The sequence below is a fragment of the Paenimyroides baculatum genome (assembly GCF_008629655.1).
Classification (GTDB): Bacteria; Bacteroidota; Bacteroidia; order Flavobacteriales; family Flavobacteriaceae; genus Flavobacterium; species Flavobacterium baculatum.
Genome location: NZ_VWSG01000006.1, coordinates 170,410 through 223,713 on the forward strand (window position 1 = coordinate 170,410; position 53,304 = coordinate 223,713).

55 protein-coding genes and 1 pseudogene (1 of these 56 only partly in view) are annotated in these 53,304 nt (G+C 33.9%); 39 read left to right on the forward strand and 17 right to left on the reverse strand.

Annotated elements, in window-relative coordinates; translation table 11 throughout:
• The 8 genes from F0460_RS09730 to F0460_RS09765 all read left to right on the forward strand — a co-directional run.
• Window positions 1-840, forward strand: the 3' portion of a protein-coding gene (locus F0460_RS09730; RefSeq protein ID WP_150012677.1) for a YihY/virulence factor BrkB family protein. 27 nt of this gene lie to the left of the window's left edge; 840 of the gene's 867 nt are visible here — the last part of the coding sequence; the start codon falls outside the window, past its left edge; it ends in the stop codon at window positions 838-840.
• Window positions 837-1,262, forward strand: coding sequence for a DUF2147 domain-containing protein (locus F0460_RS09735; protein WP_150012679.1), 426 nt, complete (start codon window positions 837-839; stop codon window positions 1,260-1,262). Before F0460_RS09730 ends, F0460_RS09735 begins: the two co-directional genes overlap by 4 nt.
• Before the next feature lie 72 nt (window positions 1,263-1,334).
• Window positions 1,335-3,785: a replication restart helicase PriA gene (priA, locus tag F0460_RS09740; protein ID WP_150012681.1), complete on the forward strand. Its 2,451-nt coding sequence runs from the start codon at window positions 1,335-1,337 to the stop codon at window positions 3,783-3,785.
• A gap of 203 nt (window positions 3,786-3,988) precedes the next feature.
• Window positions 3,989-4,330 carry a 30S ribosomal protein S6 gene (rpsF, locus tag F0460_RS09745; RefSeq protein ID WP_150012683.1) on the forward strand — a complete coding sequence of 114 codons (342 nt, stop codon included), beginning with the start codon at window positions 3,989-3,991 and terminating at the stop codon, window positions 4,328-4,330.
• A 6-nt stretch (window positions 4,331-4,336) separates the two neighbouring features.
• The gene (gene rpsR, locus F0460_RS09750; RefSeq protein ID WP_002987043.1) at window positions 4,337-4,633 is read left to right on the forward strand and encodes a 30S ribosomal protein S18; all 297 of its coding nucleotides are present in this window, start codon (window positions 4,337-4,339) and stop codon (window positions 4,631-4,633) included.
• A gap of 65 nt (window positions 4,634-4,698) precedes the next feature.
• On the forward strand, window positions 4,699-5,139 hold the full coding sequence (gene rplI / locus F0460_RS09755; RefSeq protein WP_150012685.1) for a 50S ribosomal protein L9: 441 nt from the start codon (window positions 4,699-4,701) through the stop codon (window positions 5,137-5,139).
• 66 nt (window positions 5,140-5,205) lie between these two features.
• Window positions 5,206-5,775 (forward strand): methylated-DNA--[protein]-cysteine S-methyltransferase, encoded by a 570-nt coding sequence (locus F0460_RS09760; RefSeq protein ID WP_150012687.1) that lies wholly within the window; start codon window positions 5,206-5,208, stop codon window positions 5,773-5,775.
• A gap of 3 nt (window positions 5,776-5,778) precedes the next feature.
• Window positions 5,779-6,735 (forward strand): helix-turn-helix transcriptional regulator, encoded by a 957-nt coding sequence (locus F0460_RS09765; protein ID WP_150012689.1) that lies wholly within the window; start codon window positions 5,779-5,781, stop codon window positions 6,733-6,735.
• A gap of 25 nt (window positions 6,736-6,760) precedes the next feature.
• Here F0460_RS09765 and F0460_RS09770 read toward each other — a convergent pair whose 3' ends face one another.
• Entirely contained in the window at window positions 6,761-7,231 is a 471-nt protein-coding gene (locus tag F0460_RS09770; protein WP_150012691.1) for a DinB family protein, read from the reverse strand.
• A 73-nt stretch (window positions 7,232-7,304) separates the two neighbouring features.
• Window positions 7,305-8,471, reverse strand: a complete 1,167-nt coding sequence (locus F0460_RS09775; RefSeq protein ID WP_223810796.1) for a vWA domain-containing protein — start codon at window positions 8,469-8,471, stop codon at window positions 7,305-7,307.
• A gap of 143 nt (window positions 8,472-8,614) precedes the next feature.
• On the opposite strand from F0460_RS09775, the gene F0460_RS09780 reads away from it, so the two are divergent.
• From F0460_RS09780 to F0460_RS09790, 3 genes are read left to right on the forward strand one after another with little or no spacing between them, the layout of a single operon-like run.
• Window positions 8,615-10,402: a tetratricopeptide repeat-containing sensor histidine kinase gene (locus tag F0460_RS09780; RefSeq protein WP_150012693.1), complete on the forward strand. Its 1,788-nt coding sequence runs from the start codon at window positions 8,615-8,617 to the stop codon at window positions 10,400-10,402.
• Window positions 10,403-10,408: 6 nt separating this feature from the next.
• The gene (locus F0460_RS09785; RefSeq protein ID WP_150012695.1) at window positions 10,409-11,158 is read left to right on the forward strand and encodes a LytR/AlgR family response regulator transcription factor; all 750 of its coding nucleotides are present in this window, start codon (window positions 10,409-10,411) and stop codon (window positions 11,156-11,158) included.
• 46 nt (window positions 11,159-11,204) lie between these two features.
• Window positions 11,205-12,098, forward strand: coding sequence for a lysophospholipid acyltransferase family protein (locus tag F0460_RS09790; protein ID WP_150012697.1), 894 nt, complete (start codon window positions 11,205-11,207; stop codon window positions 12,096-12,098).
• 37 nt (window positions 12,099-12,135) lie between these two features.
• On the opposite strand, the gene F0460_RS09795 is transcribed toward F0460_RS09790, so the two are convergent.
• From F0460_RS09795 to F0460_RS09825, 7 genes are all read right to left on the reverse strand, one after another.
• A complete protein-coding gene (locus F0460_RS09795; protein WP_150012699.1) occupies window positions 12,136-12,897 on the reverse strand; it encodes an META domain-containing protein in 762 nt (253 codons plus the stop codon).
• A gap of 100 nt (window positions 12,898-12,997) precedes the next feature.
• The gene (gene fabG, locus F0460_RS09800) at window positions 12,998-13,744 is read right to left on the reverse strand and encodes a 3-oxoacyl-[acyl-carrier-protein] reductase (protein ID WP_150012701.1); all 747 of its coding nucleotides are present in this window, start codon (window positions 13,742-13,744) and stop codon (window positions 12,998-13,000) included.
• Between the two features lie 37 nt (window positions 13,745-13,781).
• On the reverse strand, window positions 13,782-14,105 hold the full coding sequence (locus F0460_RS09805) for a hypothetical protein (protein ID WP_150012703.1): 324 nt from the start codon (window positions 14,103-14,105) through the stop codon (window positions 13,782-13,784).
• A gap of 42 nt (window positions 14,106-14,147) precedes the next feature.
• A complete protein-coding gene (locus F0460_RS09810; RefSeq protein ID WP_150012705.1) occupies window positions 14,148-15,071 on the reverse strand; it encodes a Na+/H+ antiporter NhaC family protein in 924 nt (307 codons plus the stop codon).
• Window positions 15,072-15,146: 75 nt separating this feature from the next.
• Window positions 15,147-16,040, reverse strand: a complete 894-nt coding sequence (locus tag F0460_RS09815; protein WP_150012707.1) for a transporter — start codon at window positions 16,038-16,040, stop codon at window positions 15,147-15,149.
• A complete protein-coding gene (locus tag F0460_RS09820) occupies window positions 16,037-16,705 on the reverse strand; it encodes a spermidine synthase (RefSeq protein ID WP_150012709.1) in 669 nt (222 codons plus the stop codon). Before F0460_RS09820 ends, F0460_RS09815 begins: the two co-directional genes overlap by 4 nt.
• Window positions 16,706-17,173 carry a helix-turn-helix domain-containing protein gene (locus F0460_RS09825; RefSeq protein ID WP_150012711.1) on the reverse strand — a complete coding sequence of 156 codons (468 nt, stop codon included), beginning with the start codon at window positions 17,171-17,173 and terminating at the stop codon, window positions 16,706-16,708.
• 280 nt (window positions 17,174-17,453) lie between these two features.
• Here F0460_RS09825 and F0460_RS09830 point away from each other — a divergent pair, with 280 nt between their 5' ends.
• The 13 genes from F0460_RS09830 to sucD all read left to right on the forward strand — a co-directional run bounded on the left by F0460_RS09830 (window position 17,454) and on the right by sucD (window position 30,069).
• Entirely contained in the window at window positions 17,454-18,542 is a 1,089-nt protein-coding gene (locus F0460_RS09830; protein ID WP_150012713.1) for a M14 family zinc carboxypeptidase, read from the forward strand.
• 133 nt (window positions 18,543-18,675) lie between these two features.
• On the forward strand, window positions 18,676-19,155 hold the full coding sequence (locus F0460_RS09835) for an Lrp/AsnC family transcriptional regulator (RefSeq protein WP_150012715.1): 480 nt from the start codon (window positions 18,676-18,678) through the stop codon (window positions 19,153-19,155).
• A 54-nt stretch (window positions 19,156-19,209) separates the two neighbouring features.
• Window positions 19,210-20,196, forward strand: coding sequence for a metal-dependent hydrolase (locus F0460_RS09840; protein ID WP_190304131.1), 987 nt, complete (start codon window positions 19,210-19,212; stop codon window positions 20,194-20,196).
• Between the two features lie 119 nt (window positions 20,197-20,315).
• Window positions 20,316-21,080: a peroxide stress protein YaaA gene (gene yaaA, locus F0460_RS09845; protein ID WP_150012719.1), complete on the forward strand. Its 765-nt coding sequence runs from the start codon at window positions 20,316-20,318 to the stop codon at window positions 21,078-21,080.
• A gap of 64 nt (window positions 21,081-21,144) precedes the next feature.
• The gene (hutH, locus tag F0460_RS09850) at window positions 21,145-22,638 is read left to right on the forward strand and encodes a histidine ammonia-lyase (protein ID WP_150012721.1); all 1,494 of its coding nucleotides are present in this window, start codon (window positions 21,145-21,147) and stop codon (window positions 22,636-22,638) included.
• A 92-nt stretch (window positions 22,639-22,730) separates the two neighbouring features.
• Window positions 22,731-23,966, forward strand: coding sequence for an HD domain-containing protein (locus F0460_RS09855; protein ID WP_150012723.1), 1,236 nt, complete (start codon window positions 22,731-22,733; stop codon window positions 23,964-23,966).
• Window positions 23,967-23,987: 21 nt separating this feature from the next.
• Window positions 23,988-25,013: a UDP-3-O-(3-hydroxymyristoyl)glucosamine N-acyltransferase gene (gene lpxD, locus F0460_RS09860; RefSeq protein ID WP_150012725.1), complete on the forward strand. Its 1,026-nt coding sequence runs from the start codon at window positions 23,988-23,990 to the stop codon at window positions 25,011-25,013.
• Window positions 25,014-25,026: 13 nt separating this feature from the next.
• Window positions 25,027-26,415, forward strand: a complete 1,389-nt coding sequence (locus F0460_RS09865; RefSeq protein WP_150012727.1) for a bifunctional UDP-3-O-[3-hydroxymyristoyl] N-acetylglucosamine deacetylase/3-hydroxyacyl-ACP dehydratase — start codon at window positions 25,027-25,029, stop codon at window positions 26,413-26,415.
• A gap of 20 nt (window positions 26,416-26,435) precedes the next feature.
• Window positions 26,436-27,221, forward strand: a complete 786-nt coding sequence (gene lpxA, locus F0460_RS09870) for an acyl-ACP--UDP-N-acetylglucosamine O-acyltransferase (RefSeq protein WP_150012729.1) — start codon at window positions 26,436-26,438, stop codon at window positions 27,219-27,221.
• Between the two features lie 26 nt (window positions 27,222-27,247).
• Complete coding sequence (gene efp, locus F0460_RS09875; protein ID WP_150012731.1) at window positions 27,248-27,814, forward strand: elongation factor P; 567 nt, start codon at window positions 27,248-27,250, stop codon at window positions 27,812-27,814.
• Between the two features lie 7 nt (window positions 27,815-27,821).
• On the forward strand, window positions 27,822-28,733 hold the full coding sequence (locus F0460_RS09880) for a UDP-3-O-(3-hydroxymyristoyl)glucosamine N-acyltransferase (RefSeq protein ID WP_150012733.1): 912 nt from the start codon (window positions 27,822-27,824) through the stop codon (window positions 28,731-28,733).
• A gap of 6 nt (window positions 28,734-28,739) precedes the next feature.
• Window positions 28,740-29,108, forward strand: a complete 369-nt coding sequence (locus F0460_RS09885; protein ID WP_150012735.1) for a nuclear transport factor 2 family protein — start codon at window positions 28,740-28,742, stop codon at window positions 29,106-29,108.
• 85 nt (window positions 29,109-29,193) lie between these two features.
• Complete coding sequence (gene sucD, locus F0460_RS09890; protein WP_150012737.1) at window positions 29,194-30,069, forward strand: succinate--CoA ligase subunit alpha; 876 nt, start codon at window positions 29,194-29,196, stop codon at window positions 30,067-30,069.
• 89 nt (window positions 30,070-30,158) lie between these two features.
• On the opposite strand, the pseudogene F0460_RS09895 reads toward sucD, so the two are convergent.
• The 3 genes and pseudogenes from F0460_RS09895 to F0460_RS09905 form a co-directional block, all read right to left on the reverse strand.
• Window positions 30,159-30,630: pseudogene (locus F0460_RS09895) on the reverse strand (OsmC family protein).
• A gap of 329 nt (window positions 30,631-30,959) precedes the next feature.
• Entirely contained in the window at window positions 30,960-31,412 is a 453-nt protein-coding gene (gene coaD, locus F0460_RS09900) for a pantetheine-phosphate adenylyltransferase (protein WP_150012738.1), read from the reverse strand.
• Window positions 31,412-32,395, reverse strand: a complete 984-nt coding sequence (locus F0460_RS09905; RefSeq protein ID WP_150012740.1) for a D-alanine--D-alanine ligase — start codon at window positions 32,393-32,395, stop codon at window positions 31,412-31,414. Before F0460_RS09905 ends, coaD begins: the two co-directional genes overlap by 1 nt.
• A 113-nt stretch (window positions 32,396-32,508) precedes the next feature.
• Here F0460_RS09905 and F0460_RS09910 point away from each other — a divergent pair, with 113 nt between their 5' ends.
• The 10 genes from F0460_RS09910 to F0460_RS09955 all read left to right on the forward strand — a co-directional run bounded on the left by F0460_RS09910 (window position 32,509) and on the right by F0460_RS09955 (window position 42,519).
• A complete protein-coding gene (locus F0460_RS09910; protein ID WP_150012742.1) occupies window positions 32,509-33,132 on the forward strand; it encodes a PASTA domain-containing protein in 624 nt (207 codons plus the stop codon).
• A gap of 3 nt (window positions 33,133-33,135) precedes the next feature.
• Complete coding sequence (locus F0460_RS09915; protein ID WP_150012744.1) at window positions 33,136-34,176, forward strand: RluA family pseudouridine synthase; 1,041 nt, start codon at window positions 33,136-33,138, stop codon at window positions 34,174-34,176.
• Between the two features lie 2 nt (window positions 34,177-34,178).
• A complete protein-coding gene (locus F0460_RS09920; protein ID WP_223810797.1) occupies window positions 34,179-34,646 on the forward strand; it encodes a hypothetical protein in 468 nt (155 codons plus the stop codon).
• Between the two features lie 7 nt (window positions 34,647-34,653).
• Window positions 34,654-35,175, forward strand: coding sequence for an NADPH-dependent FMN reductase (locus F0460_RS09925; RefSeq protein WP_150012746.1), 522 nt, complete (start codon window positions 34,654-34,656; stop codon window positions 35,173-35,175).
• The gene (locus F0460_RS09930; protein ID WP_150012747.1) at window positions 35,175-36,470 is read left to right on the forward strand and encodes an anthranilate synthase component I family protein; all 1,296 of its coding nucleotides are present in this window, start codon (window positions 35,175-35,177) and stop codon (window positions 36,468-36,470) included. Before F0460_RS09925 ends, F0460_RS09930 begins: the two co-directional genes overlap by 1 nt.
• Entirely contained in the window at window positions 36,422-37,777 is a 1,356-nt protein-coding gene (tilS, locus tag F0460_RS09935; protein ID WP_150012749.1) for a tRNA lysidine(34) synthetase TilS, read from the forward strand. The genes F0460_RS09930 and tilS overlap by 49 nt, the downstream gene beginning before the upstream one ends.
• On the forward strand, window positions 37,774-39,750 hold the full coding sequence (locus F0460_RS09940; RefSeq protein WP_150012751.1) for a protein-disulfide reductase DsbD family protein: 1,977 nt from the start codon (window positions 37,774-37,776) through the stop codon (window positions 39,748-39,750). The genes tilS and F0460_RS09940 overlap by 4 nt, the downstream gene beginning before the upstream one ends.
• A gap of 9 nt (window positions 39,751-39,759) precedes the next feature.
• Complete coding sequence (locus F0460_RS09945; RefSeq protein WP_150012753.1) at window positions 39,760-40,608, forward strand: DUF2911 domain-containing protein; 849 nt, start codon at window positions 39,760-39,762, stop codon at window positions 40,606-40,608.
• Between the two features lie 112 nt (window positions 40,609-40,720).
• Window positions 40,721-42,067, forward strand: a complete 1,347-nt coding sequence (gene purB / locus F0460_RS09950) for an adenylosuccinate lyase (RefSeq protein WP_150012756.1) — start codon at window positions 40,721-40,723, stop codon at window positions 42,065-42,067.
• Window positions 42,068-42,072: 5 nt separating this feature from the next.
• Window positions 42,073-42,519 carry a lipocalin family protein gene (locus tag F0460_RS09955; RefSeq protein WP_150012758.1) on the forward strand — a complete coding sequence of 149 codons (447 nt, stop codon included), beginning with the start codon at window positions 42,073-42,075 and terminating at the stop codon, window positions 42,517-42,519.
• 38 nt (window positions 42,520-42,557) lie between these two features.
• Here the strand turns inward: F0460_RS09955 and F0460_RS09960 are convergent, their stop codons facing one another.
• Entirely contained in the window at window positions 42,558-42,992 is a 435-nt protein-coding gene (locus F0460_RS09960; protein WP_150012760.1) for an acyl-CoA thioesterase, read from the reverse strand.
• A gap of 117 nt (window positions 42,993-43,109) precedes the next feature.
• Between F0460_RS09960 and F0460_RS09965 the strand changes: the two genes are divergently transcribed.
• On the forward strand, window positions 43,110-43,631 hold the full coding sequence (locus tag F0460_RS09965) for a hypothetical protein (RefSeq protein ID WP_150012762.1): 522 nt from the start codon (window positions 43,110-43,112) through the stop codon (window positions 43,629-43,631).
• A 101-nt stretch (window positions 43,632-43,732) separates the two neighbouring features.
• The gene (locus tag F0460_RS09970; protein WP_150012764.1) at window positions 43,733-45,922 is read left to right on the forward strand and encodes a glutamine synthetase III family protein; all 2,190 of its coding nucleotides are present in this window, start codon (window positions 43,733-43,735) and stop codon (window positions 45,920-45,922) included.
• 85 nt (window positions 45,923-46,007) lie between these two features.
• Here F0460_RS09970 and F0460_RS09975 read toward each other — a convergent pair whose 3' ends face one another.
• The 4 genes from F0460_RS09975 to lipA all read right to left on the reverse strand — a co-directional run bounded on the left by F0460_RS09975 (window position 46,008) and on the right by lipA (window position 49,117).
• The gene (locus tag F0460_RS09975) at window positions 46,008-46,442 is read right to left on the reverse strand and encodes a hypothetical protein (RefSeq protein ID WP_150012766.1); all 435 of its coding nucleotides are present in this window, start codon (window positions 46,440-46,442) and stop codon (window positions 46,008-46,010) included.
• A gap of 134 nt (window positions 46,443-46,576) precedes the next feature.
• Entirely contained in the window at window positions 46,577-47,158 is a 582-nt protein-coding gene (locus tag F0460_RS09980) for a PhnA domain-containing protein (RefSeq protein ID WP_150012768.1), read from the reverse strand.
• A gap of 31 nt (window positions 47,159-47,189) precedes the next feature.
• A complete protein-coding gene (gap, locus tag F0460_RS09985; protein ID WP_150012770.1) occupies window positions 47,190-48,200 on the reverse strand; it encodes a type I glyceraldehyde-3-phosphate dehydrogenase in 1,011 nt (336 codons plus the stop codon).
• Between the two features lie 44 nt (window positions 48,201-48,244).
• Window positions 48,245-49,117 (reverse strand): lipoyl synthase, encoded by an 873-nt coding sequence (gene lipA / locus F0460_RS09990; RefSeq protein ID WP_091518843.1) that lies wholly within the window; start codon window positions 49,115-49,117, stop codon window positions 48,245-48,247.
• A 138-nt stretch (window positions 49,118-49,255) separates the two neighbouring features.
• On the opposite strand from lipA, the gene nhaA reads away from it, so the two are divergent.
• The 3 genes from nhaA to F0460_RS10005 all read left to right on the forward strand — a co-directional run bounded on the left by nhaA (window position 49,256) and on the right by F0460_RS10005 (window position 52,582).
• On the forward strand, window positions 49,256-50,413 hold the full coding sequence (gene nhaA, locus F0460_RS09995) for a Na+/H+ antiporter NhaA (protein WP_150012772.1): 1,158 nt from the start codon (window positions 49,256-49,258) through the stop codon (window positions 50,411-50,413).
• 62 nt (window positions 50,414-50,475) lie between these two features.
• A complete protein-coding gene (locus F0460_RS10000) occupies window positions 50,476-50,880 on the forward strand; it encodes a DUF5004 domain-containing protein (RefSeq protein ID WP_150012774.1) in 405 nt (134 codons plus the stop codon).
• A 67-nt stretch (window positions 50,881-50,947) separates the two neighbouring features.
• Window positions 50,948-52,582 carry an ABC-F family ATP-binding cassette domain-containing protein gene (locus F0460_RS10005; RefSeq protein WP_150012776.1) on the forward strand — a complete coding sequence of 545 codons (1,635 nt, stop codon included), beginning with the start codon at window positions 50,948-50,950 and terminating at the stop codon, window positions 52,580-52,582.
• Window positions 52,583-53,304: the final 722 nt, after the last annotated feature.

Sequence of the window (53,304 nt, forward strand, 5' to 3'; positions counted from 1 at the left end):
GGCTTAACTTTATATGAATTGTTGCGAATTTATTTTGCAGGAATCGTAGAAGGCGCCTTGAATTACAAAGCCGGATCCATTGCCTTTACTTTTTTTATGGCACTTTTTCCGTTTGCGTTATTTTTGCTGAACCTTATTCCTTATATACCTATCGATAATTTTCAGCAGAGTTTTTTGTTGTTTGTAGAAGAAAATGTTCCACCGAATACCTACGATGCTATTGAATTAATTTTGGTCGATATTATGAGTAATTCGTACAAAAGCTTGATATCAACAGGGGTAATTATGTCGGTTATTTTCATGGCTAATGGTGTAAACGCCATCATTAACGGTTTTCAGTCATCTTCGCATTTATCAATTTCTCGAAATTTTTTCAGACAATATTTAATAGCAATCGTTTTATCGGTGTTGTTAAGTTTAATGCTGGTTCTTTCTGTAGCCGTGTATTTATCAGTAGAAGTATTGATGCATTTTTCGGAATATCCGTATTTGGCTGATATCGGTCGAAATATTTTTGTGGTTTTAATGATCTTGCTCACCGTATCCATTCTTTACAAATTTGGATCAAGAGAAACCAAACATTTGTCTTTTATATCCTACGGATCGGTTTTTACAACCATCTTAATGTCTTTAACTTCGGTAGCTTTCGGGTTCTATGTATCAAAATTTGCAAAATATAATGAGTTGTACGGATCAATTGGTACACTTTTGGTTATAATGATTTATATTTGGATTAACTGTATGATTTTATTGTTGGGTTTTGAATTAAATGCAGCGATTTATACAGCTAAACGAAGAAATTTGTATATTAGTAACAGTAAAACAAAAAATAACGTATGAAAAATGTAATTGCAACTTTTGTATTAACAGCTTTTGCGGCTTTAAGCATGCAGGCGCAAACAGTAACAGGTAAGTGGAAAACGATTGATGATGAAACGGGTAAACCAAAATCAATTGTAGAAATTTCAGAAAAAAACGGAAAAATTTATGGTAAAGTGGTTGAGATTTTAACTGATAAAAAAGATGCCAAATGTGATAAATGTCCGGGTGCCGATAAAGGTAAACCAGTTAAAGGCTTAACAATTATCAAAGGACTTTCTAAAGATGGTAAGGAATATTCTGGTGGAACAATTACCGATCCTTCATCAGGAAAAGAATATAAATGTGCCTTAAAATTGAACGGATCCGATAAATTAGACGTTCGTGGCTACGTTGGTATCCAAGCTTTAGGACGCACACAAACGTGGGTTCGCGTTAAGTAATTTCACAATAAACAATTTAAAAGCACTTCTTTATTAAATGTAAAGAAGTGCTTTTTGTTTTATCTTTGTTTTATGGACTATTTTCTAGATGTTATTGTGCCCATAGCAGTAACAACTACTTTTACATATAGGGTTTCGCAGGCAGAGTACAATTTTTTGCAGCAGGGCATGCGCGTTGCCGTTCCGTTTGGCAAACGTTTGGTTTATACTGCAATGGTGTTGAATAAACACAGTCAGAAACCGCAGGTTTACGAACCAAAAGACATTCATACGATTATAGATGAACAGCCTATTGTTACTAAAATTCAGATTGAATTTTGGCAGTGGATTTCGCAATATTATATGTGTTCGTTAGGCGAAGTTTACAAAGCGGCTTTACCAAGTGCTTTTTTGTTGGAAAGTGAAACAATATTGAGTTTTAACCGCGATTTGGTGGTTGATTTAAGATCACTGTCTGATGATGAATTTTTATTGTACGAAGCTTTTGAAAAGCAGCCCATTTTACGGTTTGATGAGGTTCAGAATATTCTTAACAAAAAGAAAGTTTTCGGAGTTATTGATGAATTATTGAAAAAAGATATTATCTACCTAAACCAGCATATTCACGAAAAATACAAACCAAAACTGGTTAAATACGTTTCATTACACGATAATTATAAAGAGGAAAAAAACTTAATAAACCTTTTAGACAATGAATTAAAAACAGAAAAACAGCGTGCGCTTGTTTTAAAGTATTTTCAATTGAATACACAAAAAGCAGCTGTCGAATTAAAAGAATTATTGAAAGAAGCCGAAGTTTCTGCAGCTATTTTTAATAATTTGGAGAAAAAACAGGTTTTTACGGTTTATACGTTAGCCGAAGATCGTGTGCAGTTTACCGATGCTTTTTTAAACGATATTCAGTTTACCGAAGCCCAAACAACAGCCATTCAAACAATAGAAGATCAGTTTGAAAAACACGATGTAACCTTATTAAATGCCGTTACCGGAGCAGGAAAAACCGAAATTTATATAAAGCTGTTGCAGGAATGTATCGAAAAAAATCAGCAGGCATTATTTCTGGTTCCCGAAATTGGCTTAACCACACAATTGGTTCAGCGTTTAACGGCTTATTTTGGAAACAAAATTGCAGTTTATAATTCTAAATATTCCGAAAACGAAAGGGTAGAAGTATATCAGCATGTGTTGAATAATACCGAAAATGCTCAAGTTGTAATAGGTTCACGCTCATCAATCTTTCTCCCGTTTAAAAATCTGCAGTTAATTATTGTTGATGAAGAACATGAAGCAAGTTACAAACAGGTCGATCCCGCACCACGTTTTCACGCGCGTGATGCCGCTATTGTTTTGGCGAAAATGTTTAATGCGAAAGTTTTGTTGGGATCGGCAACCCCAAGTTTGGAAAGTTATTACAATTCGTATCAGCAAAAATACGGCTATGTAGAATTAAATCAGCGTTTTACAAACGTTCAGTTGCCCGAAATCGTTTTGGTCGATTTAAAAGAAGCTCGCAGAAAGAAAGAAGTGAACGGAATTTTCAGCGTAAAGTTGATTGATGCCATTACCGAAGCTTTTTATAACGGCGAACAGGTTTTGTTGTTTCAAAATCGACGCGGATTTTCGCCTGTTTTAGAATGTTTAACCTGCGGAAATGTGCCGCATTGTACCTCGTGCGATGTCAGCTTGACCTATTATAAACGACAAAATTATTTAAAATGTCATTATTGCGGTTACACCATGGCAATGCCTACAAAATGCCATAGTTGCCATAGTACCGAATTGACAACGAAAGGCTTGGGAACCGAACAGATTGAGGATTCTTTACGATCGATTTTTCCAAACAAGCGAATTGCCCGAATGGATCAGGATACAACTCGTGGAAAATTTGCTTTTGAACGATTGATCGATGCTTTTAAAAATCAAGAGATCGATGTTATGGTTGGAACACAAATGCTGGCAAAAGGACTCGATTTTGACAATGTTTCGCTTGTAGGTATCATGAATGCCGATAGTATGCTGACTTTTCCCGATTTCCGAGCTTATGAACGTGCTTATCAGTTAATGACACAGGTTGCAGGTCGTGCCGGCAGAAAAAACAAACAGGGTAAAGTATTGATCCAAACTTACAATCCATACCACAACACCATACAGCAGGTTACCCAAAACGATTATAAAGGAATGTTTAAGGAACAGATGTATGAGCGTTTAAACTTTAAATATCCGCCGTTTTACCGTTTGATACGTTTGCAAATGAAACATGCAGATTTTAATAAAGTAAAAGAAGCATCGAATTGGCTAGCTTCAAATATGCGGAATAATATAAACGGAATTTTAGTTTTAGGTCCGCAGGAACCATCAATAAACCGAATCCGAAATCAGTATATTCAGATTATTTTAATAAAACTTCCGCTTAACAAACCGGTAAATGTTCTAAAAACCGCTATTCAGAAAAGTATCAATAGTTTAGAAACCATTGGTATGTATAAAGGTGTAAAAACAACTATAAGCGTTGATTTTTATTGAGATGTTTGGTGTTGTCATTCCGACGAATGGAGGAATCTGAAAAAGATATAAATTTGATGGATTTTAGAGATTCTTCATTCTACTTCGTTCCATTCAGAATGACAGACGATACTTTGTATCAAAATAAATAAGAAACTATTTGTTAATAAAAATAACTATCGTATCTTTGCACCCAATTTTATAACAAATTAAATATAATTATTATGAATCATTATGAAACTGTTTTCATTTTGAATCCCGTTTTATCTGAAACTCAGGTAAAGGAAACAGTACAGAAATTCGAAGATTTTCTTGCTTCAAAAGGGGCTAAAATGATCTCTAAAGAAGATTGGGGCTTAAAAAAATTAGCTTACGAAATTCAAAACAAAAAAAGTGGTTTTTACCATTTATTCGAGTACACTGTACCAGGTGAGGCAATCATTAGTTTAGAAACTGAATTCCGTCGTGACGAAAGAATCATGCGTTTCTTAACAGTAGCTTTAGACAAGCATGCTATTTCTTGGGCAGAGAGAAGAAGAGAGAAATTAAAAACTAAAAAAGCGTAATTTATCATGTCAACAATCGAGCAATCTGCAAAAGGTAAAAAAGACGGAGATATCAGATATTTAACGCCTTTAAACATTGAAACTAACAAGACTAAAAAATATTGTCGTTTCAAAAAATCTGGAATCAAATACATCGATTATAAAGATGCTGATTTCTTATTAAAATTCGTTAACGAGCAAGGTAAAATTTTACCACGTCGTTTAACAGGAACTTCTTTAAAATACCAAAGAAAAGTATCTGTAGCTGTAAAACGTGCACGTCATTTAGCGTTAATGCCTTACGTTGCAGATTTATTAAAATAAAAACAAATTAAAGTTGTTGCCTCGCTACTGGCGGGCTAACTTCTTATTTAAAAAAGGACAACAACATGGAAATTATCTTAAAACAAGATGTTCAAAAATTAGGATTTAAAGACGATGTAGTAACTGTAAAACCAGGATACGGTCGTAACTATTTAATTCCTCAAGGTATTGCTATTTTGGCTACACCTTCTGCTAAAAAAGTTTTAGCTGAAAACTTAAGACAAAGAGCTCACAAAGAAGCTAAATTAGTTGCTGATGCTAACAAAATTGCTGATGCATTAAAAGCTTTAGAGATCAAGATTGCTGTTAAAGCTGGTGGTGAAAAATTATTCGGTTCGGTAACGAATGCTGATATTGCTGCTGCTTTAGAATCAAACGGTCAATCAATCGACAAGAAATTCATCACTTCAGGTACAATCAAACGTTTAGGTAAATATGCTGCAAACGTACGTTTACACCGCGATGTAATTGTTGAATTACCATACGAAGTTGTTGCTGCTGAGTAATTAGTTGCAAAATAGTATATTGAAAAACCTTCTTTTTAAGAAGGTTTTTTTTATTAAATTTATCGAATGAATTTTACAGATTTAAACCAGAAACTTACCAGTGCTTCAAACCAAATTGCTGTAACAACCTATCAATCTCCGTTAGGGTTGATGTTTTTGGGCGCTACCGAAAATGGAATTTGTCTGGCTGAATTTTATGATCGAATTCATTTAGAAAAAACGTTATTAAAGTTAGCCGAAAGTTTAAAGTCACAATTTGTTGAAGAAGAAAATAAACATCTAAATCAATTAAAAACAGAACTTGCTTTATATTTCGATAAAAAACTACAAGAATTTACTGTTCCGTTGGTGTTGACAGGAACCGATTTTCAACAGAAAGTATTTCAATCATTAATTAAAATTCCGTACGGAAGCACATCAACCTATAAAAATCAGGCAATTGTTTTGGGCGATGTAAAAGCTATTCGTGCCGTTGCAACTGCGAATGGATTGAATAAAATTGCCGTTGTAATTCCGTGCCATAGAATTATTGGAAGCGATGGATCGATGGTTGGTTATGCAGGCGGAATCCACAGAAAAGAAGCATTATTGCAGCTTGAAGGCGCTTTGCAGCAAACCCAGTTAAGTTTATTGTAGTTTATGAGCGAGCTTGATGTAAAGAAATTCAACCGTATTTTAAGCATTTACGTGCAACTTCAATCACGAAATTGGATTACGGCACAACAATTTGCAGATCGTTATCAGGTTAGTGTTCGAACTATTTATCGCGATATAAAAGCATTGGAAAATGCAGGAGTGCCTATTTACAACGAGCAGGGTAAAGGGTACGCTTTGGTTGAAGGATATAAAATTCCGCCGACTATTTTTACGAAAGATGAAGCGTTTAGTTTTGTGATTGCCGAAAAACTGATGGGAAAGTTTGCCGATAAAAAAATGAGTTTTAATTTTTCATCAGCCTTACATAAAATGAAAGCTGTTTTGCGATCTAGCGAAAAAGAAAATGTAGCTTTAATTGAAGATCAGTTTTTAATATTTGATACTGCGTCAAACGAAACTTCTAACGAAGTACTTTCAACTTTGTTGGAAAGCATTGTTTCAAAAACACAAATAGAAATTTTATACCAAAAACCTGGCGATAATAAAGCCGATAAACGACTTTTAGAACCCATCGGAATTTTTTACGAACATGATTATTGGTATTTTATGGCTTTTTGCTATTTAAGAAATGATTATCGTCAGTTTAGAATTGACCGCGTAAAGCAGATTGTAAATACGGATGTTTCTTTTAATCGAGAACACAAACAATTAGATTATTTTCTGAACGCAAAAAAACAGGCTGAAGTTATAAAAACAACGGTTAAAATTTTAGCACCTAAAAAATCGGCACATTATTTTAACTGGGATCGGGATACGTATGGCTTTGTATCAGAAAAAGAACTAAACGATAAAATGGAGTTGACTTTTGAAACAACAACCCATTTACAATATTTTGCTCGCTGGTTTTTAATGTTTTCTGCTGAAGCCGAAATTTCCGAACCTTTAGAATTAAAACAAATAGTTACCGATTTATTAAAAAAGGCAATTGAAAAGATATAAAAAAGAGAGCAATTTGCTCTCTTTTTTAGTAACGTTCCCAGAAAAAAGGTGGTTCAATATTTAAGCTTCTTAAATAAACGTAACCTTGTCCGCGGTGGTGAACTTCATTGTCAACAAAATATAGAATATTCTGAATAACCGGAAACTTGTATTCGCCAAACAGATTGAAATCTTCCTTAAAACGATCTTCAGAAATCTGCATGAATAAGTCATTAATTTTCGGCGTAGCTTCGTCCCAAGCGTTTAACAGTTCAGCTTTAGTGTTAAGCGGCAAATTGTGGTTGTAACCTTCGGTAGAACTGTTCACAATTCCTTCTAAACCGGGAACTGCGATAGACAACAATTCTTTAACCAAATCGGCAAACGTACGCATTCCGCCAATGCTGAATTCAAAAAGTTCTTTCTCGGGAAAAGTTTCAATAACTCTTCTTGTTAATGCTCTGTGACCTTGCCAGTGGTTTAATAATTCCTCGTTTGTTAAAATGTTTGCTTTCATAATAATTGATTTAGATGTTATTTTCAGTTCAAAATTATGAAGCAGGTTTGACAACGGTGTGTCACACTAAAAATTAATTTTCTACTTTATAATTATATTTTTTTGCTAGCTCTAAAATTGATGCTGTTATTGCGGCACCCAAATCATCACCATCACTTTTACTGGTGTTTTCTTCAACATACAACGTTCGTTTTTTTGCAACCGCATCAATTTCTTTCTGAATTTCCTCACGCTGTTTATCTGTTTCTTTTAATTTCGATTTTAATTCTTCTTTGGTAAGATCTTTAAATTCACTTGGCAATTCTTCTTTTTTTACCTTATCAACGAACGATGCATCTTTTTTATAGGCATCAACAACATCCCAACTTTCATTTTTGTATGCAGCTTTCGATTTTGAAACCGCACGTTCTGCATAAATTGCTTTGTTCATGCTGTTTGCATTAGAATCTTGAACCAGCTGATTGGCTTTTTTGCTTACACCTAATGATCCGTAACCGTAATAAGTATCATTCAGTTTTTTGTTTAGTCGTTCAATATCTGCATCATACGGAGTTTCAACATAACGAATAGTTCTGTTTTGATCGATATTAAAATATTTACCCTGACCTTTTGTTGCACCTGCCTGCCAATATTCGCTGATTCCTGATTGACGATCACCACAATAGATTGTGTTCACAAAAATTTGTCTGGAAACCGCTGTAGAAATGGTTTCAACATAATTTACACTTCCTTGATCAAAATTCTCATTTCCGGCAATGTAAATCAATTTCATAGAGTTTTTTTTGCTGTCCCATTCCAATTGGTTGATCGATTTTTTAATAACTTCCCCACAATATTCCTGTCCGCCGTTGGTGCGCAGAGCAAAAAGTTTTTCTGATAGTAGATCTAGATCCGTAGTAAATTTTGTAACCTGTCTTATATAACCTTCTTTTTCGTTTAATCCGTCATTTCCATATTCGTACAAAGCAATTTCCAAACCAGGCGTTTTTCCTTCGTGTTTTAAGGTTGATAACGTATTAACAATGTTCCACAAACGCGCTTTTGCCTGATCGATTAATCCGTCCATACTACTTGATGTATCTAACAATAAAGCCACCTGTATTTTTGTATCTTCACTTTTTTCTACAACTACTTCGGGCTGTTCTTTTTTAGGTTCGTTACTTGCAAAAAGCAGACTTGTAACCGTTAAACTTGTAAAAAAGATCATTCGTGCCGAAGCGTTTACTAAATTCGTTTTCATAATAATTGTATTTAAGATTTAGTACGAATGTATTGTGAAATAAATGGTGTTTTAATCAAACTTGGTGAAATGCTTTTATGACTTGGTAAAACAGGTTGAAGTTTAAAATATATTGATTTTCTTTGTGTTGTAAATTATAGGTGATGCGTATTTTTTTAAGTTTGTGTTTTTTAATGCTGTTTGGTTTTGCGGGAATTGCACAGCAGGAAACCAAAAATAAATCGGTTAAAGAATCTAAAGTCGGCAGTCTTAAAAAGGCTGAAAAAGCTATTAAGGAAGATAATCCTACGGAAACTGCTGCGCAATACACAAATTTAGGTAACCAATACGCAGCCGGTAAGCAATATTCCGTATCAAATACTTACTATCAACGTGCGTTAAACATCTATAAAGATTTAAAAGATAACGACAAACAAGCCGAAATATTACGAAAAATAGCCATAAATAATGAGGCTTTGAATAATATTCCGTTAGCAACTTCATATTTTTCGCAGGCACAAGATAAAGCGACTAATGTTCAGGAACGACAATTGAATTCGAATGATTTGAGCCGGGTTCAGAACAATACAAATGCTTCCAAACAAGCCGATTTTTTGAATGATAATATCCGGATTTTAGAAGAATCGAACAAAAGGGAAGAGGTTGCACAAACGTATCAGCAACGAGCAAAATTATCGCTTGCCAACAAAGATACACTTGCAGCGATTTCAGATTTGAAAAAGGCAGCTAAAACCAGCACAAACGATGATGTTAAAAAAGATGCTGCTACCAAATTAGCTTTTATTTATGCAGCCACAGACAGTTTAAAAATGGCGATTAAAATATTAGAAGAAAGCAGTGAAAAAGCATACAATATAAAAGATTGGGACAATTATTTTGATTTACAGCAAAAACTGTCCGATTATTATTTTAAGGAAAACAATACAACAAAAGCGCTGCAAAGTTTAGAAACATCTTTACAAAAGGCTTACGAACTTTCAAACACCAAATGGGTAAGTGCTTTCAACAACAAACTTTATAGTTATTATTTGCAAGCAGGAAATACGGTAAAAGCCAATGAATATGCGCAAATTTTTATGCAGCGCGCCTGGAATTTGGTAAATAACGACAGCCTGTTAATGCAAAATAAAATTTTTGGAGAAATTTCACAGCGAATTTCATTGTTGGAAAAAGAAAAAGAAACGCAAACAGTTTTATATAACAAATCTAAAAGGTTCAATACCGTTTTGTTGATTTTATTAAGCGTTTTGTTTTTAGCTGTTTTGGCAATATTTTTCACTTTAAAACGATTAAAAAAGAAGAATTTACAGGTTCAGTTGCAATCGCTGCGCAGGGAAATGAATCCGCATTTTGTGTTTAATTCGTTGAACAGCGTCAATCAGTTTATAGCATCGAACGACGAAATTGCAGCGAATAATTATCTGACAAAATATGCCACTTTAATGCGCAATGTTATGAATGCATCGAACAAAGATTTTGTAACGTTGCAGGAAGAAAAAGAAGCGTTGCAGCATTATATTTCGTTAGAACATCTGCGTTTTGAAGATCAGTTTAAGTTTAAAATTACTATTGATGAAAATCTGGATCATAATCAAACCAAAGTTCCTAATATGTTGTTGCAGCCGTTTATAGAAAATGCCATTTGGCACGGTTTGCGATACAAAAAGGATAAAGGTTTGCTGTCTGTATTGATCCGAAAAAATAATGATAGAATAGAAGCTGTTATTGAAGACAACGGAATTGGAGTAGAGGCAAGTAAGGCAATAAAAACGGTGCATCAGCAAACATACGATTCGCGCGGTATAAAAAATACGATTGAACGTATTGAAACCTTGAACAAACTTTATAATTGTTCGATAGCATATCGAACAGAAGTTTTAAACACAGCCGATAATTCGGGTACTCGAGTAATTATTTCATGGAAAAACTAATTTGTAATGTGGCAGCAAAAAATTAAAACGGTTATTATTGAAGATGAAATGGCGGCACAGAAAGCGTTGCAATCGTACCTTCAGAAATATTGTCCGCAGGTAGAAATTATCGGCGCGGCTTTTAACGGTACAGATGGTATCGAACTGATAAAAAACACCAATCCGCAACTGGTTTTTTTAGACGTTGAAATGCCTTTCGCCAATGCTTTTGACGTTTTAGATGCGTGTAAACACATTAATTTTCAAACAATATTTGTAACTGCTTTTACGCAATATGCCATTCAGGCTTTAAATATCAGCGCGGCTTATTATCTTTTGAAACCGGTGAATATCGAAGAATTAATTGTTGCGGTAAATAAAGTGGTAGAAAATCTGCAAAAGGAAACTTATTTTAACCACAACCAAATGGTAATGCACAATCTGCATCATTCAACAGATCAGCAGCAACTGGTTTTGCCTACTTTAGAAGGATTTGATGTGGTGACTGTTAAAGAGGTTGTTCGATTGAAAGGAAACGGTAATTTCACCAACGTTTACACTACAGACGGTAAAGATTTTATGGTGTGCAGATTCTTAAAACATTTCGAAGATATTTTGCCAAAACAATTCGTCCGTATTCATAAATCGCATATTGTTAATACGCAGTTTATAAAATCGTATCATAAAGGTTCGGGCGGATTTGTTACTTTATTGAACGATATAGAAGTAGAAGTTTCTGCCAGTTATAAAGATTCGCTGTTAAAACATTTTAAATAATTCTTGTTAATAAACGGATAACTTTATCTTTGCAAAAATTTCTTTAATGAAATATCTTTTATTTATCATTATATATGCTTTGTTATGGTGTGTGTCTATACTGCCGTTTCGAGTTTTGTATTTGCTTTCGAATATTTTTTATTTTCTGATATATAAAGTTGTAAAATACCGCGTTAAAACGGTTCGATACAATTTAGAATTGACTTTCCCGCATTTATTAGCTACAGAGAGAAGAGAAATCGAACGAAAATTTTACATTCATTTATGCGATTTGTTTCTTGAAATGATAAAAACCATTACCATTTCACCAAAAGAATTAGATAAACGCTTTGTTTTTAAAAATGTAGAACTAATGAAAACCTACGAACAAAAACAAAAAAGCATTATTTTAATGTTACCACATTACGGAAATTGGGAGTGGGTTATAGGCTTGGGTCAACATTTAGAGTTTAAAGGTTTTGGTATTTATAAAGCATTAAAAAACAAGTATTTTGATAAACTTTTTAGAGATATTCGTTCGCGATTTAATGCCGAATTGATTGATACACACCATACAACAGGCGTAATTCGTGAAAATCAGGCAAAGGGATTGTATGGAACTTATTTGTTTTTAAGCGATCAGACTCCGTTGTTAAGAGCAAATCTTCACTGGGAATCGTTTATGGGAATTGATGTGCCAATACATATGGGTGCCGAAGTGTTGGCCAGAAAATTAAATATGAATATTTTGTATTTAAAGGTTGATAAAGTTAAGCGCGGACATTATGAAGCTACTTTTTCTGAAATTACAGATGATATTAAAAGCGAACCAAAATACAAACCAACCCGAATGTTTTTAGATAAGGTAGAAGAGCAGATAAAGGCAGCTCCCGAATACTATTTTTGGACACATAAACGATGGAAACATAAAGACCAAAAAGATCAATTTGAACCTAAATAGTTCGATAAAAAAAGAAGACGTAACGTCTTCTTTTTTGTTATTCTTTTTTGAAAATCATTTTTAGCTCGTCACCTTTAAAAAGATGCAGTTCGCTATCAATAATTTTATATTTGGTAATAGTTGCAATTTCTTTTAAAAATTCTTGTTCCATATTTTCGTGTACGCACATCATACGTGTAACGCCTAATTTTGAAAATCGGATGTATTGATTATCAAAGAAAACAGCTCCGTTAAAACCATTGCAACTTGCGTTTCCGTTGACGTGTTTTTCTTCATTTTCAAATTGTAAATAAGGTGTTTTAAGGTATTTGTCTTGCAGTATTTCTGCACCGTTAAAACTTATTAAATTCCATTTACCTTGTAATTTTAAGGGAATAATGTAATTTCCGCAGCCGTTTAATTTCAATTCGTTTTCTTTTGTAATGATCGAAACTTCGGTTTTATAATCAAACTCTGTATCTGACATTCCATCAGAACAAGATTTTTGTGTAATGGTAACACGTAACTGTTGGTTTCCTTTTTCAGATCTGATCAACTGAACATTGGCATCTTGCGCTTTATCGATACTATTCACAGGAAAAACTTCCGACTTTCCGTCAATATCTTTATAAACAATAAAATCATCACTTATTTCAATGTTCCAAAAAGGTTCGGTTCCTAATCCTTTAAAATACGGATCAAACGTTTTTTCATTGAATTTTTTTGCAGAAGAAGTATTATCCACGGTAGTTTGTTTGCTTTTACACGAACTTACAAAAGCTATCAAAATCGCAAAACATATTAACTGTATCTTTGTCATAGTAAAATCTTTTACATTAAATGTACTAAAAATTGATGTAATATGAATTTGAAGAAGTGTTTAAAATAAAAAACCTTCTATAAAAGAAGGTTTTGATATATTATGTTAGCATTCCGCCATCAACATTTATAACCTGACCGGTAATGTACGTTGCTAAATCTGATGATAAGAACACACATGCATTTGCAATATCTTCCGGAGTTCCGCCGCGTTTTAACGGAATAGCATCTGTCCAACCTTTAACGGTTTCTTCGCCTAATTTTGCTGTCATTTCAGTTTCAATAAATCCTGGAGCAACCACATTACAACGAATATTTCTTGAACCTAGTTCTAAAGCTACCGATTTTGAAAAACCAATAATTCCGGCTTTCGATGCTGCGTAATTTGCCTGACCCGCATTTCCTTTCACACCAACAACCGAACTCATGTTAATAATAACACCGTTTCTGGTTTTAAGCATGGTTTTTTGCACGGCTTTGGTCATGTTAAAAACCGATTTTAAATTCACATCCATTACATTGTCAAAGTCGGCTTCGCTCATTCGCATCAACAAATTATCCTTTGTAATACCGGCATTGTTAATTAAAACATCAACAGTTCCAAAAAATTCTAACACCTGATCAACTAAAGATTGTGCTTCGTTAAAATCTGCAGCGTTTGATTTGTATGATTTTGCTTTAACACCCAATGCTGTTAATTCTTGTTCTAAAGCAATAGCGGCTTCATCAGATGAGCTGTATGTAAATGCAACATTTGCACCTTGTTTTGCGAAAGTTAAAGCAATGCCTCTACCAATTCCACGAGTTGCTCCTGTTATTATTGCGGTTTTTCCTTCTAATAATTTCATGTAATAGTTTTTAACACTTTTAGGCAAATATAATTATTTAAACTGTTTTTTCTAATCGTTTTTCATTCTTATTCATAAAAAATACAATGTAAATAACACTTACAAATAATAGAATGATTAAATAGTAACTTTTAGAAACCAAATCTATAAAACTGATTTTCTGATTTATCAAGGCAAGCAATATTAAAACTTGCGCACCGTATGGAATAAATCCTTGCGTTATGCAACTGAAAATATCTAATAAAGATGTTATTCGAATTTTGTTTAGATTAAATCGTTCGGAAATCTGTCTAGCAATTGGTCCGCAAATCAGCAACGCAATGGTATTATTTGCAACAGCCATATTAATAAAAACGATCATTGATATTATAGATGAAACCGCTACCCATGTTTTTTTACTTTTTCAAATAAGTGATAAAACATTTTCAAACCCTTTATTTTTTTCGATTAAGAATGATAATCCGCCAATTAGCAATGAAAGTAAAGAAATTTCGAAGGTAGATTGCATACCGTCTAATGCTAGCTTTGAAATCGACAAAAATGATAAGTCTTGAAAAAATGCAATAGTTATAGCCAATAAGCAGCTAATTGTTAATACAACTAATACGTGTAAACGGCATAGTGCCAATACTACAATGGCTATATAAGGAAGTAAAACAACACCTGTTTTATCGCTTTTATGGATGATACTTGAAGTGAATTCTGGTTGATTTAAATAAATAAAAACACACGTAATTATTGCTGCAATAAGAGCAATTAGTCCATTTGCTTTAAACTTGTCGATCATTTTTACACCCATAGTTTGCGTTGCCGCAATAGTAGTGTCTGATATTATAGAAAGATTGTCACCAAACATTGCACCACCCAACAAACTGCCTGATAGTAGAATTAAAGCATCGGTACTGCCGCTTGACAATCCTGGTAAAAGTGGTGCTAAAGTAACAATTGTACCAACCGATGTGCCTAAAGCAAAAGATATTAAGCAGGATATAACAAAAAAGGCAATGAATAATATCTGTGGAGTGATGTGGTTTAAAATCAATGCAACCAAATAATCTACACTGCCAATTTCTTTTGTAATAAAGCTAAAAGATCCGGACAAGAAAAATATAAAACACATGGTTAATATTTGATCATTGCCTGCACCTTTTAAAAATAGGTCGATATTTTTATTAATTGATCCTTTAAAGTAAGTTATTGCAAAAGCAACTGCACCAAAAGCAATAATAACGGGCGATAACGCGTAAAAATCGTTATAATAAATTCCTGAACCTAAATATATTCCGAAAAACAGGAATAATGGCAGAAAATTCTTTAATATTTTCATTAAAAAAGTTTTTTTACAGAACAAATATAGTGTTTTTGTTTTGTTTGAAACTTTTACGATCGTACATTATAGTATCTAAAGTTCTGTAGGATCTTTAAACTCGTATTTTTTATGATTTCTCCACGAAGCGCCAATTCCTGCCTGAATTTTATGCGGAGTATTTTCAATGCTTGTTCCGCCAAAAGCATCAATCTGTAAATTTTGATGAATTTTATAGGTTAAGCCTCCTTTTAAAGAAGCTTCGTTCATAAACGGAACTGCTACATTTTTGTATTTACGATCAATAATTCCCTGATGTTCGCCAAAAATGCTCCATCTGTCACTTAATCCCAAAGATGCCGTTACAATATAACTAATGTTTCTAAATTCTTCTTCGGTAACGTTTTCGCCGATAAAGTTATAGGTAATGCTAAAGCGTTTGCTTAAATGTTGTTGGGCAATAAGCATGGTTTTTAAGCCAATTTCGGGTAATTCCGGATAGTAAATATTGTGTTTAAAATTAAATTGTCCACCTGCATAAATCGATATTGCCGGAATCAATCTTCCCCATTTAAAACGCTGATTCGCTTTCCAACTGTAAACATTTCGCTTTTCAACGTAATATTTGTAATGATCGTAAATTAAATATTTCGCACCAAAGTTTAACTGACGAAAACCGCTATTGGTTACATCAACGTTAAAGTCGGTTTGGTTGTAACTGCTAAAATTAAGATCGGCAACAAATTCCAAGTTTTCAAGCATTTCGCCGTATCGCAACTGCAAATTAAAATTATTATATGTATTTACTTTTTCGGTATGAAATTCATCGTTCTGATACGTATATCCGCCTTCAATCTGAAAAATTCCTTTACTAACGCTGTATGCGCCCATAGAAGAACTCGGTCGGTTGGTGTTGATGTCTTTTGTGTATTGCGCTTTTGCAGAAATCGATCCTAACAAAACGGCTGTTATATAAATGTACTTTTTCATTTTACTTTTTTAGTGATGATTAAATGATTGTGCCCGTATAAGTTTGGAAATTCCTGAACTGAAAAATACAGCTTTAAATTTTCGACAAACTTTTTGTTTCGTACTTTATGCACATCACTTATAATAAGGGTATTAAAAATTATGCTTCCGTTCAAATCCAAAACATTGTAAACCGATTTGATAAATTCTGTCTGAAAAACAAAATCAGGAATCGTTACATCATTAAAAAGATCAACAATAATAAGGTTGTAGCGCTCTTTGGTGTATTTTAGAAAAAGGTTGGCATCGTTATTTATAATTTCCAGTTTGCTGTTTGGAATAATATCGAATTCTTTTAAAGCAATTTCAATAATAACAGGGTCAATCTCAACAGCAGTAATACTTGCGTGCGATTTAAAGTTATTTCGTAATTGCTTTACCACATCGCCACCGCCCAAACCTAAAATCAAAACCGATGTTTCTTCACTTCGAAAATCCGTAGTGACCGATTTTAAACCTTTTTGCAAAACCTTTCCCAGATTTCCGTATGAATAGTTGGTGTTTTTGGTATCCAGAATTTTTTTACCGTTCAGCCAGTTAATTTCCAAAATACCGTTGTAGGTAGATTGGTAGATGCGTTCGGGAATTACATTTAAATAACTAATATATTTTTTTAAAATACTCATTTACGGATTGTACTTTTTAAAACTTCCGTCGTTGTAAAAAATAACGATACAGTCAATTTCTTTAGATTGGAAAGATAAAATGTTTTTTGGATTCTCCGTTATATTTTGATTGATATTTTTAGGTTCGATTTCTTCAGGTTGACTTTCATTTTGATCTTCATTTTCGATTTCATTCACCATTTCAACTTCCGAAATTTCATTTAAAACAGGTATTTTATTTTGATCTTTTTCGATTGATTTTGGATAAATTTCGGTCACCAAAAAAGGTTCTTTTTCATAAATCAACCATTCCAAATTTAGGGTAGGAAAGGTGGTATGTAACTTCATTATAAACTCTAAACTCGGTTTGTTTCGCTCCGAAATAAGATGCGAAATTGTTGCTTTTGGAACCAAAATTTTATCTGCCAATTCTGTTGTGCTTAAACCAAAATGATGCATTATTTTTTGTAGCTGTTTACTGAATTTCATAAAAAAAGAAGCTTTTTTAATTAAAAATAGACTTTACAAATGTAAACAAAAGTGTATTTACAATTGTAAAATGATTTATTTTACAATTGTAAAATCAATTATATATATTTAAGTAATAGTTGATTTGATTATATTTAATGTGTTGGTTTTTAACTTATAAATGTATAAAAATTAAGTTTTGTTAAATGATGAAATTAACATTTGTTTACAAAAATAAACAGCTGTTTAAAAATGGTTTTATTAGAGATTGATAGTATATTTGGAAAAAATTAAAACAAGCATGCGATTTTTAAAACAGGAAGAAATTAACGAGCGTTACATAACAAATTCTAGGTTAGAAAGTCTTTTAGAAACTCTTGATAAAGATATTTTTAAAGTGTCGGTTGCCGGAAAAAGTGTGTTGCAAAAAAACATTTACCGAGTAGATTTTGGAACAGGAAATTTCAAGATTTTGTTATGGTCGCAAATGCACGGAAACGAAACCACAACAACCAAATCGGTTCTTAACTTTCTTGAAAAATTGAATGCAAACAAAAATGCAGATTGGTTAAATTTTTTCTCGTTTACTTTTCTGCCAATTTTAAATCCAGATGGTGCCAAAGCGTTCACTCGTGTGAATGCAAGTAAAATCGATTTAAATAGAGATTCGGTCGATCTTTCACAACCCGAATCACAATTACTTCGTTCAATATTTAATGAAGTAAAACCTGATTTAGCTTTAAACATGCACGATCAACGCAGTATATTTTCGGCAGGATCAAATGCAAATCCGGCAACCTTGTCGTTTTTGGCTCCGGCATTTAATGAAACGTGCGATATAAATGAGGTTAGAATTTTTGCAATGCAGTTAATTGCAAATATGAATGATGTTTTGAAAAATCATGCGCCTGATAATATCGGTAGGTTCGACGATTCTTTCAATATAAACTGTATTGGCGACATGTTTATACATTTAAACGTACCAACGATCTTGTTCGAAGCTGGTTTTGAATCAGACGATTATCAACGTAAAAAAGCCGAAAAACTGGTTGATATTAGCTTGGAAATCTTGTTAAACAGTATTGTTTCGCAAGAATATAAAAAGTTTTCTGTTGATGATTATCTTAAAATATCTGAAAACGAAAAAAACTTTGTTGATTTAATAATCGAAAATTTTTCTACCACAAATAGTGATTTTGCAGATAAAAAAACACTTCCAATCGTGTTTAAAGAAGAAATTATTGACGGAAAATTAATTCTAAAACCAACGTTGGATTTTGTTTCTGCACCAAATTATAAGTTCGCTCATAAGGTTTTAAACCTTAATCAGCAAACTATTAACAATGAAAATGACATAGCCGAAGCGTTAAGTAATATAACGATATCGTAGTTTTTCGGTGGTTAGTTGTTAATGCTTTGCCAAAATCTAAAAAAAAATTATGCTTTTCTATATATTTTTTAATAATTCATTGTATTTTTGCATTCATTAAAGATTAAAAAAAATAATTGATAAAAATTGTTATATGAGTAAGTTTCGATTAGATGAAATAGATCACCAGATCTTGGATATGTTGATTGATAATACAAGAGTGCCTTTTACAGATATTGCAAAAAAATTGTTAATATCGGCAGGTACAGTACATGTTCGCGTTAAAAAAATGGAAGATGCGGGTATTATTCAAGGTTCTTCGTTAACTTTAGATTACGAAAAATTAGGGTATTCATTTATTGCTTATGTGGGTATTTTCTTACACAACACATCGCAAACAAAATTTGTTTTAGAACGTATTAACGATATTCCTTTTGTTACCGTGGCTCATGTTACTACAGGGAAATTTAACGTTTTCTGTAAAATTCGTGCAAAAAACACACGTCATGCAAAAGATGTAATCTTTATGATTGATGATATCGAAGGAGTTTACAGAACAGAATCTATGATATCTTTAGAAGAAAGCATTAACGACAAAAAGCGTTTAATGCATACTATTTTTCAAGAGATGTAATTAAAATATATTGTATTTTTGAACTGCTCATTCACAAAAATGAGCAGTTTTTTTATGGATTCATTTACCCAGATTGTTTTAGGAGTAAGCGTTGCGCATGTAGCTTTAAATAACAGCGTAAGCACAAAAAAGATATTTTTATTGGGTGCTGTTGTTGCTACTTTGCCCGATTTGGATATTTATATTGCCAAACTTTTTAACGATTCACTTACCGAAATTGAAATTCATCGAGGTTTTTCGCATTCTATTTTATTCTTTTTATTGTTAAGCATATTCATTACTTTTTTTGTTAAACGCTGGTTTAAAGAAGTTTTGGTAAAACAATTATATACAACCATTTTTCTAGTATTACTCACCCATTCGCTGTTAGATGTTTTTACAACCTGGGGCACACAACTTTTTTGGCCGATTAATGATAAAATGGCGTTGAAATCTGTTTTTGTGGTCGATTTGTTTTATACCGTTCCACTTTTAATGGGTATTGTTTTAGGCTTGAAAAATAAACAGAAAATATTCACTTATGCCGGATTGATTTTAAGTTCTATGTATTTGGTTTGGGGATTGGTAATTCAGCAAGTGGTAAAAAGTAGAGTAGAAGATCAGTTTTATGCACAATTTCCTTCAAAAAATATCAAGACGACAGTAAAACCTACATTTTCAAACAGTTTTCTATGGAATGTAATTGTTCAGGATGTTGACGGATTTTACATTTCAGATTATTCTATTTTCGATTCAAAAGAAATGAGTTTTCAATATTTTCCCCAAAACAAAAAGTTAATTGATCATATAAAAGATTCTAACATCAATCGCTTAAAAGAAATATCCGAAAATCAATACATCATTACAGAAAATGAAAACGGATTCGTTTTTAATGATTTACGTTTTGGATTGTTAAAGAATACTGATAGTGATGTGCAGTTTGCTTTTTCGTATCAGTTAATTCCATCGAAAAACGGATACATCGTTAAGGAACTTCCAAAAGACAAACGTGACGGAATGCAACTATTAAAAAACATTTGGTTTAGAATTTTTAATATATAATGAGTCCTTTTTTTTGAATATAGAATTACTGATTTATTTATTAAAAGTTTAATCTGTGTAAATTTGTGAAATCTGTGGTTAAAATCACTAAACTTATAAAAATTTGAAAAAAATATAGAATGAAAATAATTATATCGCCGGCAAAATCGTTAGATTTCGAAACTCAATTGCCTGTAACTACACATACAAAACCAGCTTTTATCAAACAAAGCAAAGAAATAAACAATATTTTAAAAACATTAAAGCCTGCTGATTTAAGTAATTTAATGTCGATTTCTGATAATCTCGCAGATTTAAACTGGCAACGTAACAAAGCAAGAAAATATAAATTGACCGAGCTTAATGATACGGTTCGCCAAGCAGTTTTTGCGTTTAACGGCGATGTTTACACGGGTTTGAATGCTTATACGTTAAACGAAAAAGAAATTGATTATCTGCAAAACAACTTAAATATACTTTCGGGTTTATACGGTTTGCTGAAACCTTTAGATACTATTGAACCTTACCGATTAGAAATGGGCATAAAACTCCCAATTGCAGATAAAAAAGATTTAAACGATTTTTGGAAAGATACTGTTACAACAGCTTTAAACAAAGGTTATAAAAAAGGAGATGTTTTGGTGAATTTAGCTAGCAACGAATATTTTGGTGCAGTTGATAAAAAGTCACTAAAAGCAAAAGTTATTACTCCCGAATTTAAAGATTACAAAGGCGGAAAGCTGAAAATGATTAGTTTTTTTGCTAAAAAAGCCCGTGGTTTAATGGTTCGCTACATGGCAGAAAACAACATTACAAATGTAGAAGATATTAAACAGTTTAATGTAGAAGGTTATGGTTTTGATGCTAATTTATCAACTGATACCAAATGGGTTTTTACGAGATAACTCTTAAAACATTTTGATTTATAGATTAGTTTTAGGAATTTTGGCAAACTAAGAAAAAAAGACCATGTCAGCAACACATTATATCAGTAACAACACGTTGGGCTTAGAAGAGCTTAACACAACTATCGAAGAAAATCATACGTTGGCTTTATCAGAAGAAGCTATTGCAAACATTAATAAATGCCGTGAATATTTAGATAATAAAATGCAGACCGAAACCAATCCTATTTATGGAATCAATACCGGTTTTGGATCATTGTACAACATTAAAATTTCAAACGAAGATCTAACAACTTTACAAGAAAATTTAATGAAATCGCACGCTTGCGGTACAGGTGACGAAGTTCCGCACAGCATTGTAAAAATCATGTTGCTGTTAAAGATAAAGTCGTTGTGTTACGGTAATTCGGGCGTGCAATTGGTTACGGTTGAACGTTTAATTGATTTTTACAACAACGATATATTACCTGTTGTTTATACACAAGGTTCGTTAGGTGCATCGGGCGACTTATCTCCACTGGCACATTTATGTTTGCCTTTAATCGGTGAAGGCGAGGTTTTTATGAACGGAAACCGCATCACTGCTAAACAAATGTTGACCGAAAAAGGATGGGAAACCATTACGTTGAAATCTAAAGAAGGTTTGGCGTTGTTGAACGGTACACAGTTTATGAGTTCGTACGGAGCTTATATTTTGTTGAAAACCTCAAAATTATCACAATTGGCAGATGTTATCGGAGCTGTTTCTTTAGAAGGTTTCGATGGTAGAATTGATCCTTTCAACAATTTAATACACATAGTTCGTCCGCACAAAGGTCAGGTGAATACTGCCGTTCGTATTACTGAAATTTTAGAAGGATCAGAATTAATCAAACAGCCTAAAAAACACGTACAAGATCCATATTCGTTTCGTTGTATTCCGCAGGTTCACGGAGCTTCAAAAGATGCGATTGAATATGTAGAAAAGGTTTTTAAAACCGAAATCAATTCAGTTACCGATAATCCGAATATTTTTGTTGATGAAGATTTAATTGTTTCGGGCGGAAATTTCCACGGACAGCCATTGGCTTTAGCTTTAGATTTCTTGGGAATTGCCTTGGCGGAATTAGGAAGCATTTCAGAACGCAGAACCTATCAGTTAATATCGGGCTTGCGTAATTTACCACCGTTTTTAGTAAACAATCCGGGGTTGAATTCAGGTTTTATGATTCCGCAATACACCGCGGCAAGTATCGTTAGCCAGAACAAGCAATTGGCAACGCCGGCAAGTATCGATAGTATTGTTTCAAGCAACGGACAAGAAGATCATGTAAGTATGGGCGCAAATGCAGCTACAAAAACATTGAAAATCGTTGAAAATTTAGAACGAATTCTTGCAATTGAGTTATTTAATGCAGCACAGGCTTTAGAATTCCGCCGCCCAGGAAAATCGAGCGATTTTATAGAAAACTTTGTAAGCGATTACAGAAAAGTTGTTCCAACGGTAGAAGAAGACCGTATTTTACATTATGATATTCAAAACAGTATTCAGTTTTTAAGCAATTATAAATTCAATTAATTATACAAAATGCACTTTTAGTTATACAAAAGTGCATTTTTCTTTTGTGAAAATAGTTATATTTGCCTGATATTTCAGCAACAAAGATAGTTTTGACATCAGCAAATAAATTAAAAATTTTAAACGATCCTATTTATGGCTTCATAACCATACCTGCAACATTGTTGTACGATTTAATTCAGCATCCGTATTTTCAACGTTTGCGCAGAATTAAACAAATGGGGTTGTCTTCTTTAGTTTATCCGGGTGCCGAACATACGCGATTTCATCACGCTTTAGGCTGTATGCACATGATGCAGAAAGCCGTTCAGGTGTTGCGTTTTAAGAATGTTGAAATATCAAAAGAAGAAGAAGAGGCGCTTTACATTGCCATTTTATTGCACGATATTGGTCATGGACCTTTCTCGCACGCAATGGAACATAGCATTGTAGAAAATATTCATCACGAAGAAATTTCGTTGCTTTTTATGGAAGCTTTGAATGAAGAATTTGAAGGAAAACTTTCATTAGCGATTGAGATTTTTAAAGGAAATTATCCGCGTAAATTTTTGATCCAGCTAATATCCTCACAAATGGATATGGATCGAATGGATTATTTAAAACGCGATAGTTTTTACAGCGGTGTTGCCGAAGGAAACATCAATTCCGAACGATTGGTTCAAATGATCAACGTTCATAACGATGTTTTGGTAGTTGAAGAAAAAGGTATATATTCGGTAGAAAAATTTTTGGTAGCACGCCGTTTAATGTATTGGCAGTGCTATTTGCATAAAACAAGCGTTGGTGCCGAATTGTTATTGTCGAAAATATTAAAACGCGCCAAGCAGTTAACTTTGCAAGGTGTAGATTTACCGGCAAGCAATGCACTAAAGTTTTTCTTGGAGAACAATGTTTTAAAAGCCGATTTTAATAAAGAAGTTTTAAACAATTTTGCCTTGTTGGACGATGCAGATATTTACACCGCATTAAAAAACTGGCAGTTTCATACCGATAAGGTTTTGTCATATTTAAGCAGTGCTATTGTAAACAGAAAATTGTTTCATGTGCAGTTGGTTTCAAAAGACGATTTACCTTCAAAATTAAGTTATTACCAAAGTTTATGTAAAGATGAACTTGAAGTAAATGATGAACTGGATTATTTTGTTTTTGGCGACAAACTGAAAAATCAGGCGTACGATTTAAAGGCAGATCCAATTCGAATTTTTACAAAGAATAAAGAAATTATCGATGTGTTGGAAGCATCAGATCAATACAATTTAAAGGCTTTGTCAGAGCCTGTTTATAAATACTTTATATGCTATCCGAAAAGCATTCATAAAGTTGGTTAAAAATTAATATTTTTGTATTCAATGAAGATTACAGCAGAGCAAATTGCCGAAGTTTTAAATGGAAATATTGTGGGCGATTCTACGGTTGAGGTTTTTAAATTGGCCAAGATCGAAGAAGGCGAAGAAGGTTCTATTACCTTTTTGTCAAACTCAAAATACAACCATTTTTTATATACAACCAAGGCATCAATTGTCATTGTTAATAAAGATTTTCAACCGTTGCACGATGTAAAGGCAACCATGATTCAGGTTGATGATTCGTATCAGGCATTTACAAAAATATTAGAATATGCCAACCAGATCAAATTAATGAAATCGGGCATCGAACAGCCTTCAGTATTATCAGAAGGTGTTGAATATGGTTCAGATTTATATTTGGGAAGTTTCTGTTACATTGGTAAAAACACAAAAATTGGAAATAATGTAAAAATTTACCCTAATTCTTTTGTGGGTGATAACGTAACAATTGGCGATAATACGATACTTTTTGCAGGTGCACGAATTTATTCGGAAACAGTAATCGGCAAAAACTGCGTGATTCATTCAGGGACAATTGTAGGTTCAGACGGATTCGGATTTGCTCCAAACACTGACGGAACTTATGCTAAAATTCCGCAAATTGGAAACGTAATTATTGAAGACGATGTTGAAATAGGTTCATGTACAACCATTGATCGTGCCACATTAGGATCAACAATTATAAGAAAAGGTGTAAAATTAGATAATCAAATTCAAATTGCACATAATGTAGAGGTTGGCGAAAATACGGTAATTGCCTCACAAACCGGTGTTGCAGGTTCTGCCAAAATTGGTAGAAACTGTGTTATTGGCGGGCAGGTTGGTATTGTAGGTCATATTGTAATTGGCGATAATGTGCGTATTCAGGCACAATCAGGTGTTGGTAAAAGTGTGAAAGACGGTGAAATTATTCAAGGTTCGCCGGCAATGACGTATAACGATTTTTCAAAATCGTATGTCTATTTTAGAAAATTGCCAAACATTGTAAAGGAAATCGATCAGTTAAAAAAATCAAATAACGAAATATAAGTTAAAAATAGTTATGGTTAAACAAAAAACCATCGCCCAAGAAGTAACAATTAATGGAGTGGGTTTGCATACGGGTCAACAAGTTGTTATGACTTTAAAACCTGCGCCTGTAAATAATGGTTTTACTTTTGTGCGAGTAGATTTACCAGGAAGTCCTGTTATTGAAGCAGATGCAAATTATGTTGTTTCTACAGAACGTGGAACAAATTTAGAGCATAAAGGTGTTCAATTACATACTACAGAGCATGTTTTGGCTGCTTTTGTAGGTTGTGAGTTAGATAATGTAATTATCGACTTAAATGCTTCAGAACCACCAATTATGGATGGCTCATCTAAATTTTTTGTTCAAGCTGTTGAAGAAGCCGGAATTGTAGAGCAAGATGCAGAACGTAACGAATACATTGTTAAAGAAGTAATCTCTTACGTTGATGAAAGAACTGGCAGCGAAATTATCGTTATGCCTGCAGATGAATATCAGGTTACTACAATGGTAGATTTTGGTACAAAGGTTTTAGGTACACAAAATGCTACGTTAAAAAACATGAGCGATTTTAAAGAAGAAATTTCAGAAGCAAGAACTTTTAGCTTTTTGCACGAAATTGAAACTTTATTGGCACACGGATTAATTAAAGGTGGCGATTTAAATAATGCAATTGTTTATGTTGATAAAGAAATATCAGACGAAACATTACAAAATTTAAAAGTTGCTTTTGGTAAAGATAATATTGCAGTTAAACCAAACGGAATTTTAGATAATTTAACGTTACATTATCCTAACGAAGCTGCCAGACACAAGTTGTTAGATGTTATTGGCGATTTGGCTTTAATTGGTACACGTATTCGCGGAAAAGTTATCGCAAACAAACCGGGGCATTTTGTAAATACACAGTTTGCTAAAAAAATGTCTAAAATCATTAAGGCAGAACGTAGAAATCAGGTTCCTGTTTTCGATTTAAATAAAGAGCCTTTAATGGATATCAACAAAATAATGGCAGTTTTGCCACATAGATTTCCTATGCTTTTGGTTGATCGTATTTTGGAATTGTCTGATTCTCATGTAGTAGGTATGAAAAACGTAACTATGAACGAAGAATTTTTTCAAGGACATTTTCCTGGTGCGCCTGTAATGCCTGGTGTTTTAATAATTGAAGCTATGGCACAAACAGGAGGTATTTTGGCGTTGAGTACAGTTCCAGATCCGGAAAATTATCTGACTTATTTCATGAAAATTGATAACGTACGTTTCAAGCAACAGGTTTTACCTGGCGATACGTTATTCTTTAAACTAGATTTAATAAGTCCGATCCGCAGAGGAATCTGTCATATGCAGGCTGTTGCTTATGCTAATGGTAAAGTAGTTACCGAAGCAGAATTAATGGCACAAATAGTAAAAACAAAGTAGTAAATTAATAACTAATTAGAATGAATCAACCATTAGCATACGTTCATCCAGGAGCAAAAATTGCTAAAAATGTGGTAATTGAACCTTTTACAACTATTCACAACAATGTTGAGATAGGTGAAGGTACTTGGATAGGGTCAAACGTTACCATCATGGAAGGAGCACGAATCGGAAAAAATTGTCGTATTTTTCCCGGTGCAGTTATTTCTGCCGAGCCACAAGATTTAAAGTTCGATGGCGAAGAAACAACTGTAGAGATAGGCGATAATACAACAATTAGAGAGTGTGTTACCATTAACAGAGGTACAAAAGACAGATACCGTACAGCTATTGGTAAAAATTGTTTAATACAGGCTTACAGCCACATTGCACACGATTGTATTGTGGGCGATAACTGTATCTTTTCAAACTCAAGCACATTGGCAGGTCACGTAACCGTGGGCGACTATGTTGTTTTGGCGGGTATGGTTGCTGTGCATCAGTTCTGTACAATTGGGTCGCATTCGTTTATAACGGGCGGTACGCTTGTTCGTAAAGATGTTCCTCCGTACATTAAAGCAGCACGTGAACCAATCTCTTACGTAGGAATTAATTCTGTAGGATTGAGAAGAAGAGGCATCGATTCTGAAAAAATTAAAGAAATACAGAATATTTACCGCGTATTGTATCAAAAGAATTACAATAATTCACAAGCAATTGAGATTTTAGAAACCGAAATGGAAGCAACTCCAGAACGTGACGAAATTATTCAGTTTGTACGTAATTCAACGCGTGGTATCATGAAAGGTTATACCGGAATTTATTAATAAATAAAAAAATAAAAGCATAATTTATGGCAAGTACATCAGACATTAGAAACGGTTTATGTATTAAATTTAATAACGATATTTACAAAATTGTAGAATTCCTGCATGTAAAACCAGGTAAAGGTCCTGCGTTTGTAAGAACAAAAATGAAAAGTGTAACTTCTGGTAAAACGTTAGACAATACTTTTTCTGCAGGTCATAAAATCGATGTAGTTCGTGTAGAAACACATACTTTCCAGTATTTATACCAAGAAGGAAACGATTATCATTTTATGAATAACGAAACATTTGAACAAATTACATTAGAGAAAAATATTTTAGATGCTCCTGAATTATTAAAAGAAGGAACAAACGTAATGGTTCAGATTAATGCAGAAACAGAATCTCCTTTATCTGTAGATATGCCTGCGTCTATCGTTTTAGAAGTAACTTATACAGAGCCTGGTGTAAAAGGTAATACGGCAACAAATGCTACAAAACCTGCTACAGTAGAAACTGGTGCGCAAGTTAACGTACCTTTGTTTATTAACGAAGGCGATAAAATTAAAATTGATACAGCTTCAGGAAGTTATATCGAACGTATAAAAGAGTAATTAATAAATGAGATTTCCTAAAACTTATCATTTAGAAAATATAGCAGAAATAATTGGGTGTTCCTTTGTAGGGGCTCCCGATTTTCCTGTTTTAGGAATGAACGAAATTCATGTGGTGCAAGCCGGTGAAATCGTTTTTGTAGATCACCCGAAATATTACGATAAAGCATTAAATTCAAACGCAACCATCATTTTAATTAATAAAGATGTTGAGTGCCCTGAAGGAAAAGCTTTGTTGATTTCAGATGATCCTTTTCGCGATTTCAATAAACTGTCGGTTTATTTTCGTCCGTTTCAGGCTTCATTAAATGCAATAGCAGAAACAGCTCAAATAGGCGAGGGAACCATCATTCAACCGAATGCATTTGTTGGCAATCATGTAAAAATTGGTAAAAACTGTATCATTCATGCAAATGTTGTGTTGAACGATCATACCGTAATTGGCGATAATGTAGTTATTCACGCAGGAACGGTTTTAGGTGCCGATGCTTTTTATTTTAAGAAGCGAACCGATTTTTTTGATCCGTTGATTTCTTGTGGTTCCGTTGTTATAGAAGACGATGTAACTTTAGGTGCTTTATGTACGATAGATCGTGGTGTGACAGGAGAAACCCGTATTAAAAAAGGAGCAAAAATTGATAACCAGGTGCATATTGGGCACGATACAGTTATTGGCGAAATGTGCTTAATTGCAGCACAATGTGGTATTGCAGGTTGCGTAGTTATAGAAGATAACGTAACTTTATGGGGACAAGTTGGTACAACCAGCGGAATTACTATTGAAGCAGGTGCGGTGGTATCTGCAAAATCAGGTGTTTCAAAAAGCTTAAAAGGCAATAAGGTTTATTTTGGTACACCTGCAGAAGAAGCTCGCGAATATTACAAGCACGTTGCAAAAGTTAAAAATTTAGTAAAGTAGGTAACAATGGAAAGTGCATTAGAAATAGTCAGAAATTTTTACGAATCGGCAGGTATCTTAAACAAAACCTATTGTTTAGAGGTTTTTCATGAAGATATTCAGTTGGAATGGTACAGTTCTAAAGGACATTTGTTTTTAGAGCATACCGATCTTTTGGCACTTTCTAAAGACTTAAAGCATTCTTATTTTGATCTTCGCGCACAAATTCACGATATAATGAGTGACGGCGATAAAGTAATGATTCGTTACACTTACTACGTTAGGACATTTGAAAATACTGAAGAAGAACTGATTCTTGCTACCTTTTTTACCGTTTGGGAAGTTAAAGACGGCAAGCTTTTTAAAGGTGTTCAAATGAGCCAACTATCAAATTAATAAAAATTTAAAGTAAAAAATTTTAATATTATTCATTAACCCTTATTTTTGTAAAATAATTCAAAAAACGATAATTATAAAAATCATGAGTGTATTAGTAAACAAAGATTCTAAGATAATAGTTCAAGGATTTACAGGAAGCGAAGGAACGTTCCACGCCTCTCAAATGATTGAATACGGTACAAACGTTGTAGGTGGTGTTACTCCTGGTAAAGGCGGAACTATGCATTTAGATCGTCCTGTGTTTAATACAGTAAAAGATGCTGTTGAAAAAGCAGGTGCAGATACATCTATTATTTTCGTACCGCCGGCATTCGCTGCCGATGCGATTATGGAAGCTGCAGAAGCAGGTATTAAAGTAATTATCTGTATTACAGAAGGTATTCCTGTGGCAGAAATGGTTACTGCATACAACTATGTAAAAAACAAAGGAAATTGTCGTTTGGTTGGTCCTAACTGTCCGGGTGTAATTACTCCGGGTGAAGCTAAAGTTGGTATTATGCCAGGTTTCGTGTTCAAAAAAGGAACAGTAGGTATCGTTTCTAAATCAGGAACTTTAACGTACGAAGCTGCAGACCAAGTTGTAAAACAAGGTTTAGGTATTACAACAGCTATTGGTATTGGTGGAGATCCAATTATTGGAACAACAACTAAAGAAGCGGTTGAATTATTAATGAACGATCCAGAAACAGAAGCAATCATTATGATTGGTGAAATTGGCGGACAATTAGAAGCTGATGCTGCACGTTGGATTAAAGAAAACGGAAACAAAAAACCGGTTATCGGATTCATCGCAGGTGAAACAGCTCCTAAAGGTCGTACAATGGGTCACGCAGGTGCAATCGTTGGTGGTGCTGATGATACAGCAGAAGCAAAAAAACGCATCATGGCAGAATGTGGTATCCACGTTGTTGATTCTCCGGCAGAAATCGGTAAAAAAGTAAAAGAAGTTTTAGGATAATTTCTTTTCTATATAACAAAAAAGCGATGATTTATAGTCATCACTTTTTTGTTTAATATTAACTTATATTGTTATAAAGTAGTTTTACATTAAATGTCTTTTATACTTACTATAGGCAGATGTTTAATAGGGAAATTTACAGAATTTGCAATAAAACAATATTCATTTGCCTTTTTATGTAATTCAATTGCTTTTTTAACCATTTCTTTGCTTCTAACTATTATATTAGGATGCAAAGTAACTTCTTTAAAATAGCCTTTTCCAGTAGCATCTTCTAACATTATCCCTTCTGCAATATGTATATTCATCAACAATCACATTGTTCACCGAGCAAAAGTGTAAATACCATAGCATATGACAAGAAGAGATAGATGATACAAGCAGATCTTCTGGATTATGTCTGCTTTTTTTCCCTCTAAAAGCTGGATCCGATGAACCTTGTATTATAGCTTTGTTCTCAATAATTACATTATGATTTCTCTCGTAACTTTTATAACTATCAGTTCCCGAACCATTATTTCCAGTCCATTCAATTTTTGATTGATATTTATGTTCTTTCATTTTAATAGGTTTTTAAAGAACTCTGACCAACAACTAAAGCTACTGGCTTATTACTGATTTCTCCTTTTTATTTCAGTGTTTAGCTTACCTATATGAACAATCATCGGTAAAAAGAATACCGGTAGCATAAAAGCGGGAATTGCTGATGCAAACGGAATATCTCCAAAACCATTTGTTGTAAAAATATAAATTAAAATACCAATAGCTACAATTGCAACAATTCCTAAACCAATTGATGGCCTTTAAGTAAATCTCTTCTTTTAATAAGTTGAGCAGTTGATAAATGTTCGAAAATATCTTTTTTCATATATAGATTTCTTTTAAACGAATTATTTCTTAACCGCCTTTGGAACCAACAAACTGTAATCACCGTTATTACGAATAAAATCACGTACAATACTAGAACTTATAAACGAGGTGTCTACAGCAGTTAGTAAGAAAACCGTTTCAATACCCGAAACTAATCTATTGGCGTGTGCAATGGCTTTTTCAAACTCAAAATCGGCAGGATTGCGTAAACCGCGCAATAAAAAATCGGCATTTTGTTCTTTACAGTAATCAATCGTCAATCCTTGGTAAAGATCCACTTTAACTTTAGGTTCGTTGGCAAAAGTTTCTTCAATAAAACGTTTACGTTCCTCTAAACTAAACATGTATTTTTTTTCGGCATTTGTACCAATGGCAATAATAATTTCATCGAACAAAGGCAAAGCTCGGGTAATAACATCTACGTGTCCGTTGGTTATAGGATCAAACGAACCTGGAAAAACAGCTTTTTTCATTAAAAATGCGTTCTGGTTAAAGCTAATTCAATAGCGTTGTCAAACAATTCGTTTAACGAGATTCCTGCTTCGCGTGCCTGTTGTGGTAAAATACTTTCGGTAGTTAAACCGGGTACGGTATTCATCTCTAATAAAAAAGGTTCACCACTTACCAAAATAAATTCAGATCGAGAAAAACCATCCATTTTTAAAATCGTATAGATACGTTTTGCAGCATCTTCTACTTTAGCTTTTTCATCTTCGGATATTCTTGCAGGAGTAATCTCGCTCGATTTTCCTTCATATTTCGCTTCGTAATCAAAAAAGTCGTTTTCAGAAACAATTTCAGTTATTGGCAATACCATTGTTTGGTCTTTGTATTTAATCACACCAACCGAAACTTCTGTTCCTTTTAAATAACTTTCAATAATAATTTCATCGTCTTCTATATATGCTTTGTCAATCGCAGGCAATAATTGTTCGCTATCTTTTACCATCGAAATTCCAAAACTCGATCCCGATTTGTTCGGTTTAACAAAACAAGGCAGTCCAACACGCTGAATAATCTGATTTTCATCAATAACATCGCCTTTGTTCAAGTAGTACGAAATTGCCGTTTTAATTCCGTAAGGTTTCAACACAGAGAGCATATCGCGCTTGTTAAACGTAAGTGCCGACTGATAGTAATTACAAGACGTTTGCGGAATATTCAACAGTTTTAAATAGGCCTGTATTAATCCGTCTTCACCCGGTGTTCCGTGAATGGCGTTAAAAACAACATCGAATGTAATTTTTTCGTTGTTTACCGTTACCGAAAAATCGTTTTTATCAACAACAAAGCGGTTATTTTGTTCATCAACATAAAACCAGCCTTCTGTTAAAATGTGTATTTTGTATAAATTATATTTAGTGCTATCTAAATGATTATAAACAACTTCGCCGCTTTTTAAGGATATTTTATATTCGCTAGAATATCCTCCCATAATAATTGCTACGTTTTTCATTTAATAATGTATTTTTATATTTTATTTTTGTAAGATGTATTTACCTTACTTTAAAACAAATTTATAAAAATACACGTAACATAATTGATAACTTTGCTAAAATAAATAACTCTATGGGTTTTACATCATTTATAAAAAGTAGGCAGTTTTTTTTCTCGTTAATAGCAGCAGTGGTAATCATTGCCGCACTTATTTTTGGAAGCTTACAGTTTTTAAATATTTATACACGTCACGGCAACGAAATTCCTGTACCCGATTTGACTAAAATGAAGGTTGAAAAAGCTATGAACGCCGTTGCAGACAATGGTTTTGAAATTATTATTATTGATACAATTGATTACAACCCAAAGTATCCGCCGTTAACAATTTCAGAACAAGATCCTAAAGCGAACGATGCCGTAAAACAAGGTCGTAAAATTTATGTAAAGATTAATGCCAAAGGATATTCGTCTGTACGTTTACCTAATTTAGATGGTAGAACGTTGCGCCACTCAACCGCTATTTTAGAATCGTTAGGTTTGGTGAAAGGACAAATTAAATACGAACCCGATTTTGCTAAAGATGTAGTTTTGCGTATTGAACAAGATGGCAGAATTTTACGCATGGGCGATAAAGTACTTAAAAATTCAAAAATCGATTTAATATTGGGCGATGGTATGTTAGGATACAAACCAGAAACCGATACTTTAGGTGAAATGTATGAAGATATAGCACCGGCAATCGATTCAATTTTTTAATGAATGATAGAAGATAACACAATTTTAGAAGACGAATTATACGAACATCACCGTTTTGAAGCCGGTAAAGGTCAGGCGCCCTTGCGTGTTGATAAATTCTTGATGAATCTGGTTGAAAATGCAACTCGAAACAAAATTCAGAAAGCAGCTGATAACGGAAATATTTTTGTGAATGATGTTCCTGTAAAATCAAATCATAAAGTAAAAGCAAACGATGTGGTGCGTGTTTTAATGGAACAGCCTCCGTTTGAAAACATTATTGTTCCAGAAAACATTCCGCTGGATATTGTTTATGAAGACGATGATTTACTTGTAATTAATAAACCTGCAGGTTTGGTGGTACATCCGGGTCATGGAAATTACACCGGAACTTTGGTAAATGCATTGGCGTATCATTTCGAAAATTTGCCATTAAACAGTTCAGAGCGTCCTGGTTTGGTGCATAGAATTGATAAGGATACTACGGGATTACTTGTTATTGCCAAAACCGATTGGACAATGAGCGAACTGCAAAAACAGTTTGCTGCAAAAACAACCGAGCGTGAATATGTTGCCTTGGTTTGGGGAAATGTTTTAGAAGATGAGGGAACTATAGAAAGTTATATTGGTCGCCATAAGGTTGATCGTATGCAGATGGCTTCGTTTCCCGATGATTCAACCGGAGCAAAACATGCAGTTACACACTATAAAGTGATTGAACGTTTAGGATACATTACAATGGTTTCGTGCAGATTAGAAACCGGCAGAACACACCAGATTCGCGTGCACATGAAAGCAATCGGGCATACCTTGTTTAATGATGAACGTTATGGCGGAAACCGAATTTTAAAAGGAACCACTTTTACAAAATATAAGCAGTTTGTAGATAACACTTTTAAAGTATTGCCACGACAGGCACTGCATGCTAAAACACTTGGTTTTATGCATCCGATTAAAAAAGAATTCATGCGTTTTGAAACCGATTTACCAACAGATATGGTTCAGTGTATCGAACGTTGGCGAAACTATTCAAACAACCATGAAATTATTGAAGAAGAAGATTAATTATGACCATAATTAAATTAAGAGGAGTAAAAAATTTAGAAAGCGATATCAGATTAAGTCAGCTTTACAGTCAGTTTGATATTCTTTTAACTGAATTAAGAAAAAAAGAATTACCTGATTCAATTATTCAAACAATCAATAACGAGGTTGAAGAAATTAATACTTCTGATTCTTTAACGACTAACGATTTAAGAAAAGTAATAAAGAAAAAGCAAACCGCAATTTTAAGGTTAATAGAGAAAGACTTAAAGTTGGTTCCTAAAAATTATTACAGAACGCTTTGGTTGGCACTCGGTATGACTGTTTTTGGCATGCCATTAGGTGTTCTTGCAGGTGTTCTTTTAGGGCAACCAGGTTTGTTTGCTATAGGTTTACCTATTGGCGTTGCAATTGGCGTAACCGTTGGAACATTAATGGATAAAACTGCCGCTAAAGAAAACAGACAACTAAATTTAGAAATTAAATACTAAAACATTTATGCTTGCATTTGTAGGAAGCAACTCGTCAAAATCCATCAACGAACAGTTAACAAAATCGGTTTTAAAAGAACTGAATGTAACACACACTTTTATTGATCTTAAAACATTAGATATTCCTTTATTTAGTGAAGATTTAGAGCGCGAAATTAAATCACCTAAAGGCATTGTTTCTTTAAAAGATCAAATCGAAGCTTTCGAACATATTTTCATAACCACAAACGAGCACAACGGCAATTTATCGGCATTTTTCAAAAATATAATAGATTGGTTGTCACGTGCAGATAAAAGTTTTTTGCAAGGAAAAAAGGTTTTTATTTTAAGTACATCAAACGGAAAACGTGGTGGTTTGGGTGCGAACGAAAGTTTACAGAAAATGATCGAACGTTTTGGTTGCGAAGTTTACGAAAGTTATGCTTTTTCATCTTTTTCAGAAAATTTCAACAAAGAAACACAGCAAATTACAAATAAAGATTTCTTACAAGAAATCGATAATAAACTAAATAGAATTTTAAAAAGTTAATGCAACGGTTTTCAAAAACGTATCAAATACAAAATATTCCCGGTTTTAAAAGGCAGATGCTTCAGTGGGCGCAACAGTTTCGCGAAGTTGTTTTTTTAGAATCGAACAATTACAAAGCCAAATACAGCACACACCAAGCTGTTTTGGCTTTTGATGCTTTTACGCTGCTGCAAACCGATTATTTTAATGCGTTCGATAAATTAAAAGAATATCAAAGCAATACCAACGATTGGCTTTTTGGTTATTTAACATACGATTTAAAGAACGATGTGGAACGATTAGAATCAAATAATTCTGACGGATTGAACTTTCCCGATTTGCTGTTTTTTCAGCCAAAGAAAATCATTTTTTTCGAAGATGATTTGGTTCGATTTGAATATCTGGGAATGTGCGATGATGAAATGGATGATGATTTTCAGCAGATTATTTCGATTGAAATAGAAGGGTCTCATCAGCATAAAAAAATAAAGGTAGAAAGTAAATTAACGTTTAACGAATACGAAGCTGGATTTCAAAAAGTAATCAGTCATATTCAACGCGGCGATATTTACGAAGCCAATTATTGCATGGAATTTTTTGCAGAAGACGTGCAGTTAAATTCCAATGAATTGTTTTGGAAATTAAACGAGATCTCCGAACCGCCGTTTGCGTGTTTTGCTAAATTCAACAAACATTTTGTAATGAGCGCGTCACCGGAACGATATATTAAAAAAGACGGTTTAAAAATGATTTCGCAACCCATTAAAGGAACGGCAAAACGCGGAGCTACGACTGAAGAAGATACACTTTTAAAACAAAATTTGGCAGAAAATAAAAAGGAACAGTCAGAAAACGTGATGATTGTCGATTTGGTTCGGAACGATTTATCAAAAACAGCAACAAAAGCATCGGTTCAAGTCGAAGAATTATTTGGGATTTATACATTTAAACAGGTTCATCAAATGATTTCTACAGTTGTCTCCGAAGTTTCAGCAGATCAAAATCCGGTACATATAATCAAATCTACCTACCCAATGGGAAGTATGACAGGCGCGCCAAAATTATCAGCAATGAAAATTATCGAAGAGGTCGAAAAAACAAAACGCGGTCTGTACAGCGGTGCCATTGGTTATTTTTCGCCTGATAACGATTTCGATTTTAACGTGGTTATCCGCAGTATTTTATATAATCAAGAAAGTAAATATGCATCATTCAGTGTAGGTAGTGCTATTACGATCAACGCAAATGCTACCGATGAATACAATGAATGTTTGTTGAAAGCACAAGCAATGCAAAAAGTTTTACAGCAATGTTAGATCAGTTCAAAGAACATATCGCCCAAAAATTTCCCGAATCAGCAAGCGGAAAAACCTTGCTTGCAGTAAGTGGAGGAGTGGACAGTATGGTGTTGTTGCATTTGTACCATGCTTTAAAATTAGATTTTGCTGTTGCTCATTGTAATTTTCAGTTGCGTGGTACAGAAAGTAATTTAGACGAAAAATTGGTTATTGATTTTTGCAAAAAGTATAATATTCCGTGTTTTGTAGAACGATTTGATACGATGCAGATTCTTGAAAGCAGAAAAGTTTCCATTCAAATTGCAGCACGCGAATTACGATACAACTGGTTTAAACAGATTTGTATCGATTACGATTATCAGTTTATTGCAACGGCTCATCATTTAGACGATCAGACAGAAACATTTTTGATCAATTTTACGCGCGGAACCGGAATTGACGGTTTGGTTGGAATTCCTGAAAAAAACGAGAATATTATTCGACCAATGTTGAATTTTTCTCGAGAGGAAATTCTGCATTATGCTACTGAAAATGGAGTAGAGTGGAGAGAAGATCAATCGAATGCCACAACAAAATATCTGCGGAATAAAATGCGCCATTTAGTGCTTCCGGTTTTAAAAGAAGAAAATACAGAGTTTTTAAAATCGTTTCAAAATACACTTCATCATTTAAAACAAACACAACTTTTAGCAAACGATGCAGTTGCTTTTTTCGAGAAAGAGTGTGTGCAGATGATCGAAAATCAATTAGAATTTGATTTAGATAAAGCACAGGATTTCAGCAACAAAAAACACTATTTATTACAGGTTTTAAAGAGATATGGTTTCAGTTCAGCAGATGAAATTGAAAAGATATGTTTGTCTGAAGCCGGTAAAGTGTTAAAAAATGATCAATTTACGATTTTGAAAGACCGAAAAAAACTAATCGTTTTTGAAGAAAAATCTATATCAAACATTATATTTTGCATTAAAAGCAAAGATGATGTTTTAAGCCTGCCTTTTTTTATGAATATATCAGAAGTAGAAAAGGAAGGATTTAACTCGGATAAATGTACTATTTTCGTAAATTCGAATCTTTTAAAATGGCCTTTGATTTTAAGACGTAAGCAAACGGGTGATTATTTTCAGCCTTTTGGAATGAATGGAATAAAAAAAGTGTCAAAGTTTTTTAAAGACGAAAAACTATCTAAAATTCAAAAAGATAACACTTGGATTTTGGAAAATGGAGATGGAAAAATAATTTGGATTGTTGGTTTACGTGCCGATGATCGATTTAAAATAACAAGTAACAATCAACAAAACTATAAAATAACTTTAAACCAATGAGAAATTTACTCACAGCGCTGGTTTTATTCGTAACCAGTTTGGGGTTTTCACAGGTGCAAGATCCTGTAAAATGGAAATCGAGTATCGAAAAAATTTCAGATACAGAGTATCAACTTAAATTTGATGCTACAATTGAAGGCGAATGGCACATGTATTCGCAGTTTACGCCAGAAGGCGGACCACTTCCTCTAGAATTTCTTTATAACAACGCCCAAGGAAATTACGAACCGCAAGGCAAAGCAAAAGAGAGTGAATACACTAAAAAATTCAATGATATTTTTGGTGTAGATGAATATTACTTTGCAAAAGAAGCGCATTTTACACACAACATAAAAATTACAAACCCTGAGGTTAAAAATATTCAGATAGAACTTTCATATCAGGCTTGTATTGAAATGTGTATTCAGCAAAACAAGTATTTTGTGTTTGATTTAGCTACAGTTACATCAAAGGAAGTTCAAAACTTTGAAGATCTTGCAGCAACATCAACAAATAATGATACAACTAAAACCAAACCGGTAACAGAAAATCCATCGACAGATAAATCAGAAAAGAAAGGTTTATGGTCGATTTTTATCATTGCATTTTTCTCGGGTTTCGCAGCATTGTTAACTCCGTGTGTATTTCCAATGATTCCAATGACAGTAAGTTTTTTTACTAAACAGAGTAAGTCACGTGCTAAAGGAATTAAAAATGCGGTTATTTACGGTTTATCGATCATTATTATTTATGTGTTGTTAGGACTGATTGTAACCAAGGTTTTTGGTGCAGATGCATTAAATGCTTTGTCAACAAACGTTTGGTTTAACGTGGTTTTCTTTACATTATTAGTGGTTTTTGCATCATCTTTTTTAGGAGCGTTTGAAATTATGCTTCCAAATTCGTGGGCAAATAAAGTTGACAAGCAGGCTGATAGAGGAGGTATGATCGGTATCTTTTTCATGGCATTGGCATTGGCAATTGTTTCATTTTCATGTACAGGACCAATTGTTGGAACTTTGTTGGTAGAAGCAGCTTCTAAAGGAGGAACAGCTCCGTTAATTGGTATGTTTGGTTTTTCATTGGCATTAGCATTACCTTTCATGTTGTTTGCTATGTTTCCAGGTTGGTTAAATTCTATGCCACGTTCTGGTGGATGGATGAACACTGTAAAGGTTTCGTTAGGATTTTTAGAACTAGCATTGGCTTTCAAATTTTTATCGAATGCTGATTTGGTTTTGCAAGCACATTGGATGGAACGTGAAGTATTCTTGGCAATATGGATCGCAATTTTTGCAGCTTGGGCAATTTATTTGTTCGGAAAAATTCAATTACCGCACGATTCTAAATTAGATAAAATATCGGTAGGTAGATTATTTATGGCATTGCTGGTATCAACTTTCACAATTTATTTAGTTCCCGGATTATGGGGAGCGCCGTTAAAATTGATTTCAGGTTTTCCACCACCAATGACGTATTCAGAAAGTCCGTATGGTGTAGGAAATTCTAAAGGAGGGACATCTTCTTTAAGTGAAATTCCAGATGGTGCAAAAGAAGGTCCGCAGGGAATCATCACTTTTACAGATTACGATAAAGGTATGGCGTATGCAAAAGAGATCAATAAACCGGTTTTACTAGATTTTACAGGACACGCGTGTGTTAACTGTCGTAAGATGGAAGAAAACGTTTGGTCTGAAACCAATGTGTTAAATATTTTAAACAACGACGTAGTTTTAATATCTTTATACGTTGATGAGAAGAAAGAATTGCCGGAAGCAGAGCAATATGTTTCTAAAACAACAGGTAAAAAAATAAAAACGGTAGGTAATAAGTGGAGTGATTTTCAGATAGAAAAGTATCAGGCAAATGCACAACCTTATTATATTGTTTTAGATAATGAAGGAAATTCGTTAAACACGCCGGTTGGTTATACGCCGGAAGTTTCGGAATACGAAAATTGGTTAAAAGAAGGAGTAACAAATTATTCAAAATAAATTTAAAAAATGAGAAAATTACTAATAGCAGCAACGTTATTTGTGGCAACACAGGTAAATGCACAAATTAAAACGCCACAGGCAAGTTTAAAATCAGAAATCGATCAGGCAGTTGGTTTAACAAATGTAAGTGTTGATTATTTCCGTCCGGCTAAAAAAGGTCGTTTGGTTTTTGGAGATTTAGTGCCTTACGGAAAAATGTGGAGAACAGGTGCAAACCAGAATACTGTTATTGAAATTGATACAGATATCGAGATAAACGGTAAAAATTTACCGGCTGGTAAATATGCATTATACACATTGCCAAAAGCAGAATCTTGGGATGTAATTATCTACAAAACTACCGATAACTGGGGATTACCTCAAAAATGGAACGATAGTGATGTAGTTATGAAAACAGCTGTAAAACCACAAACATTAAATAAAGATGTAGAGTATTTTACAATTGATGTTACGCCACAAAGCAATGAGCAGGGAACAATTGACATTTCATGGGAAAAAACAATAGTTCACGTTCCGTTTAAAGTACCAACGCACAAAATAGCAATGGAAAGCATTAATTCAAGCATTAACGAAAATTCTAAAGCATCGGATTATTACGCGGCAGGTGTTTATCTATTTACATCGAATACCGACGTTAAAAAGGCTTTAGATTTTGTAAACAAATCAATTGCAATGCAAAACGGCGAGGCTCCTTTTTACATGTTGCGTCAAAAATCAATAATTCAGGCAGCAAACGGTGATAAAAAAGGTGCTGTAGAAACAGCTAAAAAATCGTTAGAAGCTTCAGAAAAAGCAGGAAACGAAGATTACGTAAAAATGAACAGAAACTCAATTTTAGAATGGAGTAGATCATAAAGAAGAAGAGAAGCAGAAATGCTTCTTTTTTTATGCCTTCAAAATAAAATAAGTTTTTTTAAACTGTAAATACGCAGTATATTTGTTTCTTTAAAATATATTGGAAATATTTATGTTAACAGAATTAAATGCTATTTCACCGATCGATGGTCGTTATAGATCAAAAACAGCTCCATTAGCAGATTTTTTTTCGGAAGAAGCCCTTATAAAATATCGCGTTTTAGTAGAAATTGAATATTTTATTGCTTTGTGCGAATTGCCATTGCCGCAGGTTGCAAACGTATCTAAAGATTTGTTTTCTGAATTACGAAAAATTTATAACGATTTTTCTACAGAAGATGCACTTTGGATCAAAAACACCGAAAAAACAACAAATCACGATGTTAAGGCTGTTGAATATTTCATAAAACATAAATTTGACCAATTAGGTTTACAAGAATTTAAAGAGTTTATCCATTTTGGATTAACCTCTCAAGATATCAACAACACCGCAATACCTTTATCGGTAAAACACGCTTTTGAAAAAGTGTATATGCCTACTTTTATTCAGTTGGTTAACAAATTAAAAGAGTTAAGCATTGAATGGAAAGATATTCCAATGTTAGCGCGTACGCACGGGCAACCAGCATCTCCAACGCGTTTAGGTAAAGAGTTGCATGTTTTTGTGGTTCGTTTAGAAGAGCAGTTGCGTTTGTTGAACAACATTCCGTTTGCAGCTAAATTTGGTGGTGCAACAGGAAATTTCAATGCACACAAAGTAGCTTATCCGCAAAACGATTGGAGAGTTTTTGGAGAGCATTTTGTGGAAGAAATTTTAGGATTAAAACATTCGTTTCCTACCACACAAATTGAACATTACGATCATTTTGCAGCTTTCTGCGATGCTTTAAAACGTATTAACAATATATTGATCGATTTGGATCGCGATGTGTGGACATACGTTTCAATGGAATATTTCAAACAAAAAATCAAGGCTGGCGAAGTAGGATCATCTGCAATGCCACACAAAGTGAATCCGATCGATTTTGAAAATTCTGAAGGAAATTTAGGTATCGCTAATGCCATTTTTGAACATTTAGCTGCAAAATTACCTATTTCTCGTTTACAGCGCGATTTAACCGATAGTACCGTGTTGCGTAATGTGGGCGTTCCGTTTGGTCATACCATTATCGCGTTTGAAGCTACCTTAAAAGGTTTGAACAAATTATTGTTGAACGAAAGCAAATTTGCAGATGATTTAGAAAACAACTGGGCGGTTGTAGCAGAAGCAATTCAGACTATTTTACGTCGCGAAGCATATCCAAATCCTTACGAAGCATTGAAAGATTTAACGCGTACCAACGATGTAATCAATCAAAAATCGATTCATGCGTTTATCGATACTTTAAATGTTTCGGTTGAGGTTAAAAACGAATTAAAACAAATAACTCCAAGCAATTATTTAGGAGTTTCAATTTAGAAAATATGAAAAAAATTATTGTTACTTTATTTTTGGCATTGGCATTTGTTGGATGTAACGATGACGACAAACAGGTTGATGTTTTGGTAGGAAAATGGTATCCGCAAGGGGTAATCATTAATGGCGAAAACACACCTTATGCAGAAAATTCAAACTGCGGAAAAGATTATTTGCAGTTAAACGAATTTAATTCGTTTGAGATTGTTGATTATACAGAAAGTAATGTTGTTGGAAAAACAACACCAGTACCACCATGTCCTTCACAAAAGTTTTACGGATCATATACGGTTATAAACAACGAATTAAAATTTCACGGATCTAACTTTTTTCAAGGAGGAGAAATTATTGAAAAATCTGCAGATCAGTTAAAACTAAAACGAATGATAGATGTAAACGGCGACGGAACAGAAGATGAAGTAATCGAAGTTTTCATGAAGCATTTAGCAGAATAAATAATAAAAAAAACCGAACTTAATTAAGTTCGGTTTTTTTATTCCTCTATATAATTTTCGCTTTTAGGGATTTGGTTAACCAACTTAACAATGTTTTCTGGTAATGTAGTTAGTTTTCTTGATTGCAAATCAAACCAGGCGCCATCAGCATTTACCGTTGCACTTTTGGTTCCATCGGATTTATAAACAAAATGAGTGATGGAAAAACGATTGTTGGCAATTGTATGTTTGGTCATTTCAACAGCTACAGAAATTTCTTCATCCATTTTAATTTCTCTGTGAAAAATAGTTTCTTCCCTAAAAAGAATAGGAGCAATACCGTATTTTGCACATTCATTAACCGATAAACCTATGTGAATCATTAAATTGTTACGAGCCTGTGTGCATAAATCGCTGTAAGCAGAATGACGTAAATGTCGGTTTGCATCAATCATACTCCATAGTACCTGACCTTTAAAGAAAATATTTTTCATAATTTTACAAAAGTTTCAAACAAAATTACAAAATTATTTAGAAAGATATTTTTTTGGCACGATTAATGAAATGAAGATTAATATAAAAGATATATAAACATTTAACAACAATACATCATGAAAAAGATAGTACTACTTTTAACAGCATTCATAGGTTTAACAGCATTACAAAGCTGTACAGTTGAAGAATATTATGAAGACAGAGGTTACAACGAAAACATTTCACAAGTTTTTGAATTGTCAAACGAAACTTTAAGCACAGTGGAAGATGCTTATACTTATTCTGCAACTTGGAATTTTACTACACCAATTTTTGATAGTGATAACGTTTTAGTTTACAGATGGCAAGGCAATTCTTGGGTTTTAGTTCCTGTTTCATACAATTTAGGAGGAAGCGATATGGTAAAATACGATTATGATTTTACTCGTTACGATGTAAAAGTATATTTTTCGGCTAATTTCCCAGTGAATGACTTGACAAATGCTGAATATAACGATTTTGTTTACCGTCAAACATTCAGAGTTGTTGTAGTACCAGGTGGTTTCCAACAAAAAATGAACTTTAGCGACTACAATGCTACAATTTCAGCGTTAGGTTTAGAGAATGCCCCAGTAAAAACAATGCAAATAAAGAAATAATTAAATGTTTTTAAAAAGACCCCCTAAATTTTAGGGGTCTTTTTATTTTTAATCAAAGTTTTATTTATTTTTGCATGGTATAACTACACAATACAAAAAATATGGCAACTTTTCGTTTCGAAGCTTTAAAAGCAGCAAGCAACCGTCCGCCGGTTGCGGTTTCTGAATTAGGTAAAAAATCAGAAATTTTTGGTAGCAATGTTTTCAATGACAAATCAATGCGCCAGCACTTAACTCCAGAGGCATACAAGGCAGTACGCTCTGCAATGGATCAAGGTACAAAAATTGATCGTAGAATGGCAGATTATATCGCTTTAGGTATGAAAGAATGGGCAATGACTAAAGGTGTAACACACTACACACACTGGTTTCAGCCTTTAACAGGAACTACCGCAGAGAAACATGATGCCTTTTTTGAGACTTCTTTTGATGGTTCAGATCCGGTAGAAAAATTCGGTGGTTCGCAATTGGTTCAGCAAGAGCCTGATGCATCTTCTTTTCCAAACGGAGGAATTAGAAACACATTCGAAGCTCGCGGTTATACTGCTTGGGATCCTACATCGCCTGCATTTATTTTTGGAACAACATTATGTATTCCAACCGTATTTGTATCGTACACAGGTGAAGCATTAGACAACAAAGCACCTTTATTAAGAGCGTTGTCTGCAATTGACGATGCAGCAACTGAAGTTGCTAAATTCTTCGACAAAAACGTTAAAAAAGTAACTCCTACTTTAGGTTGGGAACAAGAATATTTCTTAATTGATGATGCTTTGGCAGCATCCCGCCCTGATATTTTACAAACTGGTAGAACATTGTTAGGTCACGTTTCGGCTAAAGGTCAGCAATTAGAAGATCATTATTTTGGATCGATACCAACAAGAGTTTTAAACTACATGCGCGATTTAGAAAACGAGTGTATGTTGTTGGGAATTCCGGTAAAAACACGTCATAACGAAGTTGCTCCAAATCAGTTTGAGTTAGCTCCGATTTTCGAAGAAACCAATTTAGCGGTAGATCACAACTCATTATTAATGGATGTGATGCAGAAAGTTGGAGAACGTCACCACTTTAAAGTGTTATTCCACGAAAAACCTTTTAAAGGCGTAAACGGATCTGGTAAACACAACAACTGGTCGTTAGCAACCGATACTGGTATCAATTTATTGGCACCGGGCAAAACACCAAACAGCAACTTACAGTTTTTAACGTTCTTTATCAATACCATTAAAGCGGTTTCAACTTACGAAGAATTATTACGCGCATCAATCGCATCAGCATCTAACGATCACCGTTTAGGAGCAAACGAAGCACCGCCTGCAATTATATCAATCTTCATTGGTCAGCAATTGACAAAAGTGTTGGAAGAATTAGAAGGTGTATCAACAGGAAAATTGTCTCCTGAAGAAAAAACCGATTTAAAATTGAACGTAGTTGGTAAAATTCCAGACGTTTTGTTAGATAATACAGATCGTAACCGTACATCGCCATTCGCGTTTACAGGAAATAAATTTGAATTCCGTGCCGTTGGATCAACAGCTAACTGCGCTACTTCAATGACCACTTTAAACTCGATTGTTGCAAAACAGTTGATCGATTTTAGAAAAGAAGTGGAAGCTTTGGTTGAAAAAGACGGATTGAAAAAAGACGAAGCGATCTTCAACGTATTGCGTGAGTATATCAAAGAAACCAAAGACATTTTGTTTGAAGGTGACGGATACAGTAAAGAATGGGAAGAAGAAGCGGCTCGTCGTGGATTATCGAACCACAAAACAACTCCGGCTGCATTAAAGGCAAAAGTTTCTAAAAAAGCATTCGATTTATTTGCAGAATTAAACGTAATGAATCATACTGAAGTAGAATCTCGTTACGAAATTGAATTGGAAGATTACGTTAAAAAGGTTCAGATCGAAGGTCGTGTTTTAGGTGATATCGTTCGTAACCACATTATTCCTACAGCGTTTAAATATCAAAACTTATTAATTGAAAACATTAAAGGGTTAAAAGATATTTTTGGCGACAGTTATGAGGAATTGGCTGCAGAACAAATTTTGATTTTAAAGAAAACGTCTATGCACGTGAACGAATTAAATGCAAAATTACACGCAATGATGGATGCTCGTAAAGAGGCAAATTCATTAGATTCTGTTGAAAAAATGGCGCATGCTTATTGCGATAACGTTAAACCATATTTTGACGAAATTCGTTACCACGCAGATAAATTAGAGTTAATGGTTGATAATGAATTATGGACGTTGACTAAATACCGCGAATTATTATTTACAAGATAATTTTATATTTATTTATACAGAAAAACCTCCGTTTTGAATAATCAATTCGGAGGTTTTCTCATTTATTGGATTGGATTTATTGAAATTATCTGTTGAAATTAAACACAAACGTATTTCCACCGCCGGTATAGGCTCTGCGTTCCCACATTCCAAACTGATCACGGGTTAAAATGGTTCCTAAATCGCTGCGTAACCTGCGTTCGTAATCACGCGGACCATAATTGTTGTTTACCATAAAGTTTAACGATACTTGTAATCGAGATCTTTGTGCCCGCGATAATCTTAAAAAATCGTATCGGCTCATTTCACGATCTACATGATAATGGTAATCTGTGCGGTCATCGTATCTTACAACTCTTCTTTGGTTGTGGCGGTAATTGCGGTCATCATCTCTGTGATGTTTGTGAGTATAATGTTTTTTGTGGTGTTTTTTATGTTTGTGGTGACCTCTATGATGTCCCGGCTGCGCACTCGCAATTGTTGTAATGGCTAAAAGTGCTAAAGTGAATAACGTTTTCATAACAAGTTTGTTTAAAAAGATTGATAATTGTTTTGTTAGTAAGCAATTTTCAAAGTGTGTGCCAAAAAATGTTAAGAAATAAAAAAGACGCTACTTTAACAATAGCGTCTTTAAATATTGAATTTTGAGTTACATTAACTCTGTTTTTTTACATATTTTGTAAGAATTACAATCTGCTGACCATCAATTTTTCCTTCAATTTGTTCGGTGTTATCATGAACCAAGCGAATATTTCTTACCGCAGTACCAATTTTTGCGTTTAAAGTTGATCCTTTTACATCTAAATCTTTAATCAGGGTAACGGTATCGCCACCAATTAAAATATTTCCGTTGCAGTCTTTGTGTAAATCAATACTTCCGTCGCCTTCATGATCTCCGGTTTGTTTTGCCCAATCTAAAGTTTCGTCGTCTAAATACATCATATCAAGCAAATCGGCAGCCCAACTTTCGTTTCTAAAACGATTCAACATACGCCAGCTTACAACCTGCACCGGAATATTTTCGTTCCAAATAGAAGTTGATAAACATTGCCAGTGATTTGCATTTAATTCTTCTTTCTTTTCGATTTGATTTAAACAATTTTCGCAAACTAAAATTTCTCGGTCTGATAAATTACTTGCTGTTGGCGGAACATCGTAAATTGATAAATTTTCTGTTGCTGCACATAATTCACACTGATTGCCGCTGCGTTCTGTTAATTTGTCTAATGTTTTCATGGAGTATATGTTATAAATTTTGGCAAATATATCAATTCTGTTTATTATTTGACATAAACTGAATCAAATCAATCAATCGGGAAGAATATCCAATTTCATTATCGTACCAGCCAACAATTTTTACCATGCGTCCTAAAACAGTCGTAAGTTGGGCATCGAACAAACAAGAATGCGTATTTCCAATAACATCAACAGAAACAATAGGATCTTCGGTATATTCAATGATTCCTTTCAACTGATTTTCGGCTGCATTTTTAAAAGCTTCGTTAATTTCTTCTACCGAAACATCGCGATTTACATAACAGGTAATATCGGTTAAAGATCCATCGGGAACAGGAACACGAATACCGCCACCACCTATTTTTCCTTCAAATTCAGGGAAGATTTTGGTTAATGCTTTGGCAGCTCCAGTTGTAGTAGGAATGATTGATTGTGCCGCACCACGAGCTCTGCGCAAATCTTTATGAGGTTGATCGTGCAGACTTTGATCGGTGGTGTAAGAATGAACGGTGGTGATAAAAGCTTTATCTAACCCGCACAATTCATCAATTATTTTAACCATTGGTGCTGCGTTATTTGTGGTGCAACTTGCGTTTGAAACAATTAATTCCGAACCATTTAAAATAGATTCGTTAACACCTAAAACAACGGTTTTAATTTCGTTATCATCTGGCGGAACCGAAAGAATTACTCGTTTTGCTCCGTTTTTTATGTGATGTTGCAATAAATCTTCTGTTTTGTGTTTGCCGGTAGCTTCAATTACAAAATCAAGATCAAAAGGTTTCCAGTTTAGTTTTGTAATATCTTTTTCGTGCAGAAATGCAATTTTAGTATCATTAACTATCAAATGATCTTCGTTATGCGATACGTTTTCAGATAATTTCCCATGCACACTGTCGTACTTTAACAAATGTGCCATTGTTGCGGTATCGGCTAAATCGTTAATGGCAACAACTTCTATCTGTGAATGATTAATCAATAAACGGAAAAGGTTTCGTCCAATACGACCAAATCCGTTAATAGCGATTTTTATTTTCATAATTTATTATAGAAAACAAGTAGGTCGTTCTTATGAACGACCCGATATTATAAAATATGTTTTTGTGCTTTGTAAGAAGATCTAACCAAGGCACCGCTTTCTACATGGCGGAAACCAAGATTTAAACCTATTTCTTCGTATTTTTTAAACTGATCTGGCGTAATGAATTCTTTTACAGGCAAATGTTTTTTACTTGGCTGTAAGTACTGCCCAATCGTTAAAACATCTAAACCAACATTTCGTAAATCGTGCATGGTTTGTATAACCTCTTCTTCGGTTTCGCCCAAGCCAAGCATAATGCCCGATTTAGTTCTTTTAGCTCCGTTTGCTTTCAAGTAACGTAAAACTTCCAAACTACGATCATATTTCGCTTGAATACGCACTTCGCGAGTTAATCTGCGAACGGTTTCCATATTATGCGAAATCACTTCGGGAGCCACTTCTAAAATACGGTCGATATTTCTTTCGATACCTTGAAAATCAGGAATTAATGTTTCCATGGTAGTTCCCGGACTCATTCTACGAACCGCTTTAATGGTTTCAGCCCAAATAATCGAACCGCCGTCTTTTAAATCGTCACGATCAACAGAAGTTAACACCGCATGTTTAATGTTCATTAACTTAATAGAACGGGCAACTTTTTCAGGTTCATCCCAATCTACCGTTTCTGGGCGACCGGTTTTTACACCGCAAAATCCGCAAGAACGCGTACAGATGTTCCCTAAAATCATGAAAGTAGCCGTACCTTCGCCCCAGCATTCACCCATGTTTGGGCAGCTTCCAGAGGTACAAATTGTGTGAAGTTTGTATTTATCTACTAAACCTCTTAATTCTGTATATTTTTTGCCGGTTGGTAATTTTACACGTAACCATTTTGGTTTACCAGTAGCCGGTTTGTTTGCTTCTAAAACCGATTCCATATATTGTTCAATCTAATTAGCAAAGATAATTAAAAAGAGTGGTATAAAATTGCAAAAAATTCAATTTGTACGATTGTTCTTGTTTCAAAATTGTAATTCCTGTAATTTCGCCTTTCATCACTTATAAAAGCAGTAATCATGAATTCTAAATCGACTTTATCACGAATTGTATCAAACGAAAAATCCTCGGGAATTTTACTGATTATATGTACGATATTTTCGTTGATTATAGCGAATTCAGCGTTTGGAGATGCGTACCATCATTTTTGGACAACCATGTTACCTTTAGGAAATATCGAATTTTGGATTAACGATGGTTTAATGGCGATTTTTTTTCTGTTTGTAGGATTAGAGCTTAAGAAGGAAATTTATACAGGCGAATTATCAAACGTAAAAGCCGCATTACTTCCTGTATTTGCTGCAATTGGCGGCGTTTTGGTACCGGCGGCTATCTATATGTATTTTAATCACGATGCATCAACGGCGCACGGATGGGGAATTCCAATGGCTACCGATATTGCTTTTGCTTTGGGGATTTTATCGTTGTTAGGAAAGAGAGTTCCGTTAGGATTAAAAGTTTTTTTAACAGCTTTGGCAGTGATCGATGATTTAATGGCAATTTTGGTAATCGGCTTTTTTTATACATCGAATTTTGATGGGACAAACCTATTGATTTCTTTAGGGATTTTAACACTGTTATTTATTTTAGGAAAACGCAATGTAAATTATTTGTGGCTTTATTTGATATTGGGCGCTTTTGCTTGGTATTTTATGCTGCAATCGGGTGTTCATGCAACAATAGCTGGAGTTTTACTTGCATTTACCATTCCGTTTAGTAAAATAAAAACGCAATCATCGTTATCTACAGATTTAGAACACAGCTTGGCAAAACCGGTGTCATTCATCATATTACCATTGTTTGCATTAGCAAATACCGCTGTGTTGATTGATGCAACCGCAATTAACGGCTTGTTACACAACAATGCACTAGGAATTTACGGCGGATTAATTGTAGGAAAACCATTAGGTATTACCTTATTTTCGTTCTTTGTGATTTCGTTAGGTTGGTGTAAACTGCCAAATGCCTTTAACTGGAAACATTTGTTTGCGGTAGCCTGTTTGGGCGGTATTGGTTTTACCATGTCGATTTTTATAACAAATCTTGCTTTCTCAAATCAGGAAGATATCGTAATATCAAAACTCGCTATTTTAATATCTTCTACAATTGCCGCTTTGTTAGGATATATTTTGTTGCAGTTTACTTTAAAAGATAATAAAATTGATAAGACGGTTTGAAGTTAATAGTTACTTATTTGTTAAAAATGTTTAATTTTATCAAAATTTTAAAATTATAACCAATGAGAAAACTTTTAATATTAATTTTTCTAACATTAATTTGTGGAGCTGTAAATGCCCAAGAATTTAATATAGTTGGGAAATGGGAAGTTAAAGAGGTTATCAGTCCTAAAACTGTTGAGAATGAAAATATGCAGAATATGATGAACGGATTAAGTGAAAGTACTTTTCATTTAAACAAAGATCAAACAATTAAAATAACGTCTACAAATCCAACACAAGGGCTCAGGTATTTTACTATGATGGCAGATGATGCTGTTTGGAATTTTAAAGACAACACAATTACTTTAGTTGATAAAAAAACAAAAGGGTTAATGATGAAAATATTTGTGGCGACAAAAGATGATAAAACAAAATTTACTTTCTATGAATCCAATCTAATATTAGAAGTTGTCAGAAAAGATTAAAGCTAACAAACCGTTAGCTTTTTTTTATCACATCTTATTTTATCTTTGCACAACTTATTTTTATAAAATGATTACAGTAAACGATATTGCCGTAGAATTTGGCGGAACAACACTTTTCAGCGAAGTAACTTTCGCCATTAATGAAACCGATAAAATTGCCCTTATGGGTAAAAATGGTGCGGGAAAATCTACCTTACTTAAAATTGTGGCGGGTGCAAACAAGCCAACGCGCGGAAATATTTCGGCTCCAAGCGATGCTGTTATCGCTTATCTGCCGCAGCATTTATTAACCGAAGACAACTGCACGGTTTTAGAAGAAACTTCAAAAGCGTTTTCATCGGTTTTAAATATGAAGAAAGAAATCGACGATATTAACGAGCAATTAACCGTTCGTACCGATTACGAAAGTGATGAATACATGAAATTAATCGAAAAAGTTTCAGAATTATCTGAAAAATATTATTCGATCGAAGAAGTAAATTACGAAGCAGAAGTTGAAAAAATCTTAAAAGGATTAGGTTTTGAAAGAGAAGATTTCAATCGTCCGACTAAAGAATTTTCGGGTGGATGGAGAATGCGTATCGAATTGGCAAAAATCTTATTGACAAAACCCGATTTGATTTTGTTAGATGAGCCAACCAATCACTTGGATATGGATAGTATTGAATGGCTGGAAGATTTCTTGATCAATCAGGCAAAAGCCGTAATGGTGATTTCGCACGATAGAGCGTTTGTTGATAATATTACCAACAGAACAATCGAAGTTACCATGGGAAGAATTTACGACTACAAAGCAAAATACTCTCATTATTTAGAATTGCGAAAAGATCGTCGCGTTCATCAGCAAAAAGCGTACGATGAACAGCAGAAATTTATTGCCGACAATCAGGCGTTTATTGATCGTTTTCGCGGAACTTTTTCTAAAACCGATGCCGTTCAGTCGCGTGTTCGTATGTTAGAAAAAATTATTCCTATCGAAGTTGATGAAATCGATAATTCTGCTTTAAAATTGAAATTTCCACCATCGGTTCGTTCGGGTCAATATCCGGTTATAGTGAAAGATCTTGAAAAATCGTACGATGATAAATTGATTTTTAAAGATGCCAGTTTGGTAATCGAACGTGGACAAAAAGTAGCTTTCGTTGGAAAAAATGGTGAAGGTAAATCAACCATGATTAAAGCCATTATGAAAGAAATCGAAATCAACGGTGGTTCGGTTGAAGTAGGTCACAATGCTCAAATTGGATATTTTGCTCAAAACCAGGCAGCGTTGTTAGATGAAAATGCAACGATATTTGAAACTATAGACAGAATTGCGGTTGGCGATGTTCGTACACAAATAAAAAATATACTTGGGGCGTTCATGTTTCAAGGTGATGATATTCAAAAGAAGGTAAAAGTACTTTCGGGTGGCGAAAAAACACGTTTGGCAATGATAAAACTGTTGTTAGAACCTGTTAACCTGTTGATTTTAGATGAGCCATCAAACCATTTAGATTTAAAAACCAAAGACATTATTAAAGATGCCTTACGCGATTTTGATGGAACGTTGATTTTGGTTTCGCACGACCGTGATTTCCTTGATGGATTAGCTGAAAAAGTTTTTGAGTTTGGAAACAAACGAGTAAAAGAACATTTTGAAGATATTAAAGGCTTCCTTGCAAACAAAAAAATGGAATCTTTAAAAGAAATAGAGAAATAAAAAAAGGAGTGGTTCGGTTAGAATCACTTTTTTTTGCTTCTCACTTGGGCGTTCCCCGCCTTTTATTGGGCGGGTCGGGCTTTTCACTCATAGCTTTTGTGGCATTAAAGCCACAAAAGGCTATCCGCTGCACCCGAGGCATAAGCCGAACTGACCGAAGGTAATCTCTAACGCGACATCAAGACCTTAAATTATTAGGATAAGTCAAGAAAAAGTATTCATTATTAGGTATAAAATATAAATACTTCTTTGTGTTTTAAACTTCATTACAACCATTCACCTGTTAAAATTATTTTATAACCACTTAACAATAAAGTAACTAAAAAATAACTTTAAAAAAAGGTTTAAAATAATTAGGATAGCATAAAAAAGGGGTGGTATATTTGCACCGTTGAAAAACAGAAACGTTCTTTAAAAGATTTGAAAACACAGAAAAATTTATAAAAAATAAATTTGGATTTGATATAAAAAAGGTTGTAGCTTTGCAATCCGTTTCAGAAACGAAACGACTAGCAAAAGTTCTTTAAAAAATCGTGTCAAAAATATTTTTTAAAATAAATTTGTGAGAATTAAAAAAGATTACTACTTTTGCAACCGCTTTGAGATACAAGTGAAGAAAAGAAGACAAGTTCATAGACATATTGGATTAACAGAAAAATAAAGAGTAAGAGCTTTTAGGAAACTAAAAGGTCTTAAACGCAACATCAAAAATATAAAAAACA

Coding starts and splice junctions, on each gene's coding strand:
- F0460_RS09945 (WP_150012753.1), top strand. CDS start 39,760: ATGAGAAAATTACTAATAGCAGCAACGTTATTTGTGGCAACACAGGTA.
- F0460_RS09775 (WP_223810796.1), bottom strand. CDS start 8,471: ATGAAAACGAATTTAGTAAACGCTTCGGCACGAATGATCTTTTTTACA.
- F0460_RS09820 (WP_150012709.1), bottom strand. CDS start 16,705: ATGAGTATTTTAAAAAAATATATTAGTTATTTAAATGTAATTCCCGAA.
- F0460_RS10000 (WP_150012774.1), top strand. CDS start 50,476: ATGAGAAAACTTTTAATATTAATTTTTCTAACATTAATTTGTGGAGCT.
- F0460_RS09960 (WP_150012760.1), bottom strand. CDS start 42,992: ATGAAAAATATTTTCTTTAAAGGTCAGGTACTATGGAGTATGATTGAT.
- F0460_RS09805 (WP_150012703.1), bottom strand. CDS start 14,105: ATGATCGTTTTTATTAATATGGCTGTTGCAAATAATACCATTGCGTTG.
- F0460_RS09780 (WP_150012693.1), top strand. CDS start 8,615: ATGCGTATTTTTTTAAGTTTGTGTTTTTTAATGCTGTTTGGTTTTGCG.
- F0460_RS09920 (WP_223810797.1), top strand. CDS start 34,179: ATGACCATAATTAAATTAAGAGGAGTAAAAAATTTAGAAAGCGATATC.
- F0460_RS09940 (WP_150012751.1), top strand. CDS start 37,774: ATGAGAAATTTACTCACAGCGCTGGTTTTATTCGTAACCAGTTTGGGG.
- F0460_RS09925 (WP_150012746.1), top strand. CDS start 34,654: ATGCTTGCATTTGTAGGAAGCAACTCGTCAAAATCCATCAACGAACAG.
- F0460_RS09905 (WP_150012740.1), bottom strand. CDS start 32,395: ATGAAAAACGTAGCAATTATTATGGGAGGATATTCTAGCGAATATAAA.
- tilS (WP_150012749.1), top strand. CDS start 36,422: ATGTTTGTTGAAAGCACAAGCAATGCAAAAAGTTTTACAGCAATGTTA.
- F0460_RS09815 (WP_150012707.1), bottom strand. CDS start 16,040: ATGAAAAAGTACATTTATATAACAGCCGTTTTGTTAGGATCGATTTCT.
- lpxA (WP_150012729.1), top strand. CDS start 26,436: ATGAATCAACCATTAGCATACGTTCATCCAGGAGCAAAAATTGCTAAA.
- F0460_RS09955 (WP_150012758.1), top strand. CDS start 42,073: ATGAAAAAAATTATTGTTACTTTATTTTTGGCATTGGCATTTGTTGGA.
- F0460_RS09790 (WP_150012697.1), top strand. CDS start 11,205: ATGAAATATCTTTTATTTATCATTATATATGCTTTGTTATGGTGTGTG.
- F0460_RS09915 (WP_150012744.1), top strand. CDS start 33,136: ATGATAGAAGATAACACAATTTTAGAAGACGAATTATACGAACATCAC.
- F0460_RS09930 (WP_150012747.1), top strand. CDS start 35,175: ATGCAACGGTTTTCAAAAACGTATCAAATACAAAATATTCCCGGTTTT.
- lpxD (WP_150012725.1), top strand. CDS start 23,988: ATGAAGATTACAGCAGAGCAAATTGCCGAAGTTTTAAATGGAAATATT.
- nhaA (WP_150012772.1), top strand. CDS start 49,256: ATGAATTCTAAATCGACTTTATCACGAATTGTATCAAACGAAAAATCC.
- lipA (WP_091518843.1), bottom strand. CDS start 49,117: ATGGAATCGGTTTTAGAAGCAAACAAACCGGCTACTGGTAAACCAAAA.
- yaaA (WP_150012719.1), top strand. CDS start 20,316: ATGAAAATAATTATATCGCCGGCAAAATCGTTAGATTTCGAAACTCAA.
- sucD (WP_150012737.1), top strand. CDS start 29,194: ATGAGTGTATTAGTAAACAAAGATTCTAAGATAATAGTTCAAGGATTT.
- F0460_RS09975 (WP_150012766.1), bottom strand. CDS start 46,442: ATGAAAACGTTATTCACTTTAGCACTTTTAGCCATTACAACAATTGCG.
- F0460_RS09885 (WP_150012735.1), top strand. CDS start 28,740: ATGGAAAGTGCATTAGAAATAGTCAGAAATTTTTACGAATCGGCAGGT.
- F0460_RS09980 (WP_150012768.1), bottom strand. CDS start 47,158: ATGAAAACATTAGACAAATTAACAGAACGCAGCGGCAATCAGTGTGAA.
- F0460_RS09810 (WP_150012705.1), bottom strand. CDS start 15,071: ATGAAAATATTAAAGAATTTTCTGCCATTATTCCTGTTTTTCGGAATA.
- F0460_RS09765 (WP_150012689.1), top strand. CDS start 5,779: ATGAGCGAGCTTGATGTAAAGAAATTCAACCGTATTTTAAGCATTTAC.
- rplI (WP_150012685.1), top strand. CDS start 4,699: ATGGAAATTATCTTAAAACAAGATGTTCAAAAATTAGGATTTAAAGAC.
- F0460_RS09830 (WP_150012713.1), top strand. CDS start 17,454: ATGCGATTTTTAAAACAGGAAGAAATTAACGAGCGTTACATAACAAAT.
- F0460_RS10005 (WP_150012776.1), top strand. CDS start 50,948: ATGATTACAGTAAACGATATTGCCGTAGAATTTGGCGGAACAACACTT.
- hutH (WP_150012721.1), top strand. CDS start 21,145: ATGTCAGCAACACATTATATCAGTAACAACACGTTGGGCTTAGAAGAG.
- F0460_RS09770 (WP_150012691.1), bottom strand. CDS start 7,231: ATGAAAGCAAACATTTTAACAAACGAGGAATTATTAAACCACTGGCAA.
- fabG (WP_150012701.1), bottom strand. CDS start 13,744: ATGAAATTATTAGAAGGAAAAACCGCAATAATAACAGGAGCAACTCGT.
- F0460_RS09735 (WP_150012679.1), top strand. CDS start 837: ATGAAAAATGTAATTGCAACTTTTGTATTAACAGCTTTTGCGGCTTTA.
- priA (WP_150012681.1), top strand. CDS start 1,335: ATGGACTATTTTCTAGATGTTATTGTGCCCATAGCAGTAACAACTACT.
- F0460_RS09965 (WP_150012762.1), top strand. CDS start 43,110: ATGAAAAAGATAGTACTACTTTTAACAGCATTCATAGGTTTAACAGCA.
- F0460_RS09785 (WP_150012695.1), top strand. CDS start 10,409: ATGTGGCAGCAAAAAATTAAAACGGTTATTATTGAAGATGAAATGGCG.
- F0460_RS09865 (WP_150012727.1), top strand. CDS start 25,027: ATGGTTAAACAAAAAACCATCGCCCAAGAAGTAACAATTAATGGAGTG.
- F0460_RS09825 (WP_150012711.1), bottom strand. CDS start 17,173: ATGAAATTCAGTAAACAGCTACAAAAAATAATGCATCATTTTGGTTTA.
- purB (WP_150012756.1), top strand. CDS start 40,721: ATGTTAACAGAATTAAATGCTATTTCACCGATCGATGGTCGTTATAGA.
- rpsR (WP_002987043.1), top strand. CDS start 4,337: ATGTCAACAATCGAGCAATCTGCAAAAGGTAAAAAAGACGGAGATATC.
- F0460_RS09910 (WP_150012742.1), top strand. CDS start 32,509: ATGGGTTTTACATCATTTATAAAAAGTAGGCAGTTTTTTTTCTCGTTA.
- F0460_RS09970 (WP_150012764.1), top strand. CDS start 43,733: ATGGCAACTTTTCGTTTCGAAGCTTTAAAAGCAGCAAGCAACCGTCCG.
- F0460_RS09760 (WP_150012687.1), top strand. CDS start 5,206: ATGAATTTTACAGATTTAAACCAGAAACTTACCAGTGCTTCAAACCAA.
- F0460_RS09840 (WP_190304131.1), top strand. CDS start 19,210: ATGGATTCATTTACCCAGATTGTTTTAGGAGTAAGCGTTGCGCATGTA.
- F0460_RS09835 (WP_150012715.1), top strand. CDS start 18,676: ATGAGTAAGTTTCGATTAGATGAAATAGATCACCAGATCTTGGATATG.
- F0460_RS09880 (WP_150012733.1), top strand. CDS start 27,822: ATGAGATTTCCTAAAACTTATCATTTAGAAAATATAGCAGAAATAATT.
- rpsF (WP_150012683.1), top strand. CDS start 3,989: ATGAATCATTATGAAACTGTTTTCATTTTGAATCCCGTTTTATCTGAA.
- coaD (WP_150012738.1), bottom strand. CDS start 31,412: ATGAAAAAAGCTGTTTTTCCAGGTTCGTTTGATCCTATAACCAACGGA.
- efp (WP_150012731.1), top strand. CDS start 27,248: ATGGCAAGTACATCAGACATTAGAAACGGTTTATGTATTAAATTTAAT.
- F0460_RS09795 (WP_150012699.1), bottom strand. CDS start 12,897: ATGACAAAGATACAGTTAATATGTTTTGCGATTTTGATAGCTTTTGTA.